Source organism: Xanthobacter sp. 91, from assembly GCF_000702385.1.
Lineage (GTDB): Bacteria > Pseudomonadota > Alphaproteobacteria > Rhizobiales > Xanthobacteraceae > Xanthobacter > Xanthobacter aminoxidans.
The window spans coordinates 2,247,187-2,303,773 of record NZ_JNIB01000001.1 but is presented as its reverse complement, the minus strand read 5'-3'; the positions used below and the strand labels follow the sequence as shown (position 1 = coordinate 2,303,773).

The 56,587-nt window shown below is 69.9% G+C and carries 50 protein-coding genes and 1 pseudogene (2 of these 51 running past the window's edge); 27 read left to right on the top strand and 24 right to left on the bottom strand.

What is annotated here, in order from left to right:
• The 7 genes from addB to A37E_RS27185 form a co-directional block, all read right to left on the bottom strand.
• A protein-coding gene (gene addB / locus A37E_RS0110880; RefSeq protein ID WP_029556612.1) for a double-strand break repair protein AddB crosses the window boundary here: on the bottom strand, positions 1-1,086 show its 5' portion. It extends 1,962 nt beyond the left edge of the window; 1,086 of the gene's 3,048 nt are visible here — the first part of the coding sequence; the start codon lies at positions 1,084-1,086; its stop codon lies beyond the left edge, outside the window.
• A gap of 33 nt (positions 1,087-1,119) precedes the next feature.
• Positions 1,120-1,821 carry a nucleotidyltransferase family protein gene (locus A37E_RS0110875; RefSeq protein ID WP_029556611.1) on the bottom strand — a complete coding sequence of 234 codons (702 nt, stop codon included), beginning with the start codon at positions 1,819-1,821 and terminating at the stop codon, positions 1,120-1,122.
• Positions 1,822-1,883: 62 nt separating this feature from the next.
• Positions 1,884-3,455: a tRNA (adenosine(37)-N6)-threonylcarbamoyltransferase complex ATPase subunit type 1 TsaE gene (gene tsaE, locus A37E_RS0110870; RefSeq protein ID WP_038192879.1), complete on the bottom strand. Its 1,572-nt coding sequence runs from the start codon at positions 3,453-3,455 to the stop codon at positions 1,884-1,886.
• Positions 3,452-5,971 (bottom strand): PAS domain-containing sensor histidine kinase, encoded by a 2,520-nt coding sequence (locus A37E_RS0110865; RefSeq protein ID WP_051678943.1) that lies wholly within the window; start codon positions 5,969-5,971, stop codon positions 3,452-3,454. Before A37E_RS0110865 ends, tsaE begins: the two co-directional genes overlap by 4 nt.
• Positions 5,972-6,115: 144 nt before the next feature.
• On the bottom strand, positions 6,116-6,550 hold the full coding sequence (locus A37E_RS0110860; protein ID WP_029556608.1) for a VOC family protein: 435 nt from the start codon (positions 6,548-6,550) through the stop codon (positions 6,116-6,118).
• 14 nt (positions 6,551-6,564) lie between these two features.
• Positions 6,565-7,548 carry a tyrosine recombinase XerC gene (locus A37E_RS0110855; RefSeq protein ID WP_029556607.1) on the bottom strand — a complete coding sequence of 328 codons (984 nt, stop codon included), beginning with the start codon at positions 7,546-7,548 and terminating at the stop codon, positions 6,565-6,567.
• A gap of 83 nt (positions 7,549-7,631) precedes the next feature.
• On the bottom strand, positions 7,632-7,853 hold the full coding sequence (locus tag A37E_RS27185; RefSeq protein WP_197023084.1) for a hypothetical protein: 222 nt from the start codon (positions 7,851-7,853) through the stop codon (positions 7,632-7,634).
• Between the two features lie 21 nt (positions 7,854-7,874).
• On the opposite strand from A37E_RS27185, the pseudogene A37E_RS0110850 reads away from it, so the two are divergent.
• The 8 genes and pseudogenes from A37E_RS0110850 to nuoB all read left to right on the top strand — a co-directional run.
• Positions 7,875-8,426, top strand: a pseudogene (locus A37E_RS0110850) (PadR family transcriptional regulator); the annotation flags it as partial.
• 145 nt (positions 8,427-8,571) lie between these two features.
• Positions 8,572-8,841, top strand: coding sequence for a helix-turn-helix domain-containing protein (locus tag A37E_RS0110845; RefSeq protein ID WP_024276957.1), 270 nt, complete (start codon positions 8,572-8,574; stop codon positions 8,839-8,841).
• 1 nt (position 8,842) lies between these two features.
• Positions 8,843-10,864: a hydrogenase 4 subunit B gene (gene hyfB, locus A37E_RS0110840; protein ID WP_029556605.1), complete on the top strand. Its 2,022-nt coding sequence runs from the start codon at positions 8,843-8,845 to the stop codon at positions 10,862-10,864.
• Positions 10,855-11,823, top strand: a complete 969-nt coding sequence (locus A37E_RS0110835) for an NADH-quinone oxidoreductase subunit H (protein ID WP_029556604.1) — start codon at positions 10,855-10,857, stop codon at positions 11,821-11,823. Before hyfB ends, A37E_RS0110835 begins: the two co-directional genes overlap by 10 nt.
• Positions 11,823-12,548: a hydrogenase-4 component E gene (locus A37E_RS0110830; RefSeq protein WP_156026286.1), complete on the top strand. Its 726-nt coding sequence runs from the start codon at positions 11,823-11,825 to the stop codon at positions 12,546-12,548. Before A37E_RS0110835 ends, A37E_RS0110830 begins: the two co-directional genes overlap by 1 nt.
• Positions 12,545-14,002, top strand: a complete 1,458-nt coding sequence (locus A37E_RS0110825; protein WP_029556602.1) for a hydrogenase 4 subunit F — start codon at positions 12,545-12,547, stop codon at positions 14,000-14,002. Before A37E_RS0110830 ends, A37E_RS0110825 begins: the two co-directional genes overlap by 4 nt.
• 69 nt (positions 14,003-14,071) lie before the next feature.
• Positions 14,072-15,514 (top strand): nickel-dependent hydrogenase large subunit, encoded by a 1,443-nt coding sequence (locus A37E_RS0110820; protein WP_245279444.1) that lies wholly within the window; start codon positions 14,072-14,074, stop codon positions 15,512-15,514.
• Positions 15,515-15,581: 67 nt separating this feature from the next.
• Entirely contained in the window at positions 15,582-16,094 is a 513-nt protein-coding gene (gene nuoB, locus A37E_RS0110815) for an NADH-quinone oxidoreductase subunit NuoB (RefSeq protein WP_029556600.1), read from the top strand.
• A 431-nt stretch (positions 16,095-16,525) separates the two neighbouring features.
• Here the strand turns inward: nuoB and adh are convergent, their stop codons facing one another.
• Entirely contained in the window at positions 16,526-18,046 is a 1,521-nt protein-coding gene (gene adh / locus A37E_RS0110810) for an aldehyde dehydrogenase (RefSeq protein WP_029556599.1), read from the bottom strand.
• A 274-nt stretch (positions 18,047-18,320) separates the two neighbouring features.
• On the opposite strand from adh, the gene A37E_RS0110805 reads away from it, so the two are divergent.
• A complete protein-coding gene (locus A37E_RS0110805; RefSeq protein ID WP_051678942.1) occupies positions 18,321-20,258 on the top strand; it encodes a sigma-54-dependent Fis family transcriptional regulator in 1,938 nt (645 codons plus the stop codon).
• 15 nt (positions 20,259-20,273) lie between these two features.
• On the opposite strand, the gene A37E_RS0110800 is transcribed toward A37E_RS0110805, so the two are convergent.
• Both A37E_RS0110800 and A37E_RS0110795 read right to left on the bottom strand, forming a co-directional pair.
• Entirely contained in the window at positions 20,274-21,080 is an 807-nt protein-coding gene (locus A37E_RS0110800) for an RNA methyltransferase (RefSeq protein ID WP_029556597.1), read from the bottom strand.
• Positions 21,077-22,174 carry a LacI family DNA-binding transcriptional regulator gene (locus A37E_RS0110795; protein WP_051678941.1) on the bottom strand — a complete coding sequence of 366 codons (1,098 nt, stop codon included), beginning with the start codon at positions 22,172-22,174 and terminating at the stop codon, positions 21,077-21,079. Before A37E_RS0110795 ends, A37E_RS0110800 begins: the two co-directional genes overlap by 4 nt.
• A gap of 18 nt (positions 22,175-22,192) precedes the next feature.
• Between A37E_RS0110795 and A37E_RS0110790 the strand changes: the two genes are divergently transcribed.
• From A37E_RS0110790 to A37E_RS0110775, 4 genes are all read left to right on the top strand, one after another.
• Positions 22,193-23,206, top strand: a complete 1,014-nt coding sequence (locus A37E_RS0110790; RefSeq protein WP_280938457.1) for an NAD(P)-dependent oxidoreductase — start codon at positions 22,193-22,195, stop codon at positions 23,204-23,206.
• A 221-nt stretch (positions 23,207-23,427) separates the two neighbouring features.
• The gene (locus A37E_RS0110785; protein WP_197022961.1) at positions 23,428-24,552 is read left to right on the top strand and encodes an OpgC domain-containing protein; all 1,125 of its coding nucleotides are present in this window, start codon (positions 23,428-23,430) and stop codon (positions 24,550-24,552) included.
• Complete coding sequence (locus tag A37E_RS0110780; RefSeq protein WP_156026285.1) at positions 24,549-25,238, top strand: SGNH/GDSL hydrolase family protein; 690 nt, start codon at positions 24,549-24,551, stop codon at positions 25,236-25,238. Before A37E_RS0110785 ends, A37E_RS0110780 begins: the two co-directional genes overlap by 4 nt.
• A gap of 85 nt (positions 25,239-25,323) precedes the next feature.
• Positions 25,324-26,547, top strand: a complete 1,224-nt coding sequence (locus A37E_RS0110775) for a site-specific DNA-methyltransferase (RefSeq protein WP_081837546.1) — start codon at positions 25,324-25,326, stop codon at positions 26,545-26,547.
• A 1-nt stretch (position 26,548) separates the two neighbouring features.
• On the opposite strand, the gene A37E_RS25920 is transcribed toward A37E_RS0110775, so the two are convergent.
• Both A37E_RS25920 and mutY read right to left on the bottom strand, forming a co-directional pair.
• Positions 26,549-27,307, bottom strand: a complete 759-nt coding sequence (locus A37E_RS25920) for an outer membrane beta-barrel protein (RefSeq protein ID WP_197022960.1) — start codon at positions 27,305-27,307, stop codon at positions 26,549-26,551.
• Between the two features lie 114 nt (positions 27,308-27,421).
• On the bottom strand, positions 27,422-28,510 hold the full coding sequence (mutY, locus tag A37E_RS0110765; protein WP_029556590.1) for an A/G-specific adenine glycosylase: 1,089 nt from the start codon (positions 28,508-28,510) through the stop codon (positions 27,422-27,424).
• An 86-nt stretch (positions 28,511-28,596) separates the two neighbouring features.
• Between mutY and A37E_RS0110760 the strand changes: the two genes are divergently transcribed.
• Entirely contained in the window at positions 28,597-29,091 is a 495-nt protein-coding gene (locus A37E_RS0110760; protein ID WP_029556589.1) for a DciA family protein, read from the top strand.
• Positions 29,092-29,350: 259 nt separating this feature from the next.
• The gene (locus A37E_RS0110755; RefSeq protein WP_029556588.1) at positions 29,351-30,010 is read left to right on the top strand and encodes a DsbA family protein; all 660 of its coding nucleotides are present in this window, start codon (positions 29,351-29,353) and stop codon (positions 30,008-30,010) included.
• Positions 30,011-30,077: 67 nt separating this feature from the next.
• On the opposite strand, the gene A37E_RS0110750 is transcribed toward A37E_RS0110755, so the two are convergent.
• Positions 30,078-30,485: a 4-oxalocrotonate tautomerase family protein gene (locus A37E_RS0110750; RefSeq protein ID WP_029556587.1), complete on the bottom strand. Its 408-nt coding sequence runs from the start codon at positions 30,483-30,485 to the stop codon at positions 30,078-30,080.
• A gap of 107 nt (positions 30,486-30,592) precedes the next feature.
• Between A37E_RS0110750 and A37E_RS0110745 the strand changes: the two genes are divergently transcribed.
• On the top strand, positions 30,593-31,468 hold the full coding sequence (locus A37E_RS0110745; protein ID WP_029556586.1) for a LysR substrate-binding domain-containing protein: 876 nt from the start codon (positions 30,593-30,595) through the stop codon (positions 31,466-31,468).
• A 206-nt stretch (positions 31,469-31,674) separates the two neighbouring features.
• Positions 31,675-33,186, top strand: coding sequence for a protein adenylyltransferase SelO (locus tag A37E_RS0110740; RefSeq protein WP_029556585.1), 1,512 nt, complete (start codon positions 31,675-31,677; stop codon positions 33,184-33,186).
• Positions 33,187-33,633: 447 nt separating this feature from the next.
• Here the strand turns inward: A37E_RS0110740 and groL are convergent, their stop codons facing one another.
• On the bottom strand, positions 33,634-35,280 hold the full coding sequence (gene groL / locus A37E_RS0110730) for a chaperonin GroEL (protein WP_029556584.1): 1,647 nt from the start codon (positions 35,278-35,280) through the stop codon (positions 33,634-33,636).
• Positions 35,281-35,333: 53 nt separating this feature from the next.
• A complete protein-coding gene (gene groES / locus A37E_RS0110725; RefSeq protein ID WP_029556583.1) occupies positions 35,334-35,624 on the bottom strand; it encodes a co-chaperone GroES in 291 nt (96 codons plus the stop codon).
• Positions 35,625-35,927: 303 nt separating this feature from the next.
• Between groES and A37E_RS0110720 the strand changes: the two genes are divergently transcribed.
• Positions 35,928-36,482: a hypothetical protein gene (locus A37E_RS0110720; RefSeq protein WP_245279315.1), complete on the top strand. Its 555-nt coding sequence runs from the start codon at positions 35,928-35,930 to the stop codon at positions 36,480-36,482.
• Positions 36,483-36,555: 73 nt separating this feature from the next.
• Here the strand turns inward: A37E_RS0110720 and glsA are convergent, their stop codons facing one another.
• On the bottom strand, positions 36,556-37,554 hold the full coding sequence (gene glsA, locus A37E_RS0110715; protein ID WP_051678937.1) for a glutaminase A: 999 nt from the start codon (positions 37,552-37,554) through the stop codon (positions 36,556-36,558).
• Positions 37,555-38,017: 463 nt separating this feature from the next.
• Between glsA and A37E_RS0110710 the strand changes: the two genes are divergently transcribed.
• Together A37E_RS0110710 and A37E_RS0110705 are read left to right on the top strand one after the other, a co-directional pair.
• On the top strand, positions 38,018-40,045 hold the full coding sequence (locus tag A37E_RS0110710) for a TonB-dependent siderophore receptor (RefSeq protein ID WP_029556580.1): 2,028 nt from the start codon (positions 38,018-38,020) through the stop codon (positions 40,043-40,045).
• 5 nt (positions 40,046-40,050) lie between these two features.
• Positions 40,051-41,340, top strand: coding sequence for a PepSY-associated TM helix domain-containing protein (locus A37E_RS0110705; RefSeq protein WP_197022958.1), 1,290 nt, complete (start codon positions 40,051-40,053; stop codon positions 41,338-41,340).
• Positions 41,341-41,601: 261 nt separating this feature from the next.
• Here A37E_RS0110705 and lepA read toward each other — a convergent pair whose 3' ends face one another.
• The 5 genes from lepA to hemC all read right to left on the bottom strand — a co-directional run bounded on the left by lepA (position 41,602) and on the right by hemC (position 48,844).
• Positions 41,602-43,407 (bottom strand): translation elongation factor 4, encoded by a 1,806-nt coding sequence (gene lepA, locus A37E_RS0110700; RefSeq protein WP_029556578.1) that lies wholly within the window; start codon positions 43,405-43,407, stop codon positions 41,602-41,604.
• 141 nt (positions 43,408-43,548) lie between these two features.
• Complete coding sequence (locus A37E_RS0110695; RefSeq protein WP_029556577.1) at positions 43,549-45,366, bottom strand: heme biosynthesis HemY N-terminal domain-containing protein; 1,818 nt, start codon at positions 45,364-45,366, stop codon at positions 43,549-43,551.
• A complete protein-coding gene (locus A37E_RS0110690; RefSeq protein WP_029556576.1) occupies positions 45,363-46,964 on the bottom strand; it encodes a hypothetical protein in 1,602 nt (533 codons plus the stop codon). The genes A37E_RS0110695 and A37E_RS0110690 overlap by 4 nt, the downstream gene beginning before the upstream one ends.
• Before the next feature lie 110 nt (positions 46,965-47,074).
• Positions 47,075-47,773 carry a uroporphyrinogen-III synthase gene (locus A37E_RS0110685; RefSeq protein ID WP_029556575.1) on the bottom strand — a complete coding sequence of 233 codons (699 nt, stop codon included), beginning with the start codon at positions 47,771-47,773 and terminating at the stop codon, positions 47,075-47,077.
• 138 nt (positions 47,774-47,911) lie between these two features.
• Positions 47,912-48,844 (bottom strand): hydroxymethylbilane synthase, encoded by a 933-nt coding sequence (gene hemC, locus A37E_RS0110680; RefSeq protein ID WP_029556574.1) that lies wholly within the window; start codon positions 48,842-48,844, stop codon positions 47,912-47,914.
• Between the two features lie 132 nt (positions 48,845-48,976).
• Between hemC and tsaD the strand changes: the two genes are divergently transcribed.
• Both tsaD and A37E_RS0110670 read left to right on the top strand, forming a co-directional pair.
• Positions 48,977-50,035: a tRNA (adenosine(37)-N6)-threonylcarbamoyltransferase complex transferase subunit TsaD gene (gene tsaD, locus A37E_RS0110675; protein ID WP_029556573.1), complete on the top strand. Its 1,059-nt coding sequence runs from the start codon at positions 48,977-48,979 to the stop codon at positions 50,033-50,035.
• A 4-nt stretch (positions 50,036-50,039) separates the two neighbouring features.
• Complete coding sequence (locus A37E_RS0110670; protein ID WP_280938441.1) at positions 50,040-51,023, top strand: NAD(P)H-dependent glycerol-3-phosphate dehydrogenase; 984 nt, start codon at positions 50,040-50,042, stop codon at positions 51,021-51,023.
• A gap of 289 nt (positions 51,024-51,312) precedes the next feature.
• Here the strand turns inward: A37E_RS0110670 and A37E_RS0110665 are convergent, their stop codons facing one another.
• Both A37E_RS0110665 and A37E_RS0110660 read right to left on the bottom strand, forming a co-directional pair.
• A complete protein-coding gene (locus A37E_RS0110665) occupies positions 51,313-52,062 on the bottom strand; it encodes a YkgJ family cysteine cluster protein (protein ID WP_197022957.1) in 750 nt (249 codons plus the stop codon).
• 169 nt (positions 52,063-52,231) lie between these two features.
• Complete coding sequence (locus tag A37E_RS0110660; RefSeq protein ID WP_029556570.1) at positions 52,232-52,531, bottom strand: antibiotic biosynthesis monooxygenase; 300 nt, start codon at positions 52,529-52,531, stop codon at positions 52,232-52,234.
• A 151-nt stretch (positions 52,532-52,682) separates the two neighbouring features.
• On the opposite strand from A37E_RS0110660, the gene A37E_RS0110655 reads away from it, so the two are divergent.
• Together A37E_RS0110655 and A37E_RS0110650 are read left to right on the top strand one after the other, a co-directional pair.
• Positions 52,683-53,102: an EVE domain-containing protein gene (locus A37E_RS0110655; RefSeq protein WP_029556569.1), complete on the top strand. Its 420-nt coding sequence runs from the start codon at positions 52,683-52,685 to the stop codon at positions 53,100-53,102.
• A complete protein-coding gene (locus tag A37E_RS0110650; protein WP_051678934.1) occupies positions 53,063-53,752 on the top strand; it encodes a methyltransferase in 690 nt (229 codons plus the stop codon). Before A37E_RS0110655 ends, A37E_RS0110650 begins: the two co-directional genes overlap by 40 nt.
• A gap of 229 nt (positions 53,753-53,981) precedes the next feature.
• Here the strand turns inward: A37E_RS0110650 and A37E_RS0110645 are convergent, their stop codons facing one another.
• Positions 53,982-54,275, bottom strand: a complete 294-nt coding sequence (locus A37E_RS0110645) for a metalloregulator ArsR/SmtB family transcription factor (RefSeq protein ID WP_029877678.1) — start codon at positions 54,273-54,275, stop codon at positions 53,982-53,984.
• Between the two features lie 128 nt (positions 54,276-54,403).
• Between A37E_RS0110645 and A37E_RS0110640 the strand changes: the two genes are divergently transcribed.
• The 3 genes in view from A37E_RS0110640 to A37E_RS0110630 are tightly spaced (at most 51 nt apart) and all read left to right on the top strand, a layout consistent with a single transcriptional unit that may run on beyond the window.
• Positions 54,404-54,607 (top strand): DUF2892 domain-containing protein, encoded by a 204-nt coding sequence (locus tag A37E_RS0110640; protein WP_024281123.1) that lies wholly within the window; start codon positions 54,404-54,406, stop codon positions 54,605-54,607.
• A gap of 51 nt (positions 54,608-54,658) precedes the next feature.
• On the top strand, positions 54,659-55,699 hold the full coding sequence (locus A37E_RS0110635) for an efflux RND transporter periplasmic adaptor subunit (protein ID WP_348550878.1): 1,041 nt from the start codon (positions 54,659-54,661) through the stop codon (positions 55,697-55,699).
• Between the two features lie 2 nt (positions 55,700-55,701).
• Positions 55,702-56,587 carry the 5' portion of an efflux RND transporter permease subunit gene (locus tag A37E_RS0110630; protein WP_081837543.1) on the top strand. It continues 2,405 nt past the right edge of the window, so the window shows 886 of its 3,291 coding nt (coding positions 1-886); its start codon is at positions 55,702-55,704; its stop codon lies off the right edge, out of view.

The following is a 56,587-nucleotide window of genomic DNA, read 5'->3' as shown; positions in this document are numbered from 1 at the left end:
GCGCAGCAGGAGGGCGACGGCCAACGCCTCGGCGCGGGGATCGTCCGCCTCCACCACGCTGATGCCGGCCATGGCGGCGGCAAGGTCATCCGCCGGCAGGCGCGCGGGCAGCGTCGCCCAGAGGTCGGTCATCTCGGCCTGCCGCAGCGCCTCGCCCATCAGCCGCTCACGGCCGAAGGGAGCCGGCGGCGCCAGCGGGATCACCTCCCCTCGCTCTACACCGAGCGTGCCGAGAAGGCGGGCGAGGCCGTATTGCGGATGGTCCGGCGCGCCGAGCACGGGATCGGCGAGGCGGTCGAAGGAGGGCGCGTCGAGATCGAGGTCCAGCCCCGGCAGCACCACGGCGCCATGGGGCAGGCTGGCGATGGCCTTCAGGAGGCGCGCGGTGGCCGGCATGGAGCCGGTGGAGCCGGCGGCGATCACCGGCCCGGCGGCCGTGCCGAGCGTGGTGAGGCGGCACGCCTCCGCATCCACCAGCGCATCGCGGCGGGCGGCGGGCTCCACCAGCCCCTCCTCCGCGAGATAGGCGGAGAAGGCGCGCCGGGCGATGCGGACGAAATCCAGCCCCACCTTGAAATAGCGGTCCAGCTCGTCGGGCACGAGCCCGTCCATCCGCTCGACGCCGAGGCCGGCGGTGGTGAGATCGTCGAACAGGGAGCCCAGCGCATCGGCGAGGGCGAAGGTGGAGGCCGTGCCGGCGGCGACAGCCTCCCGCTCCACCGCCTTGGACAGCGTATCGCGCCAGTGCGCCACGAGCCGCGCCAGCACGAGCCGGCGATGCACCGGGGCGATGGCGTGGGGCGCGGCCAGCACCGGGGCATCCTCGGAGAAGGCGAGCGCGTCCTCGTCCACGTCGCCCAGGGGCACGATGCGCGGCAGCAGCAGCGCCGTTCCGCCCGACGCCTCCAGCAGCGCCTCGGCGAACAGCCGCCCGGCGCGGCGGGTGGGCAGAAAGACGGTGGCACCGGCCAGCGCGAGCGGATCGTGACGCGGCGCGAAGCCCGCCACCAGCGTGCCGTCGAGCAGGGCGCGCGCGAGCACCGGCAGGAAGGGCGCGGAGGGCGGAATGGTCAGCACGCGCGGCACGGCTTCACTCCTCGTCCCGCCAGAGGGAGACCCTCAATCGCTCGACCGCTCGATGGCCTCCTCGGCCAGGGCGATGGCGTCGGGCGTGCCCACATGCATCCAGATGCCGTCGAGCCGCAAGCCGAACAGCCGCTCCGCCGCCGCCGCGCGGTCGAACACGCGGTTGAGCGAGAAGGCGCCTTCCGGCGTGCCCTCGAACAGCTCCGGCTTCAGGATGGCGGCGCCGGCATAGACGAAGGGGGCGATGGTGCGCTCGCCCCGGCGCTCCAGCCGGCCGAGCTTGTCCATCTGGAAATCACCCAGGCCGTCATAGCCGATGGAATGGGCTGCGGAGGCGAGCAGCAGCAGCGCATCCATCCGCTCGGGATCGAACTGCTCCATGAGCCGCACGAGGTTCGGCCGCGCGCCCTCGATCCAGATCGTGTCGGAATTGATGGCGAGGAAGGGCGTGTCGCCGATCAGCGGCAGCGCCTTGCGCACGCCGCCGCCGGTCTCGAGCAGCAGGCCGCGCTCGTCGGAGACGAGGATGTCGGGTGCGCCCGCGCGGGCCTTGAGGTGCGCCTCCAGCAGATCGGCATGGTGGTGCACATTGACGATGGCGCGGGGAATGCCGGCGGCGGCCACGCGGTCAAGCACATGGTCCACCAGTGCGCGACCGTCCACCTCCACCAGCGGCTTGGGGCGGGTGTCGGTGAGGGGGCGCATCCGCGTGCCGAGGCCGGCAGCGAGCACCATGGCGGTATCAACCCGGACGGATCCGGCGGCGGGCGCGTCAAGCAGCGTGTCGGGGGCAGCGGTCACGCGGAGAGGTCCTTCGATGGCAGCACCGCCTCATACCACATGCGCAGCGATCCCAGCTCCTCATGGGCGAGGCAGCGGGCGAGATAGCGCCGGATGCGCGGCAGGTGCCGGAGATAATGCGGCTTGCCGTCGCGATCGTTGAGGCGGGTAAAGATGCCGAGGATCTTGCTGGCCCGCTGGGCGCCCATCAGCGCGTAGGTGCGGGCGAAGCCGCGGGGATCGAAGGTGGGGTCCGCCTCGCGGCGCATCGCCACGTAGCGGCGCACGAGTTCGAGCTCCAGCTCCTCCGGTACGTCCACGCGCGCATCCTGCGCCAGCGACACCACGTCGTAGGCCGCCGGCCCCATCACCGCGTCCTGGAAGTCGATGAGGCCGATGCGGCGCAGCCCCTCCCGCTGGGGCAGCCAGATGAGGTTGGGGGAGTGGTAGTCGCGCAGCACCCAGGTGGGCGGCTCGGCCATGGCCGGGTTGAGCGCGCTGCGCCACAGCAGGCGGAATTCCTCGCGCACCACCCCGTCGAGCCGGATGCCGCGGGACGGCAGGTACCAGTCCAGCATCAGGTCGATTTCGGTGAGCATGGCGGCGACGTCGTAGGACGGCAGCGCCCGCTCCACCCGGGGCGCGATGTTCAAAGTGCGCGGCAGCGGCCGGCTGTGCAGGGTGGCGAGCACTTCCACCGCGAGGCGATAGCGCTCCGGCACCGGGGCGGGCGGGGTGCCGGCCACCACGAATTCCGGGCCGAGGTCTTCCAGCACGAGGATGCCGGCTTCCAGATCCGCCGAATAGATCAGCGGCGCGGACAGGCCCTGCGCCAGCAGCGCCCGGTCCATGGCGACGAACGGCTTCACGTCCTCCGCCAGATGCACGAGCTGGCTGTAGGGCAGGCCGCGCTTCAGCGGCGGTCCGTCCGGCTGGCGCGGCGCGTTCATGACGATGGCGGAGCGATCGCCCAGCACGAGGCGGCTGTAGGAGCGGGCGGAGGCGTCGCCCTGCAGGAAGCGGTGCGCCGCCTCGGCAAAGCCACTCTGCTCGATGAGCGACTGGGCGATCATCAGCCGGTCGAGCCGCGCCCCGAACTTGCCATAGCCGGTGACGATGGCGATGCGCGCCTCCGGGCCGAGATCGGCCGCGTCCCGCGTGCCGGCGGCAAGATAGAGCGCCACATCGAGGCGGTCGGCCGGCAGGCGCTCCTCGGCGCGCTCGGGCCATTCCACCATGAGGAGCGCGTTCTCGCGCATCTCGTCCCAGCCGAGCTCGTCCAGCTCGTCCGGCTCCTGGATGCGGTAGAGGTCGGCGTGCACCACCCGGCCGCGGGGAAAGTCGTAGGTGATGAGGATCGGGAAGGTGGGGCTCGGCACGTCCACGGCGGGATCGTCGGCGAAGGCGCGGATGAGCGCGCGGGCCAGCTCCGTCTTGCCGGCGCCGAGGTCGCCGGTGAGGGTGATGGTGTCCTTGCCCCCGAACCAGCTGGCGATGAGCGAAGCGAGACGGCTGGTGGCGGCGAGGTCCTTCAGCACCACGCGGCAGGCCACCGGCTGACCTTCAAGGCGTTCCAGCACGATGCTCATTCGGCAGCCTCCCGCCGGCGCTCGCCTTCGAGCGGGAAGATGCAGGTGGCGAGGGTGCCGCGCGTCGCGGACGCCGGCCCCACCGTGACCGAGCCGCCATGCAGGCTCACGAACGAGCGCACGATGGCAAGGCCGAGGCCCACCCCGCGATGGCGCGGGCCGGCGCTGCGGCTCTCGAAGCGATCGAACAGCGTCTCCTTCACCTCCGCCGGCACGCCCGGCCCCTCGTCGCGCACGGTGAACACCAGCGCCCCGTCGCGCCGCGCGGCGCCGAGCGTCACGGTGGCGCCCTCGGGCGAGACGGCGATGGCGTTGGACAGGAGATTGAACAGGATCTGCCGCAGCCGCCGCGCATCGGCGACGAAGACGCCGGCGGCGGGATCGATGTTCACGGCGAGGGAAAGCCGCGCCTCGTCCACGCTGTCGCGCACCGCCTCGGCGACCGAGAGCACCAGCTCGCGCACGTCCACCTCGGCGAGGTCCAGCTCCATGGCGCCGGCATCGATGGTGGCGAGGTCGAGGATGTCGTCGATGAGGGCGCGCAGCAGGTCCGAGGACTGGCGCATGTGGTCGAGATAGTCGCGCTGGCGGTCGTTGAGCGGGCCGGCCAGGCCCTCGCGCAGCATGTCGGCATAGCCCATCAGGGTATTGAGGGGCGTGCGCAGGTGATAGGAGACGTGGCCGACGAAGGCGTTCTTCAGCTTGTCCGCCGCCTCCAGCGCCTCGGCGCGCTCGGTCAGCGCCCGCTCCACCTTCACGCTGTCGGTGACATCGCGGAACGTCACCATGGTGCCGCCGTCCGGCAGCGGCTGGGTGGCGCCGTCGAGCACGCGGCCGTCCGGCCGCTCGATGCGCAGCGTCATGACCTCGCGCGGGCCGATGGCCGTCACCGCCTGGCGGATGCGGGAGAAGGCGGCCGTCTCGCCATAGAGCGGACGGCACATGGCGGCCACTGCGTCCACATGGGGCTTGTCGCCCATGGCCTGGGCATCGAGGGACCAGAGCGCGAGGAAGGCCTGATTGTAGAGATTGAGCCGCCCGTCGGCGCCGAACACCGCCACCGCCTCGGCGAGCCCGTCCAGCGTCTCGCCCTGGATGCGGATGAGGCTGTTGTAGCGGCTCTCCAGCGCCAGATGTTCGGACAAATCGTCGAACAGATAGGTGATGCCGCCCTCGGCATTGGGCGTGATGACCACGCGCAGCATCTGCCCGCCGGGCAGGTGCCACCAGTCGTTCACCGGCTCGATGGCGCGATAGGCCTCGCGCAATTGCGCCCGCCACGCGCGGAAATCCGCCTGCTCGGGCACCTTGCGGCGGCGGCGCAGGTCTTCGAGGATTTCGTTTTCCGGCGGGCGCTGGTCGAGGAGACCGGGGGCGAGGTCGAACAGGCGCTCGTAGGCCGCATTGTGGAACACGAGGCGCTCGTCGGCGCCGAAGATGGCCACGGCGGTGGTGAGCTGGTCCAGCGTGCGCTGGTGGGCGGCGACCGTGCGGGCGGTCTCGGCCTTCGCCACATCCTCGCCGGTCACGTCGATGGCGATGCCGGCGGTGCCGAAGGGGCCGGCCACCTCCACCACGTCCATCTGCCGCCGCTGGCCACTCGCCACCGCCTTCACCCGCTGGCGGAAGGTGCCGGCTGCCCCCTCTGCGGTGAGCGCGGCGCTGCGGATGCGGGTGTCGAGCAGATCGAGGCCGGCGGCGCGCGCCTCGGCGGCCGAAGGCGCCCCCACCGCGGTGGCGAAGGCGGGATTCACATAGACCAGCGTGCCATCCGGCCGGCGCAGCCAGGCCGGCGCCGCGGCGGCATCGAGGGCGGCGGCGAGGCCATGGGCCATCCGCTCCGCCTCGGCGAAATCGACGGCATCGGCTTTTGCGGCGGTATCCACGGCATCGGCCGGACGCAGGAGCAGCACGCCCGCGCCGCCGAGGCTATGGCCTTCCAGCCGCGCGGGACCGGCCGGGGTGTCCACCAGCTGAGAAACGGTGCCGTCTTCCCGGCGCAACTGCTCCAGCGCGCGGTCGAGGGCTGCGGAGGCGGCGCCGAGGCTGGCGCGGAAAGCTTCCGGCGTCGCGCCGTGCACATCCACCGGCAGGGTGCGACCGCTCCAGGTCATAAAAGCGGGCGCGCCGGCGGTGAGGAGGGAGCGCGCGGCATGGGCTTCCGCCCGGGCCCGGGCGGCGGCGGCGCCGGCATCGCGGGCCTCGGCCTCGGCCTTGTCCATGCGCGCGCCGAGATCGGCGGCCACCCGGCGGGACCTCAGGGCCACGAGGCCGACGACGGCGCAGGCGGACAGAGCGATGACCGGCCACAGCGCTTCGGCCGCGCCCATGGCGATGCTCCAGCCGTCGGCGGAGGCCGGGGTGCCGGCAAGAGCGGTGGTGGCGAGGAGAAAGGAGCCGAACAGCGCGGTCCGGGTGCCGACGCAGAAATTCGCGCATCCCCTCGCCGGGGCCGGCCCCAGCCTGCGCCCGCGCGCCGGACGCCGCGCGCCGCTCCTCCGGATGCGCTCCGCCATTCGCCCCGGTGTCCTTCCCCTGCCCTGCGGCTGCCGCAGCCTCTCTGCGGCGCGCCGCGAATCACTTGCGAAGGATAACGGAGCGTTTACCAGCATTGAAAGGGCAGACCGCCGCCGGCCCACAGCCGGCAAACCAGCGCAGCCCTACACGTAGGCGACGGCCTCGATGCGCCAGCCGTCCGGGTCCATGAGGAATGAGGCGTAATAGCCGGGGCCGTACTGGTGCCGCAGACCCGGCGCGCCGTAGTCCGTTCCGCCGGTGGCGAGGCCCGCCGCGTGGAAAGCCTCCACCGCCGCCCGGTCCGCCGCGCAGAAGGCGATATGGGTGCCCGGCGGCGGCGTCACCGGCCCTTCGCGCAACTGCACCCAGAAGGGCGCGGCGCCCGGCACGCCCTCCGGTGCCGGCAGGGTACCCGGCGGCCCCCAGCAGGCGGAAGCGCCCTCCGGCTCGTCATAGTCGGCCACCCGCACGAGGCCGAGGGGCGCCAGCACCGCATCGTAGAAGCGCACCGCGCGGGCAAGGTCCACGGTGGTGACGGAGAGATGCTCGATGACGGGGCGGACGGGCGTGAACGTCATGCTTCAGCTCCTGCTTACGCCCGCGCCCTCGGATGGGCAGCGCGCCAGGCGTTCATGAGGGCGGCGGCATCGACCTGCGTATAGATCTGCGTGGTGGAGAGCGAGGCGTGGCCGAGCAGTTCCTGGATCGCCCTGAGATCACCGCCCCGCGAGAGGAGGTGAGTGGCGAAGGAATGGCGCAAGGCGTGGGGCGTCGCGCTGTCGGGAAGGCCCAGCGCGCCGCGCATCCGCTCCACCGCCAATTGCACGATGCGCGGCGAGAGCGGCCCACCCCGCGCCCCCCGGAATAGCGGCTTGTCCGGCGCCAGAGGATAAGGACAGAGACCGCGATAGGCATCCACCGCCGCGAGCACCGGCGCGATCAACGGCACCATGCGCGTCTTGTTGCCCTTCCCCGTCACCGTGATCTGCGTCGTGCCGGGCGACATCATCCCCGCCGAGAGGCCCAGCGCCTCCGAGATGCGCAGGCCCGCCCCGTAGAGCAGGGCGATCACTGCCGCGTCGCGCGCCAGCACCCACGCCTCGCGTGCCTCGCCGGCACGGGTGTCGGGATCAGCCAGCGCGCGGGCGGCGGCGACGGAGATGGGCTTGGGCAGGCCCTTCGGCACCTTGGGCGCGCGCACCGCCGTGAGCGCGCCGACCTTGCCCTGCCCTTCCCGCTCCAGATGCCGGCCGAAGGAGCGTGCGGCGGCGAGCAGGCGCACCAACGTGCGCGGCGCCACGCCCTCGGCGCGGCGGGAGGCGAGCACGGCCCGCACGTCCGCCGGTGTCAGCGCGGCGAGATCGGGAAGCGTCGGGCGCTTGCCGAGATGGTCGGTGAGCCTGACGAGCACCACCGAAAGATCGCGCGCATAGGCCTCCAGCGTCTTGGCCGAGAGCCGCCGCTCGTGGGCAAGGCGCGCCAGCCAGCCCTCGACGGCGACCGCCACATCCGGCGCGGCGGCACTGGCGAGGCCGTGGGCGGCGCGGGCGGCGCGATCCTGATCTGACATGGCCATTGAGGAAGACTCCGGCGATCGGGCCGATCCTGCAAGCGCGGGCCTTCAGAAAGGCTGAACGGATTTTTCGGAGGAGCCTCTTGTCATCCAGATATATCGAACGATATAACCATCGTCGCTATATCTAACGACATATCTAAGGAGACTTCCGAATGTTCGGATGCAAACGAGACTGGCGGGACGCCCGCCGTGGCCGCGGCTTTGGCGGCGAAATGGGCGGCGACTTTGGTGGACGCGCGTTCGGCGAGCATGAGTTCGCGGGGCGCGGCGGCCACGGCCATGGTCCAGGCGAGTTCGGCGGCCATCGCGGCGGCGGCGGACCTGGGGGACCTGGCGGACGCGGTGGGCGCGGTGGGCGCGGGGGCGGCGACATGTTCCGCATCGGCCGCATGCTGGCCCAAGGCGACCTCAAGCTTCTGGCCCTGTCGCTCATCGCCGAGCAGCCGCGCCACGGCTACGAGATCATCAAGCTGATCGAGGAGAAGACCGCCGGTTGGTATTCGCCGAGCCCGGGCGTGGTCTATCCCACCCTCACCTTCCTGGAAGAGGCGGGCTATGTCACCGCCGAGGCGGACGGCTCGAAGAAGCGCTACGCCATCACCGAGGAGGGCAAGGCCTACCTCGCCGAGAACCGCGACTTCGCCGACGCCATCATCGGCCGGCTGTCCGAGATCGGCCTCAAGATGGGTCGCGTGAAGAAGTGGATGGGCTGGAGCGAGAGCGGCCCGAGCCACGGCGCCGAGCTGCCCCGCCTGGTGGAAGCCGCGCTGGAAAACCTGCGCGATGTTTCCCGCGAGAAGCTGGAGCAGAACCGGGGTGCCGAGACGCGGATCGTCGAGATCCTCGCCCGCGTGGCCAACGACATCCGCGAGGCGTGAGCCCTGCGGCGCGCGGCGGGCGCACGAACGCGCCCGCCGTCGGCTGCGACTATATGATGTTTTAAACATCACTAATAATGCTTGATCGCTTAATAGACCGGGTGTAAGCAGCACAAATCACGCTAAACGCCTGCCGTCAGCGATCATGATCACAGCTGCCCAGCTCCGTGCCGCCCGCGCCATCCTCGGCCTCGACCAGCGCGCCCTTGCCGGCCTGTGCGGCCTCTCGCTCCCCACCATCCAGCGCATGGAAGCCAGCGACGGCGTGATCCGCGGCAACGTGGATTCGCTGATGAAGCTGGTGGGGGCGCTGGATGCCGCCGGCGTCGATCTCATCGGCGAAGGCGTGGTGAGCGACAGCGGCGGACGCGGCGTGCGCCTCAAGACGCCGGCCCCCCGGCCATCGGGGGACTGAGATGGCTCTCGCTCCCACAATCCAGCTTCTCGCCGCCCTTTCCGCGGTGGCCGCGCTGCTCGTGCTGGCGGTGGCCGGTGCCGTGCTCGCGCGCGGACCTCTCGGACGCCCCGTGGTCTATGGCGGCGCGCTGGCAGTGACGCTCCTTGCCGCCGTCTCGGCCCTCACCGCCATCCCGGCGCCCACGGGCGGGCTGGTGCTGCCGCTGGGCATTCCGTGGATCGGCGCCAATCTCCGGCTTGATGCGCTCTCCGCCGTCTTCCTCGTCGTGGTGAACCTCGGCGGAGCGGCGGCGAGCCTCTACGGCCTCGGCTACGGCCGGCATGACCATGCGCCCGAGCGGGTGCTGCCCTTCTTCCCCGCCTTCCTCGCCGGCATGAACCTGGTGCCGCTGGCGGCGGACGCCTACACCTTCCTGCTGGCGTGGGAATTCATGTCGCTCGCCTCCTGGGCGCTGGTGATCTCCCACGACAAGGAGGCCGGCAATGTGCAGGCGGGCCTCGTCTATATCCTCATGGCCTCGTTCGGCACGCTGGCGCTGATGCTGGCCTTCGGCCTGCTGGCGGCGGGCGGCGGGGGCTTCACTTTCGAAGCCATGCGCGCCGCGCCGCCCACCGGCTGGGCCGGGGCAATCGTGCTGGTGCTCGCGCTGCTCGGCGCCGGCTCCAAGGCCGGCCTCGTGCCGCTGCACGTCTGGCTGCCGCTGGCACACCCCGCCGCGCCGAGCCACGTCTCCGCGCTCATGAGCGGGGTGATGACGAAGGTGGCCGTCTACGGCTTCATCCGCATCGTGTTCGATCTCGCCGGCCCGCCGGACTGGTGGTGGGGCATTCCGGTGATCGTCGCGGGCGCCATTGCCGGCGTCGTCGGCGTGCTGCAGGCGCTGCTGCAGAGCGATACCAAGCGCGTGCTGGCCTTCTCCACCATCGAGAACATCGGCCTCATCTTCGTGGGCCTCGGCCTTGCCCTCGCCTTCAAGGCCTCGGGCTTCGGCGGGGCGGCGGCGCTGGCCTTCACCGCGGCGCTGTTCCACGTGTTCAACCACGCGGCCATGAAGAGCCTCTTGTTCTTCGGCGCCGGCGCGGTGCTCACCGCCACCGGGTCGCGGGTGATGGACCGCCTCGGCGGGCTCATCCATCGCATGCCCGTGACATCGGTGGTCATGCTGATCGGTGCCGCCGCCATCTCGGCTTTGCCGCCGCTGAACGGCTTCGCCTCCGAATGGCTGGTGTTCCAGGCGATCCTGCTCAGCCCCGAACTGCCGGCCTGGGGGCTGAAGCTCTCGGTGCCGGCGGCGGGCGCCCTGCTGGCGCTGGCGGCGGCGCTGGCGGCGGCCTGCTTCGTGCGGCTCTACGGCATCGTCTTCCTCGGCCGGCCGCGCAGCGAACAGGCAGCGAACGCCCATGAGGTGGACGCCTTCTCCCGCGCGGCGATGATCGCGCTCGCCGCGATCTGCGTCGCCGCCGGCCTGTTTCCCGGCCTCGTCATCGACGCGCTCCAGCCGGCGGTGACGGCGCTCATCGGCGTGAAGATGCCGGCGCAGAGCGAAGTGGCGTGGCTCTCCATCGTGCCGGTGGCGGAAAGCCGCTCGTCCTATAACGGCCTCCTCGTCTTCCTCTTCATTGCCTCCTCGGCGCTGCTCACCGCCTTCATCATCCACCGCCTCGCCACCGGCGCGGTGCGCCGCGCGCCGCCGTGGGACTGCGGCTTTCCCAATGCCGATCCGGTGACGCAATATTCCGCCGGCTCCTTCGCCCAGCCCATCCGCCGGGTGTTCGCCCGCACCCTGTTCGCCGCCCGCGAACGGGTGGAGATGCCGCCGCCCGGCTCGCTCGCCCCGGCGCGCATCGAGATCACCGCCCGCGATCCCGCCTGGGCCTTCCTGTTCCTGCCCCTGGCGGGGCTGGTGGAACGCATCGCGACGCGGGCCAACCGCCTGCAATATCTCACCATCCGCCAGTATCTGGCGCTGGTGTTCGGCGCCCTCGTCCTCCTGCTGCTGGTGCTGGCGCTATGGACCTGATGGCGAACCTCCAGATCGCGAACCTTCTGGTGCAGGGCACCCAGATGCTGCTGGTGCTGGCCTTGGCGCCGCTGCTCACCGGCCTCGTGCGCAAGGTGAAGGCGCGCCTGACACGGCGGCGCGGCGCCTCCGTGTTCCAGCCCTATCGCGACCTCGCGCGGCTCCTGAACAAGGAGGCGGTGCTGGCCCACAACGCCTCCTGGCTGTTCCGCGCCGTGCCCTACCTTCTCTTCGCGGCAACCTGGGTGGCGGCGGCTCTGGTGCCCACCTTCGGCACCGGGCTGATCTTCTCCTGGTCGGCCGACCTCATCGTGATTACCGCGCTGCTCGGCTCGGCCCGCTTCTTCCTCGCGCTGGCGGGGATGGATGTGGGCACCAGCTTCGGCGGCATCGGATCGAGCCGGGAGGTGATGATCTCGTCGCTGGCCGAGCCGGCGATGATTATGATCGTCTTCTCCCTCGCCCTCGTCGCCCATTCCACCCAGCTCTCCACCATCGCCTCGGTGATGGTCGCGGGCGTCGGCCTGCGCGTGTCGCTGGCGCTGGCGCTGGTTGCATTGGCCATCGTCGCGGTGGCGGAGAACGGGCGCATCCCGGTGGACAATCCCGCCACCCATCTGGAGCTGACCATGGTGCACGAGGCCATGGTGCTGGAATATTCCGGCCGCCACCTCGCGCTCATCGAGCTGGCCGCGCAGCTGAAGCTGCTGCTCTTCATCTCCCTCGTCGCCTGCGTGTTCGTGCCGTGGGGGCTGGCGCCGGCCGGCGCCGGGGCGGGCACGCTGGTGCTGGGCATGGCGAGCTATGGCGCAAAGCTCGCGGCGGGCGCGGTGCTGCTCGCGGTGTTCGAGACGTCGATTGCCAAGATGCGGGTGTTCCGCGTGCCGGACTTCCTCGGCGCCGCGCTCATGCTGGGACTGCTCGGCACCCTGCTCCTCTTCGTGTCGAGGATCCTGTGATGGACCGCACGCTGGAAATCGCGCACGGAACGCCGCTGGACGCCGCCCTCTCGGCGAGCCTCGTGTTCGACGTGGCCCACCTGTTCGCCGGCGCGCTGGTGCTCATCAGCTTCCTGATGCTCTATCAGGATCGGCTCTATGCCCTCCTGAAGGTGTTCGCGCTGCAGGCGGTGGTGCTCTCCCTCTCCGTGGGCTGGCAGGCGCTGGCGCAGGATGCGCCGCACCTTTATGTCACCGCCGCCATCGCCCTCGTCTTCAAGGCGGTGGTGATCCCGCTGGCGCTGGCGCGGATGGTCGCCCGCCTCGGCATCCACCGGCAGGTGGAAACGGTGGTCTCCATCGGCCCCACCATGCTGGCCGGTATCGCTCTTGTGGCGCTCTCCCTCGTCGTCATGCTGAAGGCCACCGCCGCGGTGGGCGGAGCCGCCGACGCGCTGGCGCGGGAGGACCTCGCCTTCGCCCTCTCGGTGGTGCTGCTGGGCCTCCTGATGATGGTGACGCGGCGCAACGCCGTCAGCCAGGTCATCGGCTTCATGTCGCTGGAGAACGGACTCATCCTCGCCGCCACCGGCGCCAAGGGGATGCCGCTGGTGGTGGAGATTTCCGTCGCCTTCTCGGTGCTCATCGCCCTCATCGTCATCGGCATCTTCCTGTTCCGCATCCGTGAGCGGTTCGACACTGTGGACGTGGACGCCCTCGACCGCTTCCGGGGAGGGCGCGCATGAGCTTCCTGTCCGGCCTCCTCGTAGATCCCGCCCCGCTGCTGGTGGCCGTGCCGGCGGCGAGCGCGGTGCTGCTGGCGCTGATGCCGTCCTATCGCGTGGGCGCGCTGGTCAACGTCGCCGCCTGCGGCCTCACCTTCGCGCTGGCGCTGCTGCTGTTCGGCGCGCCGCGGATCGCGGGGCCGTTCCTCATCGTGGACGACCTCAACATCGTCTTCGTGGTGCTGAACACCTTCGTCGCCTTCACCACCGCATGGTTTTCCGCCGGCTACATCGCCCATGAGCTGGAGACGGGGCGGCTGACGCCGCTCAACCTGCGCTTCTACCACGCCATGTATCAGGTGCTGCTCGGCGCCATGACGCTGGCGCTGCTCTCCAACAATCTCGGCGTCATGTGGGTGGCCATCGAGGTGGCGACGCTCACCACCGTGCTCATGGTCGGCCTCTACCGCACCGAGGCGGCCATCGAGGCGGCGTGGAAATATTTCATGCTCGGCTCGGTGGGCATCGCGCTCGCCTTGTTCGGCACCATCCTCGTCTACATGGTGGCGCAGCCGGTGGTGGGCGAAGGCGCGGACGGGATGATCTGGAGCGTGCTGATGAAGCACGCCCATAATTTCGATCCGGCGCTGCTCAACGTCGCCTTCGTCTTCCTGCTGCTCGGCTACGGCACCAAGGTGGGCCTCGCGCCCCTCCATGCCTGGCTGCCGGATGCGCATTCCGAAGGCCCCACCCCCATCTCGGCGGTGCTGTCGGGCTTGCTGCTCAACGTGGCGCTGTTCGCGGTGCTGCGCTTCAAGTCGCTGCTCGCCGCCCATCCCGGCACGCTGGCGCCGGGGCCGCTGATGATGGCCATGGGCCTCGGCTCCCTGCTGCTCGCCGGCTTCATGCTGTACCGGCGGCGCGACATCAAACGCCTGTTCGCCTATTCCTCCATCGAGCACATGGGCATCATCGCCTTCGCCTTCGGGCTCGGCGGGCCGCTGGCGAATTTCGCCGGGCTGCTGCACATGACCATGCACAGCCTCACCAAGTCCGCCATCTTCTTCGCCGTGGGCCATGCCTGCCAGGTGAAGGGCACGCAGGAACTGGCGCAGATCCGCGGCCTCACCACCTCGCACCCGCTGCTCGGCTGGAGCCTCGTGGCAGGTGTCGTCGCCATCGCCGGCCTGCCGCCGGCCGGCGTGTTCATGAGCGAGTTCCTCGTGGTGACGAGCGCCTTCGCCGCCCGGCCGTGGCTGGCGCTGATCCTCGTCCTGGGCCTGCTCATCGCCTTCGGGGCGCTGATGATGAAGCTCTCCGCCATCGCCTTTGGTGAGCCGAGCCCGGGCACCGATCCGGTCAAGGCCAGCTTCGTGCCCATGGGCGTGCACCTCGCCCTCGTCTTCGCCGCCGGGCTTTATCTGCCGCCAGAACTGGTCGCGTGGTTCCGCCACGTGGCCGCGGTGCTGGGCTAGGAGGGCGGCGTGGTCAACCTCTCCGATCTCTTCGCCCGCAACGGCACCATCTGCCGCCCCTGGCCGCGCGTGAGCGTGAACGAGGCGGAATGGACCGGCCTCTGCGCGGAACTCGCTGCGGGCCGGCTCACCCTTTCCGCTCTGTTCGGGGATAGCGGCGCCGTCCACATGGCGCTGCTGGAGGAGGGAACCGGCCGCCTCGCCCTCGCCACCCTCCCCTGCCCCACCGGCTCTTTCCCTTCCGTGGCGCGGCACCATCCCCCCGCCGCGCGGCTGGAGCGGACCATCCGCGACCTGTTCGGCCTGACGCCCGTGGGCGCGCCCGATCTGCGCCCGTGGCTGGACCATGCCCGCTGGGGCGTGCGGGTGCCGCTCGGCGCCGCCCTCCCCGATGCGGGCGCGGGCGAGGCCTATCCCATTCTGCCGGTGGAGGGTGAAGGGCTGCACCAGATCCCGGTCGGCCCGGTCCATGCCGGCATCATCGAGCCCGGCCATTTCCGCTTCTCCGCCTATGGCGAGACGGTGGTGCGGCTGGAGGAGCGCCTCGGCTACGTCCACAAGGGCATGGAAGGCCTGATGGCCGGCCGCGTGCCGGAGGAGGCCGCCCGCATCGCCGGCCGCCATTCGGGCGATGCCACAGTGGCCTACGCGCTCGCCTTCTGCCGCGCGGTGGAAGCCGCGCGCGGCGTCGCCGTACCGGAGCGCGCCCAAGCGTTGCGCGGGCTGATGGCGGAGCTGGAACGCCTCGCCAACCATCTCGGCGACATCGGCGCCGTCTGCAACGACGCCGCCTTCGCGATCATGCTCGCCCATTGCGGCGTGCTGCGCGAACGCGTGCTGCGCGCCTCCGCCCGCGCCTTCGGCCACCGGCTGATGATGGACCGCGTGGTGCCCGGCGGCGTCGCGCAGGACATTCCGGCGGAGGCCATTGCGGGCGTGAAGGCCATGGTGGCCGAGGTGCGCCGCGCCTTCCCCGCCCTCGTCCGCCTCTATGACGAGACCGCCTCGCTGCAGGACCGCACGGTGAGCACCGGCTTCACCAAGCCGGACTATGTGCGCCAGTTCGGCGCCGGCGGGTTCGTCGGCCGCGCCTCGGGCCGCGGCTTCGATGCGCGCCGCGCTCTGCCCTATCCGCCCTACGACCGCCTGCCGTTCGAGGTGCCGGTGCGCTCGGATGGCGACGTGAACGCCCGCGTGTGGGTGCGCATCCGCGAGGTGGAGGAAAGCCTCGGCCTCATCATCCGCCTCATCGATACGCTGCCCAAGGGCGACATCATCGTCCCCGTACCGACGGGCGGCGGCGAGGGCGTGGCGCTGGTGGAGAGCTTCCGGGGCGATGTCTTCGCCTTCGTGGCGCTGGAGAGCGACGGGCGCGTGCGCCGCGCGCACCTGCGCGATCCCTCCTGGTTCCAGTGGCCGCTGCTGGAGACCGCCATCGAGGGCAACATCGTCGCCGACTTCCCCCTCTGCAACAAATCCTTCAACTGCTCCTATTCGGGGGTGGACCTCTAAAAGCGTTTTCAAGCGAAGTGGATTCCGGTTCGCTTGAAGAAAACGCGTAAACGCAAGAAGTGAAACGATGCGGAAGCTTCTGCTTCAGGGCCTCCTCAAGGCCCCGCTCACCGAAAAAGGCCCCGACGACGCGGCGGTGGAAGCGCTGGCCCGCGAGCTGGATGCCGCCGCCCGCGCGCGGCTCGGCCGCAGCCTCTCCATCCGCGAGGTGGATGCCGGCTCGTGCAACGGCTGCGAGCTGGAAATCCACGCGCTGGGCAACGCCTTCTACGATCTCGACCGCTTCGGCATCCGCTTCGTCGCCTCGCCCCGCCATGCGGACGTGCTGCTGGTGACGGGTCCCGTGGCGAAGAACATGGCCGAGGCGCTGAAGCGCACCTATGACGCCACGCCCGGCCCGAAATGGGTGGTGGCGGCCGGCGACTGCGCCATCAATGGCGGCGTCTTCGCGGGCAGCTATGCGGTGACGGACGGCGCTGCCGCCATCATCCCGGTGGATCTGAAAATCCCCGGCTGCCCGCCGACGCCGGTGGACCTGCTGACGGGGCTGCTGGCGCTGCTCAAGGCGGGGAAGAGATAGGAGCCGGATCGTCCTGCGGTCTCGCGCGCGCCCTCGCATCCCGGCCGACTGCAACGGAGCGCAGCGGAGTGGAAGGAGAGCCGGGATCCAGCGCAAGGGACCGCCGAAGGCGCTTCGCTGTCCAGCCACCGGCAAGGCATTGCCCGCTGCGCGGTTTTCTCCTGGACCCCGGATCGGCGCTCCGGCTGCGCCGTCGCTGGTCCGGGGAGGCCCCAACCACCGACGCCGCAGACCCGGGGGAAACGGGTCTGCGGTCGAAGCGCATGGCTGTCGGCCCTCCGTATTTTTTCTTTACTCACGCACACAAAGGAAAAGCCGGGGATGGCCGCTTTTTGAGGCCACCGCGCGCGCCGATGGGACGGTGAAACAAACGCGCGCGGGGCCACGGCCACCCCCGGTGAAGCCCCGGGAGGGGGCAGTCGGTTCGCCGATCAGAAGAAGCCGAGCTTCTTGGGCGAATAGCTGACCAGCAGGTTCTTGGTCTGCTGGTAGTGGTCGAGCATCATCTTGTGGGTCTCGCGGCCGATGCCGGACTGCTTGTAGCCGCCGAAGGCCGCGTGGGCCGGGTAGGCGTGGTAGCAGTTGGTCCACACGCGGCCCGCCTCGATCTCCCGGCCGACGCGGTAGGCGCGCGAGCCGTCGCGGGTCCACACGCCGGCGCCGAGGCCGAAGAGGGTGTCGTTGGCGATGTGCAGCGCCTCTTCCTCGTCCTTGAAGGTGGTGACGGAGACCACCGGGCCGAAGATCTCTTCCTGGAAGATGCGCATGTTGTTGGTGCCGAGGAAGACGGTGGGCTTCACGTAGAAGCCGTCCGCAAGATCGCCGTCGAGCATGTTGCGCTCGCCGCCGGCCAGCACCTGGGCCCCCTCGGCCTTGCCGATGTCGATGTAGGACAGGATCTTGTGCATCTGCTCGGACGACGCCTGCGCGCCGAGCATGGTCGCGGGATCGAGGGGCGAGCCCTGCTTGATGGCGGCGACGCGGGCGAGCGCCTTCTCCATGAACCTGTCGAACATGCTCTCCTGCACCAGCGCGCGGCTGGGGCAGGTGCAGACCTCGCCCTGGTTGAGGGCGAACATGACGAAGCCCTCCACCGCCTTGTCGAGGAAGTCGTCGTCGTGGGCCGCCACGTCCTCGAAGAAGATGTTGGGCGACTTGCCGCCCAGCTCCAGCGTCACCGGAATGAGGTTCTGGCTGGCATAGCCCATGATGAGGCGGCCGGTGCCGGTCTCGCCGGTGAAGGCGATCTTGGCGATGCGGGTGGAGGCGGCGAGCGGCTTGCCGGCCTCGAGGCCGAAGCCGTTGACGATGTTGAGCACGCCCGGCGGCAGCAGGTCGCCGATGAGTTCGGCCACCAGAAGGATGCTGGCGGGGGTCTGCTCGGCCGGCTTCAGCACCACGCAATTGCCGGCCGCCAGCGCGGGCGCCAGCTTCCACACCGCCATCAGGATGGGGAAGTTCCACGGGATGATCTGCCCGACCACGCCGAGGGGCTCGTGATAATGATAGGCGACGGTGTCGTGGTCGATCTCGGAGAGCGCGCCTTCCTGCGCCCGCACGCAGGCGGCGAAATAGCGGAAATGGTCGATGGCCAGCGGGATGTCGGCGGCCATGGTCTCGCGGATCGGCTTGCCGTTGTCCCAGGTCTCGGCGCGGGCGATCAGCTCGAGATTGGCCTCCATGCGGTCGGCGATCTTGTTGAGCACCAGGGCGCGGTCGGCGGCGGAGGTGCGGCCCCAGGCCTTCTTGGCGGCGTGGGCAGCGTCCAGCGCGCGCTCGATGTCATGCTCGTCAGAGCGGGCGACCTCGCAGATCACCTTGCCGGTGATGGGGGAGGTATTCTCGAAATAGCGGCCGTTCACCGGCTCGACGAAGGCGCCGCCGATGAAGTTGCCATAGCGGGCCTTGAAGGGCGAGGTGTGAGTGCTCGACAGAAAGGCTGGGCTGTTCATTGTTTCCTCCCATTGGTGGTGCCGGAGGATTTGCAGCGGCCGTGCCAGTTCTCGAAGGTGCACCGCACGCCTTTATTTGCAGTGCGGGAAGATGCTGCGAAAACTTGATTTTGTCCGCGCCAGGAGGACCTACGCAGAACCCCGACTTTACGGCCGGCGAATAGTCGTGCGAGACTGTCGCGCATAAGAACAAGGTGTCGCGACACCTGTCGCAAAATGCGACAGTCGCCGCGGGAAACGTCGCGCTAGGGAAGCGAAACGAGCCGAGGGACGAATGCCTGCGCCATTTCCGCCCCTCTCGCCGGTGCCGCCACCGGACGAGCTGCTCACCGCCCGCCGCCGGTTCTTTTCCGGCGCGCCCGGGGCGGAGCAAGCGCTCGCCCTTCCCATCATCCGCTCCTGGACCCGCTGTGCCGAGCGCGGCCTGCCCGTGGGCGGCCGGCTGAAGGCCGAGCCGCTGACGCAGGGCGAACTCTCCGTCCGCCGCGAGCGGTATGAGGCGCTGCGCCGTCGCTGCCGGCCGGAGCTGGAGGCGCTGCACCTCAGCGCCAGCGCCGCGGGCGGCATCGTCATCCTCACCGATCCCACCGGCCTCGTGCTCGACACCGTGGGCAGCGCCGATTTCGCCGATCGCGCGGCGCAGGTGGCGCTGCGGCCCGGCGTGAGCTGGAGCGAGGCGGACAGCGGCACCAACGCCATCGGCACGGCGCTGATCGAGCGGCGCGGCATCGAGGTGCGCGGCGCCGAGCATTATGCCGAGCCGCACGGCATCCTCACCTGCGCCGCCGCGCCCATCCATGATCCGTTCGGCGAGCTGGTGGGCCTGCTCGACCTCTCCGGCCCCTCCGCCGTGCCGCATCTCCATGCGCTGGCGCTGGTGGAGCTGGCGGTGGGGCAGGTGGAGCACCGCCTGTTCGAGGGCGCCTTCCCCGGCCGGGACGTGGTGCGCTTCCACGCCGACCCCTCCTTCCTCGGCACTGCGCGCGAGGGCGTGCTGGTGTTCGAGGACCACCGCCTCGTCGCCGCCAACCGCCCCGGCCTCGCTCTGCTCGGCCTCGGCTGGGATGCCCTGGGCGCGCGGCGCTTCTCCGAACTGTTCGAGGGCAGCCTCGGCCGTCCCGGCGACGCCCGCCGCGCCCGCACGCCCAACGGCGCCGTCATGCTGCGGCTGGAGCGGCAGTCGCCGGCCCCGGTGCGGGCCGCCCCGGCGCCCGTCGCCGCGCCGGCTCCCACCGTAGCCCCCGCCGGCCCCAGCTTCGATGCGGAGACCGAGCAGGCGCTGGGCCGGGCCATTCGCCTGATGAATGCCGGCGTGCCCGTGCTCATCCAGGGCGAGACCGGCTCCGGCAAGGAGGTGTTCGCCCGCCAGATCCACGCCCGCGGCCCGCGCGCGGCCGGCACTTTCGCGGCGGTGAACTGCGCCGCCCTGCCGGAAGGGCTCATCGAATCCGAACTGTTCGGCTATGAGGACGGCGCCTTCACCGGTGCCCGCCGCGCCGGCTTCAAGGGCCTGTTCCGCGAGGCGGACGGCGGCGTGCTGTTCCTCGACGAGATCGGCGACATGCCCCTCGGCCTCCAGAGCCGCCTGTTGCGCGTGCTGCAGGAGCGGGAAGTGACCCCGCTGGGCGGCGGCAAGGCGGTGAAGGTGGATTTCGCCCTCGTCTGCGCCTCCCACCGCGATCTGAAAATGCTAGTGGAGCACGGCAGCTTCCGCGCCGATCTCTATTTCCGCATCGCCCAATACACCGTCACGCTGCCGCCTTTGCGCAGCCTCGCGGACCGGGAAGCGCTGGTGGAGCGCCTGTGGCGCGAGATGGCCGGCCCCGGCCCGGATGCGCCGCGTCTCTCGCCGGATTGCCGCGAGGTGCTGGCGCGCCATACGTGGCCGGGCAATTTCCGCCAGCTCACCGGCGTGCTCAAGGTGCTCCTCGCCCTCGCCGAGCCGGGCGAAACGGTGGGGCCGGAGGCGCTGCCCGCCGACGTCCGCGCAAGCGATCTGCGCAGTCCCGCGCAACCCCCCGCCGCATCAATGCTCCCTGCCTCTCAGGCGGCCGATCCGGCGTCCGGCCTGCCCGGCGATCTCGGCAGCGTCACCCGCGCCGCCATGGATGCCGCCCTGAAGGAATGCGACGGCAACATCTCCCGCGCCGCCCGCCGCCTCGGCATCCACCGCTCCACGCTCCACCGCCACCTCGCCTCACGCGGGCATTGAGCGGCGCGGGCGGGCCTAGACCCCCGCCAGATGATGCAGCACGATGCCCGAGGTGGTGGCGACGTTGAGGCTGTCGAAGCCCTCCGCCATGGGGATGGCCACCGTGCGCACCCGCGCCATCACGTCCGCCGGAAGGCCCGGCCCCTCGGTGCCGAACAATGCGGCGACGCGCGGCGGGCGATCGAGGCGGGAGAGGGTTTCCTGCCCGGACGGGGACAGCGCCACGGCCTCGAACCCCCGCTCGGAAAGCAGCTCGATGAGCACGCCGGCATCCCGCACCCGCGCGAACGGCACCACGAGGCTCGCCCCCACGGAGACGCGGATGGCCTTGCGGTAGAGCGGATCGCACGAGGCGTCATCGAGGATCACCGCATCGGCGCCGAAGGCCGCCGCATTGCGGAAGATGCCACCCATATTGTCGTGATTGGTGAGGCCGAGGGCCGCCACCACCAGCGCCCGTGGCCCCAGCCCATCCAGCAGCGCGCCCACGTCCGGCAGCGGCCGCGCCGTGCCCAGCGCGAGGATGCCGCGATGGATGTGAAAGCCGACGATGGCGTCCATCACCGGCTGCGGCGCCACGTAAACGGGCAGGTCTTCCGGCAGTGCGGCGATGAGGTCGGACAGCCGCTCCGCCTGCGCCTGCGACAGCAGCACGGAGGTGAGGCGATGGCCGCCGCGCGTGCCCAGCCGGCCGGCGAGCAGGCGCAGCACCACCTCGCCCTCGGCCATGAAGCCGCCCTGCCGGCCCACGAGATCGCGCTCGCGCACCTCGCGGAAGCCGGCGATGCGGGGATCGTCGGCCTCGGTCACCGGAACGATCATAGGGGCCGGCGCTTCACCGGCACGGGGGCGCAGGTGCTGGCGCGCACCACCAGCTCGGGCGTCATCTCCGCCCGCTCCACGGGACGACCGGGATCAGCGATGCGCTTGAGGGCCAAGGTTGCGGCGGCGCGGCCGTATTCGGGAATGAAGGTGTGCACCGTGGTGAGCGGGGGGTACCACACCCGCGCCTCCTCGATGTCGTCATAGCCGACAAGGGAGAAATCGCGGCCCGCGAGAAGACCGGCCGCCTGCAGCTCCATCAGCGCGCCGAAGGCGGAGAGGTCGTTGAAGCACACGGCGGCGGTGGGCGGCTCGTCCAGCGCGAGGAGGCGCGCCATGGCCTTGCGGCCTTCCGCGCGCAGGCCCGGCCCCTCCATCACCAGCGTCGGATCGAAGGGAATGCCGGCCGCGGCAAGGCCCGCCTTGTAACCGGCGAAGCGCTTGCGGCCGGTGGAGATGGCGCCGAAGCCGCCGATCATGCCGATGCGCCGGTGGCCCAGTTCCACCAGATGCGCGACGCCCAGCGCCACGCCCGTCACGTCGTCCGAGCCGGCGAAATCGAAGCCGGAGCCCTCGATCTCGCGCGTCACCTGCACCACGGCGATGCCGGTGGAGGCGAGCGCCTTCAGGTCCTCCACCCGCGAATGCGCGGCCGGCGAAACGAGAAAGGCGTCGGGCCGGTATTCCGCCAGCGTGCCCAGCGTGCGGGTCTGGCGCGCCACATCCTCCTGGCTGACCCCCAGCAGCACGGTCTTGCCCGCCTCGGAGAGGGCATCCTCCACCGCCGCCAGAAGCTCGGTGAAGGAGGGGTTCACGATGTCATGCAGACCGAGGGCGACGATGTTGGTGCGTGCCGTGCGCAGCGCTGCGGCACCGCGATTGGCCACATAGCCGCGCGCCCGCGCCGCCTCCTGCACCTTGAGGCGCGTCGCCTCGGCGACCATGGGGCTGTCGCGCAGGGCCAGAGAGATGGTGGCCGTGGACAGGCCCAGCTCCCGGGCGAGGCCCTGCAGCGTCACCTTGCCGATGGGCGCACCGGCGGGAGATGCACCGGGGTGAGCGGCACCCGGCGGAGGAGGATTCGTCTCGTCCATGGGCCATCCCTATAGCGGATCTGTCGCGTCTCGCGCCGTCCTTTCGGTCATGCTAAACGATTTAGCGACAACAGCAACGACAGCTGCGACGATACGAATCGGGAGGATGCCATGGCGGGTACGCGGGTTGGTTTCATCGGGGTCGGCCTCATGGGCCACGGCATGGCGAAGAACATCCTCGCCAAGGGCTTTCCCCTCGCCGTCATGGGCCACCGCAACCGCGCGCCGGTGGAAGATCTGGTCTCCCGCGGCGCGACCGAGGTGAAGACCCCCGCCGAGATGGCGGCCCAGTGCGACGTGATCGTGCTCTGCGTCACCGGTGCGCCGCAGGTGGACGAGGTGCTCAACGGCGAGAACGGCATCCTGAAGACCGCCAAGGCCGGCCTCCACATCATCGACACCTCCACCTCCGAGCCGACGCTGACCATGGCGCTGGCGGCGAAGCTGGCGCAGGACGGCATCTTCCTGTGCGACGCGCCGCTCGGCGGCACGCCCATCCAGGCGGAGGAAGGCGCCCTTTCCGCCATGGTGGGGGCGGACGACGCGGCGTTCGCGGTGATCGAGCCGGTGGTGGCGGCCTTCGCGAGCCGCATCGTGCGCGTGGGTGCGCCGGGCGCGGGCCACACCATGAAGCTGCTCAACAACTTCCTGTCGCTGGGCTACGGCGCCATCTATGCCGAGGCGCTGGCCATCGCTGGCAAGGTGGGCGTCACGGCGGAGGTGTTTGACAGCGTCATCCGCGGCTCGCGCATGGATTGCGGCTTCTACCAGACCTTCATGGGCTACGTGCTGGACGCGAACGTGAACGCCCACCGCTTCACCATCACCAACGCCCACAAGGACATGCGCTACGTCACCAACCTCGCCACCAACACCGGCGCTTCCGCCTTCATCAGCGCCACGGTGAAGAACCTCTATGCGGCGGCCGAGGGCCTCGGCAATGGCGGCAAGAACGTGCCGCAGATCACCGACGTGCTGGCGCAGATGAACGGCCTGCCCACCGTGCTCGAGCTGAAGGCGGCGGCGGAGTAGCGTTACCGCAATTTACCGTCGCCCGGCCCCGGATTCACACTTCCGACACCGCCGCGCGCCAGCCTTCCCCGGCATGGCGTGCGGCGCAATGACTCACGGGCAAGGCGGAACCTTCCGGCCCCGAAAGCATTTGCCGCCATATCGCGCCCCCTGCCGGGGGAGCGCCGGCAGGCAACGGGATCGGGAGGCTGCCAGACGTGTCGCAGACCGGGCAACGATTGGTGAGTATCGATTTCTGGCGGGGCTTCGCCCTGCTGACGATCTTCATCAACCATATTCCCGGCCACGTCTTCGGCGGCTTCACCTATCGCAACTTCGGCTTCTCGGACGCGGCCGAGCTGTTCGTCTTCCTCGCCGGCATCTCCGCCGCCTTCGCCTATCTCAGGCCCTTCTCGGCCGGCGAGAGGGTGCGCACCACGGCGCGGGTGTGGATGCGCGCCTTCACGCTCTATGCCGCCCATCTGGTGCTGGTGGTGATGTCCGTGGTGGTGGTGGGCGGCTTCGTGGTGCTCACGGGTGACGAGCGCATGCTCGAATGGATGCACCTCGACATCATCCCGCAATATCCGCTGGAATCCCTCGTGGGTATCGGGCTGCTCACCTACCAGCCGGGCTATCTCAACATCCTGCCGCTCTATGTGGGCCTCCTGCTGCTGGCGCCGATCCTGCTGCTGCTGGCGCGGCGCAGCCTCGGGCTGGCCCTTGCGGCCTCGCTCACGCTCTATCTCGTCACCCAGCTCGCCGACCTCGCCTTGCCGGTGTGGCCGGGGGCGGGGGGCTGGTTCTTCAATCCGCTGGCGTGGCAGCTGCTCTTCACCTGCGGCCTCGTGACCGGCGCGCTGATGGATCGCGGCCTGCGCTCCGCCGCCCACCGGGTGCTGGATGTCGCCGCGCCGCTCTATCTGCTGGTGGCGCTGGTTTGGGCGGTGCTCGGCTATCCGGTGACGCCGGATCTTTCCCCCGTGCCGCCCTTCCTGTGGGATTTCGACAAGACCAACCTCGCCCTGCCGCGCCTGCTGCATGTGCTGGCGCTGGCCTATTGCGTGTCGCGCCTGCCGCTGGAAGCGTGGCTGAAGAAGAGCGCATCGGCCGCCCCGCTCATCCTCATGGGCCGGCATGCGCTGCCGGTGTTCAGCATCGGCACCGTGCTCAGCCTCGGCGCGCAGGTGGTGCGCCCCCTCGCCGATGGCGCGCTGGCCGTGGATTTGCTAATCGTTGCCGCAGGTTTCTCGCTCCAGTGGTCCCTCGCATGGGCACTCGAATGGCAGCGCCGCGATCGCGCCCCGGCGCGGCAGGCGGCGCCGGTCCCGGCTTCACCGGCCGTGGCGCTCGCGCCCGGGCCGTGAGACGCGCGGGCGGCGCTTTTCTCGCCGTCTGGCTCCTGCTGTGCCCGCTCACGGCCGGGGCCACGATCTCCAGCGCCTGCCGGGTGCCCGACATCTTCCTCGCCTTCGACAGCGATCTCGTCCGCACCGAGCGGCTGGTGGATCGCTCGGCCCCCGTGCGCATCCTGATGATCGGCCCCCAGCCCGACCGTCAGGCGCTGTCGGACAAGAAGCGCAGCCGCCTTGAGACGGAGCTGAGCAACCGCCTGCCCAACATCACCTTCACCATCATCGACGAGGGCGCGACGCAGGGCCTCGCAAGGGATGATTTCGGCCGCATCCGCTCCGCCGTGGAGCGGGTGGCGCCGGACCTCATCATCTGGCAGGTGGGCACCGCCGATGCCCTTGCCGCCACCGATCCCGAGAGCTTCGCCCACACGCTGGAGCAGGCAGCCGACTGGCTGCGCGGGCGCAACATCGACCTCGTGCTCATCGACCCGCCCTTCGTGCCCGGCGTGGACCACGAGCACCTCTACGGCCGCATCGTGAAGCAGATCGACGCGGTGTCGGACCGAGAGCGCATGAACGTGGTGCAGCAATACGGCGCCACCTCCTATCTCCAGTCCTCCGCCCGCTCCCCGGCCGAAGGCCGCGCCTGCATGGCGGAACTCGTCGCCGAGGCCATCGTGAAGGCCGTGACGAGATAGGTGCCGCAAGGTTTTCCCTTCACCCGCCCTTAACCCATTGCCGCCATTCTCACGATCGTGAGTAAGCGTTGCGTAGGGTTGCGTCATGCGTAGTGTGGCCAAGGGGGCGGCCGGGCGGACGGCGCGTCAATGTCGTCCGGAGTATCCCGCAATCGCCCCCTTGGCGGCCCCACCGGCCGTACCGAGGAAGGCGGCTCCTGCGGGAGCGGTTTCGGACCGTGCTCTCCCCCTCAATGAAATTCTGATCGGCGACACCATCGCCCGCATGGCGGCCCTGCCCGCCGGATCGGTCGATCTCGTCTTTGCCGATCCGCCCTACAACCTCCAGCTCGGTGGCGAGCTGAAGAGGCCGGACGAAAGCCGCGTGGACGCGGTGGACGACCATTGGGACCAGTTCGAGAGCTTCGCGGCCTATGATGCCTTCACCCGCGCCTGGCTGCTCGCCGCGCGGCGGGCGCTGAAGCCCAACGGCACGCTCTTCGTCATCGGCTCCTATCACAACATTTTCCGCGTCGGCGCGCTGATGCAGGATCTGGGCTTCTGGATCCTCAACGACATCATCTGGCGCAAGGCGAACCCCATGCCCAACTTCCGGGGCCGGCGCTTCACCAATGCGCACGAGACCCTGATCTGGGCCGCCCGCAGCGCCGATTCGAAATACACCTTCAATTACGAGGCGCTCAAAGCCGGCAACGAGGATGTTCAGGTGCGCTCCGACTGGCTCTTCCCGCTCTGCACCGGGCAGGAGCGGCTGAAGGACGAGAAGGGCCGCAAGCTCCATCCCACCCAGAAGCCCGAGGCGCTGCTCGCCCGCGTGCTGCTGTCCTCCACCAAGCCCGGCGACGTGGTGCTCGACCCCTTCTTCGGTTCCGGCACGACGGGCGCAGTGGCCAAGCGCCTGCGCCGGTCCTTCATCGGCATCGAGCGCGAAGAGACCTATGCCGATGCGGCGCGCGCCCGCATCGACGCCGTGGAGCCGCTGTCGGAAGAGGCGCTGGTCGCCCCGCCGAGCGCGCGGGAGGCGCCGCGTGTCGCTTTCTCCGCCCTGGTGGAGCGCGGCCTCGTCACCCCCGGCGCCGAACTCACCGACGCCAAGGGCCGATTCCGCGCCGTGGTGCGGGCGGATGGCACCATCTCCCTCGCCGACAGCCCCAACGTGGGCTCCATCCACCGCGTCGGTGCCCTCGCCCAGGGGGCGGAGGCCTGCAACGGCTGGACCTTCTGGCACGTGGAAGAGGCGGGCCGCCGCCACCCCATCGACATCCTGCGCGCCCGCCTGCGGGCCGAGATGGGCATCGCCGCCGAATAGCTCAGAAGCGGTAGTTCACCCCCGCGCGGACGACGTTGAAGGCGTAATCCGACGATGCGGCGATGACGAACTCCGGCACCGGGTTGGCCGGGCTGTTGGCAAGCGGGAAGGTGCTGCTGCCAAGGTTCACATAGAGATATTCCGCCTTCACCGACCAATGGGCGTCGATGCGCGTCTCTGCGCCGCCGCCCACGGTCCAGCCCCATCGGGTGGAGGAGGATGAACCGGCCCACGCATATTGCGCGCCGTTGGCGCCGCCGATGAAAAGGCTGGTGCCCGCATTGCCGACCGCGAGGCCGCCGGTGGCGTAGAGCAGCGTGGCCCCGACCGCATAGCCGAGCCGCGCCCGCAGCGTGCCGAACCACTCGCCGGTCAGCGCAAAGTCCTTGACGATGAACTGGCCGGGATTGACCAGCGAGGGGAGGATTTCGCTCCCGGCCTGGCTCCGGTCGGCATAGGCGAAGTCAGCCTCGAGGCCGGCCACCACCGCGTTCCACTGCCAATTGTAGCCGACGGTCGCTCCGGCGGTGAAGCCGGCCGAGGAGCCGCCCAGCGCCGTCTCATACTGGATCGCATGCTTCACGGGATCGGACTGCAGGAAGGTGCCGCCGAGCTGAGGCGTGACGGTGGAGGCATCGATCACCGCGCCGGCGGTCACGCCCGCATAGAAGCCCTGCCAGGAGAGCGGCGCGGCGGCCGCCGCAGGCGCCGGCGCCTTCACCGCAAGATCTGCCGCGCACACCGGTGCGCATGTTGCCATCACGGCCGCAATAGCCAGTCCGAACCGCATTTTCTGCCCCCAGTGCCCGCAAACACGAGCTTAGCTTTACGAGGCTCATGATGCCCTATGCAAGTACCCTCCGCCTGTCGCGTCTCATTGATCGTCGAGATGCGCGAGCACCTTGCGCATGACCGAGGGCAGCGCCTCCGCATCGAACCCCTCCGGCCGCACCCAGCGGTGCCCCTCCGGCGCGGGCGCTCCAGCGGGGAGATCGGCGCGCAGCACCTTCAGCGTCAGCGCGAAATGGGTGAAGACGTGCTCCACCGCGCCGGGCAGCGCCCGCCAGCGCGCCTTGAGCGGCGCGTGGCTCTCCGGCGCCTCCGGCTTCGGGCCCCAGGGGGTGGAGGGCACCTCCGTCATCTTCGCCAGCAGCCCCTTGTCCGGCCGGGTGCGCAGCAGCACCGCCCCATCCGCCCGCACGGCGAGGAAGGCGACGCCCTCCCGCTTCGGCTTCTCGCCCTTGGGCGCCTTCACCGGATAGAGCGCCGCATCCCCCGCCGCCCGCGCCTCGCACGGCTCCATCCACGGGCAGAGCGAACAGGCGGGCGAGCGCGGCGTGCAGATGGTGGCGCCGAGGTCCATCATCGCCTGCGCGAAATCGCCCGGGCGCTGCGCTGGCGTCAGCGCGGCGGCCAGCGCCTTGATTCGCGGCTTGGCGCCGGGCAAAGGCTCGGCCACCCGATAAAGCCTTGAGACGACGCGCTCGATATTGCCGTCCACCGGGCTCGCCTTGAGGTCGAAGGCGATGGAAGCGATGGCCGCCGCCGTGTAGGGGCCGATGCCGGGCAGGTCGAGCAGCGCCGCCTCGTCGTCCGGGAAGCGCCCGCCATGGCGCGCCACCACCGCCTGCGCGCAGGCGTGCAGGTTGCGGGCGCGGGCGTAATAGCCGAGCCCCGCCCAGGCGGAGAGCACCTCCTCCAGCGGCGCGGCGGCCAGATGCGAGACCGTGGGCCAGCGGGCGAGGAAGCCGGTGAAATACGGCCCCACCGCCTTCACCGTGGTCTGCTGGAGCATGATCTCGGAGAGGAAGACGTGGTAGGGGTCCGCCGTCCGGCCCGGCTCGGCGCGCCAGGGCAGGCGGCGGCGGTGACGGTCGTACCAGGCGAGGAGCGCGGCGGGCGCCGGAGCGCCGGGTCTTCCGGCACCGCTTGCGGCCGCGCGTGCGGCGGGGGAGGATGTCATGCGGCCAAGGTGGCCGCGCCCGCGTGCCGGGGCAAGGGGTTCGGTGCCCCGTCGCCCCACCATCCCGTCCGTCCGCCGGAGACGCCTTGAACAGGTCCAACTTCACCCGCCGCTACCGAGGCCCGCGCCCCCTCGCCGATTTCGTGGCGCCGGGGATCAGCGACCTGTGCGGCCGCGCCGGCTTCTCGGTGGTGGAGGTGGTGACCCATTGGGACGAGATCGTCGGCCCCGACCTTGCGCCCCGCTGCGTCCCCCTCAAGCTGCAATGGCCGCGGGAGGACGGGGCGGCGGCCACCCTCGTGGTGCGGGTGGAAGGCGCCTATGCCATCGAGCTGCAATATGCCGCCGGCATCGTGGTGGAGCGAATCAACGCCTATTTCGGCTGGCGCTGCGTCGGCCGCCTCACCCTGCGCCAGGGCCCGGTGCCCCAGCGCCACGCACCGCCGCCCGTGCCGCCGAAACCGGACAAGGCGACCATCGCCGCCGTGCGACACGAGATCGGCAGCTTCGAGGACGAGGCGCTGGCCGAGTCGCTCGCAAAGCTCGGCGCGCTGGTGCGGCGCGAGCAGCGCGGCGGCTAGGGCGCGGGGGCCAAGCGGGCGCCAAGCGGCCGCGGGGGGTGCTGACCGGCCGGCGTTCACCCGTCCGTTATCTCGGGCGCGCGGCGCGGGCCTTTCCCGCCATAAGGGCGACATGATAGAGCGCGAAGGCTCTTCTGCAGGTTCGGCGGTGCGGTGCCGGACTGTTCCCGTTTCCCGTTCTGATGCCCTAACGGAACCGGCGATGCGGCCAAGATCGGCGAATGCCGGTCGCCAGCCGCCGGACCATTCGGAGATGTCCATGATTGTCGATCGCCGCCGTTTCCTGGTCACCGCAGGTCTCGCCGCGCTGGCGGCCGGGCTCGGCCTGCCGCTCTCCTTCGATCCCGCCGCGGCCCAGACCGTGGAGCAGGCCAAGCTGATCGCCCCCGAGGCGAGCCCGCTGCCGGAGAAGGCGCTGGGCAGCGCCACGGCGCCGGTCACGGTCATCGAATATGCCTCGATGACCTGCAGCCACTGCGCCGCCTTCCACACCGGCACCTTTCCGGAGCTGAAGAAGAAGTACATCGACACCGGCAAGGTGCGCTTCATCTTCCGCGAATTCCCGTTCGAGCCGGTGGCCACGGCCGCCTTCATGCTCGCCCGCTGCATGCCCGAGGACAAATATTTCCCCATGGTCTCGACCCTGTTCGAGACGCAGAAGACCTGGGCCTACAGCACCGATCCGGCCGCCGGCCTCCTCGCCGTGGCCAAGCAGGCCGGCATGAGCCAGGCCGATTTCGAGAAGTGCCTCACCGACCAGCAGCTCGGCGAGAAGGTGCAGGAAAGTGCCCTCTACGCCAACAAGGAGCTGGGCGTGAACGCGACCCCCACCTTCTTCATCAACGGCAAGAAGGTCTCCGGCGCCCTCGGCATCGCCGAATGGGACAAGGAACTGGCGCCGCTGCTCGCCGGCAAGTGAGGCGAGATATCTGCATCATCAAGGGCCGGTGCGCTGCGCCGGCCCCTTTTATTTGTGAGGGTCAAGCTCACGCCGCCCGGAGCTTCCTCTCCACATAGCGGCTTTCCTGCGTGCGCCCGCCATAGCCATAGGCATCGGCCTTCACCTCGCGCACGAGGATGTAGCTCTCCTCATCCAGATCCGGCAGCAGGCCGGACATGGCGGCGAAGACGGCTTCCAGATAGGCGGCCTTCTCGTCCTTGGTATTGGTGCCGTCCACCACCAGGATGTCGAGGGAGAAGGACGTCCGCCGCTTCGCCGACAGCGCCTCCCCGCCCACGAACCAGTGTTCGGCCGGCACGAAGGAGACGGCTACCGCCGTCACCTTCGGGTCCTTGCGCAGGATGCGGGCGGTGAGATCGGACAGGGTAGCGGCGACGGTCGCCGCGAGGGCGTCGTCCGGGGCGCCGGACAGCTTCACGTTCAAGATGGGCATTTCGTCCTCCAGGGCTGCCATCGGTGCAGCGATGGCTTCTTGTAGGCCGCTCGCATCCATGAGAAAAATTGAATTCTAAAATTCCAGAGATTTGCTAATCTCATATCATGATCCGCAATCTCGACCTCGACCTCATCCGCAGCTTCGCCGCCGTGGCCGATCTCGGCTCCATCTCCGCGGCGGCGCGGAAGGTGGGACGCAGCCAGTCCGCGGTGAGCCTCCAGATGGACCGGCTCGCCGAGGCGGTGGGCTTCTCCCTTCTGGAGCGGCGCGGGCGGGCGGTGTCCCCCACCCTGCGCGGCGCCGCCTTCCTGGAGGATGCGCGGCGCCTGCTCGATCTCAACGACCGCATCCTCACCCAGCACGTCCACGGCGCCTTCGCCCAGCCGCTGCGCCTGGGCTTCGTGCAGGATGTGGGTGAGCAGGTGCTCCAGCGCATCCTCTACCGGCTTTCCGCGAGCTTCCCGCAGGCGCCCATCACGGTGCGGGTCTGCACCACATCCACCATGCTCGACATGCTGCGAGCCGAGGAGCTGGACGTGGCCGTGGGCTTTCGCAGCGAGAGCGAATTGCCCGCCTCCCTGCTGCTGCGTGAATCCATGGTGTGGATCGCCGCCCGCCACCTCCGCCTCGACCGGGAGGCGCCGGTGCCCCTCGTGCTGTTCGAGCACCCGTGCTCCTGCCGCACGGCCGCCATCGCCGCGTTGAACGCCGCCGGGCGGCCGTTCCGCATCGCCTTCACCAGCCCCAGCCTGCCGGGCCTGATGGCGGCGGTGGGGGCGGGCATGGGCGTCACCGTGCGCTCGCCGCGGGCGCTCAGGCCCGACCTCGCCATCGTCGCCGACCTCGACCGCGCGGCGCTGCCGGACATGGAATTCCTGCTCTACACCCGCCCCGGCGTCCGCCCCCCGGCGCTCCAGAAGGTGGAAGAGGTGCTGCAGGAAGAATTGCGGCGCGAGCATCCGCTCTACGCGGTGGCGTGACCCAGCCCGCGCGGCGATTGAGCGAGGGCAACGCCCCTAAGCCCGCGCGGCGCCTGAGCGAAGGCAGCACAAAAACCCCGCGCGGCGATTGAGCGGAGGCAACGCATAACTCGCTCAAGCTGGACAGGCTGGGACGAACCCGGCACCCTTTTCTGATCGTTCGGTCCGGGACTGCCCCTTTTCGAGCCCGGCGGAGATTGCCCCCGATGACCACCAGCGCCACCCCGCAACCGCCCGCGAAAGCGTCCCCCGCCTTCCCGTTCGACAATTCCTATGCCCGCGACCTCGCCGGCTTCTATGCGCCCGTTCTCCCCACTCCGGTGGAGGCGCCGGCCCTTGTGAAGGTGAACACCGCCCTCGCCGAGCTGCTGGGCCTCGACCCCTCCGCCCTCGCGACCCCCGAAGGCGTCGCCGTGTTCGCCGGCCTTGCGGTGCCGGAGGGGGCGGAGCCCATCGCGCTCGCTTATGCCGGGCACCAGTTCGGCCATTTCTCGCCGCAGCTGGGGGATGGCCGCGCCATCCTGCTCGGCGAGGTGGTCGGCCGGGACGGGCTGCGCCGCGACATCCAATTGAAGGGCTCCGGCCCTACCCCCTTCTCCCGTCGCGGCGACGGGCGGGCGGCGCTCGGGCCGGTTCTGCGCGAATACATCGTCAGCGAAGCCATGGCGGCGCTGGGCATTCCCACCACGCGGGCGCTCGCGGCCGTCACCACCGGCGAGCCGGTGCTGCGCGACCGGGCGCTGCCCGGCGGCGTGCTGGCGCGGGTGGCGGCGAGCCACATCCGCATCGGCACCTTCCAGTTCTTCGCCTCCCGCAAGAGCTTCGACGCGGTGAAGCAGCTCGCCGACTACACCATCGCCCGCCATTATCCCGACCTTAAGGGGGCGGAGACCCCCTATCTCGCTTTGCTCGACGGCGTGATCGGCCGGCAGGCGGCGCTGGTGGCGCGGTGGCTGTGCGTCGGCTTCATCCACGGGGTGATGAACACGGACAACATGTCGGTGTCCGGCGAGACCATCGATTACGGCCCCTGCGCCTTCATGGACGCCTACGACCCCAACACGGTCTTCTCCTCCATCGACGAGATGGGCCGCTACGCCTATGGCAACCAGCCGGACATCGCCCACTGGAACCTCGCCCGCTTCGCCGAATGCCTCATCCCCATCATGGGTGAGGACCGGGAAGCCGCCATCGCCGCCGCCAATGCGGCGCTCGGCACCTTCCCGAAGCGCTTCTATGCGGCCTACCACGCCGGGCTTGCCGCCAAGATCGGGCTGCCGGAGGCAAGCGAAGCGGATGTGGCGCTCGCCCATGACCTCCTCAACGTGATGATCGGCTCCAGGGCCGACTTCACCCTCACCTTCCGCCGCATCGGCGCGCTGGCGGAGGACGAGGACGCGGGCGGGCCGGTGCGCGACCTGTTCCTCGACCGGGAAGCCTTCGACACCTGGGCCGAACGCTGGCGCGCGCGCCTCGCCGAAACCGGCCGATCCGGCGCCGACATCCGTGCCGGGATGGATGCGGTGAACCCGCTCTTCATCCCCCGCAACCATCTGGTGGAGGAGGTCATCGCCGCCGCCATCGAGCGCGGCGACCTTAGCCCCTTCGAGCGGCTGAACACGGTGCTGGCGCGGCCCTATGACGAGCAGACGGACTTCGCCGCCTATGCGGGGCTGCCGCCGTCCATGGAGGGGTATCGCACGTTCTGCGGGACGTGAGGGGGTGATGTGGACAGTCCTCGCGCCCCGGACGCATGGAGCGTGAGCGGAATGCGAGCCGGGGTCCAGCGCAAAGGGCCGCCGTAGGCGCTTCCGGCCCCAGCGCTCTCAGGCATTGCCCCGCTGCGCGGGAACTCGTGCGCTGGACCCCGGATCCGCGCTCCGGCCGCGCCGTCGCTTGTCCGGGGAACCGGCGGCGACATCCCGTCCCGCCCTCGCGTCCCGGACGCATGCAGCGTCAGCGGAATGCGAGCCGGGACCCAGCGCAAGAGTTCGCCGAAGGCGCTTCTTTCCCCCGACGCTCTCAGGCCTTGCCCGCTTCGCGGGAGTTTCGCGCTGGCCCCCGGATCAGCGCTCCACCTTCGGTGTCGCTTGTCCGGGGAACCGGCAAAAGAAAAGGGCGCGGCCGAAGCCGCGCCCTCTCTCATTTCTGGACCGGTGGATGGATCAGAAGTCCATGCCGCCCATGCCGCCCATGCCGCCGCCGGGCATGGAGGGCATGCCGCTGTCGCGCTTGGGAAGCTCGGCGACGAGCGCCTCGGTGGTGACGATCAGGGCCGCGATGGAGGCGGCGTCCTGGAGGGCGGTGCGCACGACCTTGGCCGGATCGACGATGCCGGCGGCGATCATGTCCACATACTCTTCCGTCTGGGCGTTGAAGCCGAAGGACGGATCGTTGGACTCCTGCACCTTGCCCACCACGATGGAGCCTTCCACGCCGGAATTCTCGGCGATCTGGCGGATGGGGGCCTCGAGGGCGCGCAGGACGATCTTGATGCCGGCCTTGATGTCGGCGTTGTCGGAGGTGACCTTCTCCACCGCCGCCTTGGCGCGGAGCAGGGCGACACCACCGCCGGGGACGATGCCCTCTTCCACCGCAGCGCGGGTGGCGTTGAGCGCGTCGTCAACGCGGTCCTTCTTCTCCTTCACCTCGACCTCGGTCGAGCCGCCGACGCGGATCACCGCGACGCCGCCCGCGAGCTTGGCCAGACGCTCCTGGAGCTTCTCGCGGTCGTAGTCCGAGGAGGTCTCCTCGATCTGCGCCTTGATCTGGTTCACGCGGGCCTCGATGTCGGCCTTCTCGCCGACGCCGTCCACGATGGTGGTCTTTTCCTTCTCGAGGATGACCTTCTTCGCGCGGCCGAGCTGGGCGATGGTGACGTTCTCGAGCTTGATGCCGAGATCCTCGGAGATCACGGTGCCGCCGGTGAGGATGGCGATATCCTCGAGCATCGCCTTGCGGCGATCACCGAAGCCGGGAGCCTTCACGGCCGCGACCTTCAGGCCGCCGCGCAGCTTGTTGACCACGAGGGTGGCGAGCGCCTCGCCTTCCACGTCCTCAGCGATGATGACGAGGGGACGACCGGTCTGCACCACGGCCTCAAGGACCGGCAGGATCGGCTGGAGGCCGGAGAGCTTCTTGTCGAAGATGAGCAGGAAGGGCTCTTCCAGGTCGGCGATCATCTTCTCCGCATTCGTGATGAAATAGGGAGAGAGATAGCCGCGGTCGAACTGCATGCCTTCGACCACTTCGAGCTCGGTCTCGGCGGTCTTGGCTTCCTCGACGGTGATGACGCCTTCGTTGCCCACGCGCTGCATGGCGCCGGCGATCATCTCGCCGATGGAGGCATCGCCGTTGGCGGAGATGGTGCCAACCTGCGCGACTTCGGCGGAGGAGGAGACCTTCTTGGCGCGGGCGCGGATGTCGGCGATGGCCGCGGCGACGGCGAGGTCGATGCCGCGCTTCAGGTCCATCGGGTTCATGCCGGCGGCGACCGACTTGGCGCCTTCCTTCACGATGGCCTGGGCCAGAACGGTGGCGGTGGTGGTGCCGTCGCCGGCGAGATCGTTGGTCTTGGAGGCGACCTCACGCACGAGCTGGGCGCCGAGGTTCTCGAACTTGTCCTCGAGCTCGATCTCCTTGGCCACCGACACACCGTCCTTGGTGATGCGGGGGGCGCCGAAGCTCTTCTCGATGACCACGTTGCGGCCCTTGGGGCCGAGGGTCACCTTCACCGCATTGGCGAGGATGTCGACGCCGCGCAGCAGCTTCTCGCGCGCGTCCGAGGAGAACTTTACTTCTTTGGCAGCCATAACGGCCTCCTTGTGATTCTGTTTCGGTGGACCGGCTCAGAAGCGCGGACGCATCACTTGGCGATGACGCCGAGGATGTCGCTTTCCTTCATGATGAGCAGGTCCTGGCCGTCGATCTTGACCTCGGTGCCGGACCACTTGCCGAACAGCACGCGGTCGCCGGCCTTCACGTCGAGCGGGACGAGCTTGCCGCTCTCGTCACGGGCACCGGCGCCCACCGCGATCACCTCGCCCTCCTGGGGCTTTTCCTTGGCGGTGTCGGGGATGATGATGCCGCCGGCGGTCTTCTGCTCGGCTTCGATGCGCTTGACGACCACGCGGTCGTGCAGAGGACGGAAGGACATGGGTCGTTACCTCTTCGGGGGGAGCGCGAGCCTTGGCCCGCCGTTCTGGCACTCCCGAATGAAGAGTGCCAAGCTCGTCGCGGAGATAAGGGCGCGCCCGGCGAACGTCAAGGCGCGCTGCAGCAATCGGTGGGCTAGCAAAGCGGTAACGAGCCGTGGGATAAGCTGTTCAAGAGCTGAGGCTTGACGGCGGGCGGGGGCGATGCGGACGGCATCGACGTCGACGGCGCAAGCCTTTATGGTCAGGCGACTGCCTGGGTGGTCGCATTCTTGTTCCAGGCGGCGGGAGGCCTCGGAAAGCACATGACGAAGATGGTTGCGGGATCCAAGTCTGCTTTCGAGCGATCTGCGTTCGGGCGGTCCGCGTTCGGATGGACGGCCTTCGGGCGGCCGCGCGCCGCGCTGGCCGGCGCTGCCCTTGCCGTGCTGGCCCTCGGCCTCGCCGGCTGCGAGACCACCCCTTCCGCGCCCCCGCCGGCCGCGCGCCCGGTCTTTACCAGCCCGATCCCGCCCGACCGCCTCGTCGGCCGCTGGGGCCTCGCCGCCTATCACCGGCCGGACGACGCCACCCGCACCGAAGCCCAGGCCAAGGCCTCCTGCGGCAACCAGCCGTATGTTATTACCGCCGGCACCAATGGCGGCGTGATGATGTACCTCGCCGACGACAACAAGCTCACCGAGCTGGTGTCGAAGCAGGTGGGCAACGGCCCGGTCTACATCGGCCCGCCGGACGACCCGGCCGGCGGCGAGCGCGACCGTCAGGTGGTGCGCTTCGACGGCAACATCCTGGTGCTGAAGTTCGTCGATCCGGAAGTGGCCAAGCGCTACGGCACCATGGTCTACGTGCGCTGCTCATGACCTGAGGGGCCGCGCGCCCCTCTTCTGCGCCGGAGGCTCACCGCCCGAAGGCGGCAAAAAACCCAAGAATGGCTCAGCGCCCGAGGGCGCTGAGCATGGCGGACCCCCGGTTGGTGGGGTCGAACACGTGCAGGCCCAGTTCCTCGGCCAGTTCCCGGAAGGCGGCGATGCCGCGCACGGAATTGCCGCGCCCGTCGAGCCGCGGTGAATAGGTGGCGATGCCGAGCTGGCGGTTGACCACCCCGAGGATGCCGCCGCCCACCCCGCTCTTGGCCGGCACGCCCACATCGAACGCCCAGTTGCCGGCGAAATTGTACATCCCGCAGGTGAACATCACGGCCAGCGTGGCGCGCACCGCGTCCACCGCGAAAGCCGTCGTGCCGGTGAGCGGGTTCTCGCCGATATTGGCCAAAGTCGCCCCCATGCGGGCGAGGTCGCTGGCCGTCACCAATATGGAGCACTGGCGGAAATAGAGGTCCAGCGTCGCGTCCACCCCGGCGGTGAGCGCGCCGGCGCTGGTGAGGAGGTGGGCGATGCCGCGGTTGCGGTGGGCCGTCTCCGCCTCCGAGCGGAACACCGCCTCGTCCACCGCGAGCCGCCGGCCCGCCGCCGCCGAAAAGCGATCCAGCACGAACTCCAGCGCCTCGGCGCCGAGATGCTCCACCAACAGGCCGGACACGGTGATGGCCCCGGCATTCACCATGGGGTTGAAGGGCCGGTTGGTCTTGGCATCGAAGACAATGGCGTTGAAGGCGTCGCCCGAGGGCTCCACCCCGACGCGGGAGAGCACCTTTTCGCGGCCGGCCACCTCAAGGGCGAGACAGAAGGCAAATGCCTTCGAAATCGACTGGATGGTGAACGCCACGTCGGCATCGCCCACCGCGACCACCTCCCCCTCCACCGACACGGCGGCGATGCCGAAGCGGTCCGGGTCCACCCGCGCCAGTTCGGGAATGTAATCGGCGAGCGCGCCGGAGGTATCGGAGCGGGTGCGCTCATAGGTGTGGCGCACCACCGTCTGAAGCCCGTGGCCGACCGGCGCGGCGGGAGCCGCGTGCGGGCTCGTATCCATCTTTATCCCCCTTGCCGGCCGCGCACCTGGACCACGGGTCCGCGGGGCCGTCCCGGCGAGCGAAGCACAAGCTGTGCCACGGCGGACGGGTCCGGCGTGCCCAGTGCTTTGCGCCATAAGGAGGAAAAGGCCCTGACTGGAATTAGTCTATTTCAAACCAACACACAGATCAGAAGCGTTATCGTTTGTAGACAATCCAATATTACCCGCGATACCACCCTGCTTATTGCCCCAGCGGTATCTGATTAATAAAAGAGCATAAAGTAGTCCCAATTGCCCCGAGCCCGAAATGTCCGTTTATACAGTCTCTCCACCCCGGCCCCGCCGTCAGAACAACGGCCAATCCGGTGGCGCAAGCCGGCATAGTCACGCGGCGGGGCCATTCTCGACACTTGCGGTTACAGCCAAATCCCTGCTGGTCTCTTCGGCCCTGGTCTCTTCGGCCCTGGTGGCGCCCTTCGCCTTGGGTACGGCGCTGGCGCAGGAGGCAGCGCCGTCCGTCGCCCTGCCCACGGTAACGGTGGAGGGCGTGGCCGAGATCGCCTGGGGGCCGGTGGACGGCTATGTGGCGACCCGCTCCGGCGCCGGCACCAAGACCGACACCCCGCTCATCGACACGCCACGCTCCGTCTCCGTGGTCACGCGGCAGGAGATGGACGACCGGGGCGTCCAGAACGTGGTGGACGCCGTGTCCTACACCGCCGGCGTGCTCACCGGCTCCTATGGCTACGATCCGCGCTTCGACGACATCTACATCCGCGGCTTCTCGGTGTCTGCGCGCGGCAATTTCCGCGACAGCCTCGCCCAGCCCAGCGCCAATTTCGCCTCCTGGCGCACCGAGACCTACGGCCTCGAACGCATCGACGTGATCAAGGGCCCCGCCAGCGTGCTCTACGGCCAGACGGTGCCGGGCGGCCTCATCAACCGCATCTCCAAGATGCCGGTGGACACGCCCTTCGCGGAAGTGGAAGGCCAGCTCGGCGATCCCGCCTGGTCGCAGGCCGCGTTCGACGTGGGCGGCCGCGCCACGACGGACGGCAGCGTGCTCTACCGCCTCACCGGCGTCGCCCGCGCCGCCGACGGCACGGTGAGCTACAGCACCAACAACGCCCTGTTCCTCGCCCCCTCGGTGACGTTCCAGAACGACACCACGCGCCTCACCATCCTCGGCAGCGTGCTGGACAGCCGCACGCCCTCGAACACCCAGTACTGGCAGACCCCGACCCAGCTCACCAAGATCCCCATGGGGACCACGTACAACGCCATCCAGCAGACGCAGGAGCAGATCGGCTACCAGCTGGAGCACGCCTTCAACGACGTGTGGAGCGCCAAGCAGAACGTCCGCTACGGCCATATCGACAACCACAGCATGTGGATGGACGCCAATGGCGTAGTCAACGGGCCGCTCATCTCCATGACGGCGACCAACTACGTCGAGACCGTCAACAGCTTCCAGGCCGACAACCAGCTGCAGGCCAAGTTCACCACCGGCCCCGTCGAGCACAAGGTGCTGGGCGGCGTGGACTATCTCTGGCTGGACAGTTCCTACGGCATGGGCAACGGCCCGGCGGGGGACGTGAACATCTTCAACCCCGACGTGCCCAACCTCCTCGTGATGCCGGCCATCACCTCGCGCGACGGCGCGGGCCTCAACCAGGTGGGGCTTTATCTCCAGGACCAGATGGCATTCGGCAACGGCTGGCGCTTCCTCATCGGCGGGCGGCAGGATTTCGCCTCCACCACCCAGAGCAGCTTCGGCATCGACACCGCCAACCGCGACGACCAGGCCTTCACCTGGCAGGCGGGCCTGCTCTATGCGTTCGAGAACGGCGTCTCGCCTTATGTGAGCTACGCCACTTCCTTCCTGCCCTCCATCAATGTGGACCAGAGCGGCCAGCTGCTGGAGCCCTCCAGCGGCGAGCAGTACGAGGCGGGCGTGAAGTACCAGCCCACGGGCGGGCGCAGCTTCTTCACCCTCTCCGCCTACCAAATCACCCAGAACAATTATGCCGTGCCGGACCCGGTGAGCTTCTTCTATCTCCCGGTGGGCAACGTGCGCGTGCGCGGCTTCGAGGCGGAGGCGCTGGTGGAGCTGGCGCAGGGGCTGGACCTCACCGCCGCCTACACCTTCACCCAGGGCGAGATCATCAACAGCCTCGACCGGCCCACCATCGGCAACACGCCGCCCAACATGCCGGCGCACATCGCCTCGCTCTGGGCCAAGTACACGGTGCAGGACGGTGACTGGAAGGGCTTCGGCGTGGGCGCCGGCATCCGCTACATCGGCCCGTTCTGGTCGGATACCAACAATCTCTACAAGAATGGCGCGCAATATCCGGTGGACGCCGCGCTCTATTACGAAAAGGACAATTGGAAGTTCCAGCTGAACGGCAAGAACATCTTCGGCCAGCAGAACGCGCTGCTGAACGAGGGCTATTGGTACTGGCAGCAGGGACGCTCGGTGATCGCCTCCGTGCGCTATCGCTGGTGAGCGCCGTGACGAAGCCGGCGCCCGCCAAGACCGTGCCCGCCAAGACCGTGCCCGCCAAGCCCGCACCGGCCAAACCCGCACCGGCCAAGCCCTTCAGCCTGCGGCCGGCCCTGGTGTGGGCGCACCGCATCCTCGGCCTCTCCACCGCGCTGTTCCTGGTGGTGGCGGGGCTGACAGGCAGCGTACTCGCCTTCCACCACGAGCTGGATGAATGGCTGAACCCCTCGGCCTACCGCGCCACGGCGGTGGGCACGCCGCTCTCCCCCGACGCGCTGGCGCGGGCGGTGGAAGCCCGCCATCCCGACGGACGGGTCTGGTACATGGCGCTGGCGCCGGCCGGTCATCCGGCGGATGTCGCCGCCATGGGCCCCATCGATCCCGCCACCGGCGAGGCCATGGACATTCCGGCCGACAGCTTCCAGGTGGACCCGGTGAGTGGCGAGGTGCTGGCCGCGCGCCTGTGGGGCGCCTGCTGCTTCTCCGCGCTGAAGGTGATGCCCTTCCTCTACGAGTTCCACCACAACCTCAGCCTGCCGGGCGTCTATGGCGTGCTGTTCATGGGGGTGGTGGCGCTGCTGTGGCTGGTGGACGGCTTCGTCGGCTTCGCGCTCACCCTGCCGCGCGGCCGGCCGTTCCTCGCCAAATGGCGCCCCGCCTTCACCATCAAGGGCGGCAGCGCCTTCCGCCTGAACCTCGACTGGCACCGCGCGGCCGGGCTCTGGCTGTTCGTGGTGCTGATCGCCCTCGCGCTCTCCTCGGTGGCGATGAACCTGCGGCAGGAGGTGGTGGAGCCGGTGGTGGGGCTGTTCTCGAAGCTCACGCCCACACCCTTCTCCGGCGCGCCGCTGGCGCCCCTGCGCGAGCGCACCCTGCCGTTCGACACGGTGCTGGAGGCGGGGCTCAAGGAGGCGCGTGCCCGGGGCTGGCAGGAGCCGGCGAGCGAGATCTTCTACTCGCCCCATTACGGCGTGTTCGGCGTCGCCTTCGGCGACCACGACGATCCGCTGGACACGCGCTGGCTCTATTTCGACGGCGCGACGGGGGCCTTCAGGAGCGCCAACCTGCCGGGCGTGGGCACGGCCGGGGATGTCTTCATCCAGCTCCAGTTCCCCATCCATTCCGGCCGCGTCTTCGGCCTCACCGGGCGCATCATCATCGCCGTCATGGGCGTGGTGATCGCCGGCCTCGCCATCACCGGCGTCGCGGTGTGGTGGATGAAGCGCAAGGGGCGCGTGGGCCGGAAGGGGAAGGCGAAGGCCGCCGCCGCCCGGACCAGGGTGATGCCGGCAGAGTGAGGCGATACCCGCTATTTTTCTTTACGAACTCCCTTGAAGGGCGTTCCGTCCTTTTTGACGTCCATGAACCGACCGGTATCGCTGTCTCGCTTTACCCACTGGTCGGTCTTGGGATTATGAGTTTGCGAGCGGTCGCGAACCGCGCCGATCCTGTGCCCATCACCTTTGGGAGGATTGGTAGCCATAGCGCTGCCCTCTAAGTGAACGTAGAGAGAACATACGCGATTCGCCCGAGGTGGATAAGAGGCCGCCGGCTCCGCCTCACTCGTCCATCTTCAGGGCGGCGATGAAGGCTTCCTGCGGAATCTCCACCTTGCCGAACTGGCGCATCTTCTTCTTGCCTTCCTTCTGCTTGTCCAGAAGCTTGCGCTTTCTGGTGATGTCGCCGCCGTAGCACTTGGCGGTCACGTCCTTGCGCAGGGCCTTGATGGTCTCGCGGGCGATGATCTTGGCGCCGATGGCGGCCTGGATAGGGATGTTGAAGAGGTGCTGGGGGATGAGATCCTTCAGCTTCTCGCACATCACCCGGCCGCGCGCCTCGGCCCGCGTGCGGTGGACCAGCATGGAGAGGGCGTCCACCGGCTCGGCATTGACGAGGATGGACATCTTCACGAGGTCGCCGGGGCGGTATTCGGTGATCTGGTAGTCGAACGAGGCGTAGCCCTTGGAGATGGACTTCAGCCGGTCGTAGAAATCGAACACCACCTCGTTCAGCGGCAGGTCATAGGTGACCATGGCGCGCGCGCCCACATAGGTGAGCTCGATCTGGTTGCCGCGCCGGTCCTGGCACAGCTTGAGCACGCTGCCGAGATAATCGTCCGGGGTGAGGATGGTGGCGCGGATCCACGGCTCGTGGATCTCCTCGATCTTCACCACGTCCGGCATGTCGGCCGGGTTGTGCAGGTCGATGGTCGTGCCGTCCGTCATCTCGATCTGGTAGATGACCGAGGGGGCGGTGGCGATGAGATCGAGGTTGAACTCGCGCTCCAGCCGCTCCTGGATGATCTCCAGGTGCAAAAGCCCGAGGAAGCCGCAGCGGAAGCCGAAGCCGAGCGCGGCCGAGGTCTCCATCTCGAAGGAGAAGCTGGCGTCGTTGAGACGCAGCTTGCCCATGGCGGCGCGCAGATCCTCGAACTGGGCCGCATCCACCGGGAACAGGCCGCAGAACACCACCGGCTGCGCCGGCTTGAAGCCCGGCAGCATCTCCGCGCAGGGGCGCTTTTCCTCGGTGATGGTGTCGCCGACGCGGGTGTCCGCCACTTCCTTGATGGAGCCGTTGAGGAAGCCGATCTCGCCCGGTCCCAGCTCGTTCAGCACCACCATCTTGGGGGTGAACACGCCCACCCGGTCCACGTCATAGGTGGCGTCGGCGGCCATCATCTTGATGCGCTGGCCCTTCTTGAGCACGCCGTCGATGATGCGCACCAGCACCACGACGCCGAGATAGGTGTCGTACCAGCTGTCCACCAGCAGCGCCTTCAGCGGCGCATCGCGGTCGCCCATGGGGGGCGGCAGGCGGGTGACGATGGCTTCCAGCACCTGATCGACGTTGAGGCCGGTCTTGGCGGAGATGCCGATGGCGTCCGACGCGTCGAGGCCGATCACGTCCTCGATCTGCGCCTTCACCTTCTCCGGCTCGGCGGCGGGCAGGTCCACCTTGTTGAGGACCGGCACGATGTCGTGGTTGTTGTCGATGGCCTGGTAGACGTTGGCGAGCGTCTGCGCCTCCACGCCCTGGGAGGCGTCCACCACCAGCAGCGAACCCTCCACGGCGGCGAGCGAACGGTTCACCTCGTAGGCGAAATCCACGTGCCCGGGGGTGTCGATGAGGTTGAGGACGTAGGTCTCGCCGTCGTGCGCCTTGTAGGAGAGGCGGACCGTCTGCGCCTTGATGGTGATGCCGCGCTCGCGCTCGATATCCATGCTGTCGAGCACCTGCTCCGTCATCTCGCGCTCGGAGAGCCCGCCGGTGATCTGGATCAGGCGGTCGGCGAGGGTCGACTTCCCGTGGTCGATATGGGCGACGATGGAGAAGTTGCGGATGTGCTTCTGGGCGCTGGCGGTCATCCGCGCCGCATAGCATCGGCGCGGGGCGGCCACAAGGCGAAGGCGCGATTAGGGTCGCGCCGGGACACCCAACGGCCGCCTTGCGCGCCCTTCTCCCGCGAGGGGGAGGAGGGAAACCGGCGGGATCGTCTTCAGCGGCGCTCAGAGCCCCATCAGGCGGCGGGACTTGGAGGTTGGGTCCGGCTCCTCCGTCGCGTCCGCCTCGGGGCCGGGATCATCCGGCAGGGGCGGTAAAGCGACGATGGCGTCGGCCTTCTTTGCGTTCTCGGGCCTGCCGGTCTCGGGCTTGCCGTTCTGCCTCGCCCGGGCGCGGGCACTGTCCGCGCCATTGCCGGCGGGCGGGGCGAGGATGACCGGCACCGGCTCCGCGGCCTTGCCGGCCTTGGGATCGGGCGTCTTGGGGGCGGTGATTTTCGATACGGGGGTCGCACCGGCGGCGACGGGCTCAGGCGGCACGGGCGCCTCGGCCACCACAACCGCCGCTCCGGAGGTGGCAGCCTCCGCCGCAGCAGTCTCCGCCGCCTTCGTCTCCACGGCCTTCAGCTCGGCCAGCTTCTCCTCGGCGAGCTTCTGCTCCGCGATCTTCTTCTGCTCGGCGATCTTGGCGTCCTCGCTGGCGCGGACGGCGGCAATGGCCGCCTTCACCCGCTCGGCCTCGTGCTCCAGGATCGGGGTCGCGGAGACGCCGGGCGGTACCTCCCACACGAAGGCGTCGAGCCGGCCGGACACCGGCGACACCGGCGCCCAGCGGTCGGAGACGACGCCATCAGCGATCCAGGCGGGATCGCGGTTAGCCCGCACGGCACGGGCGGTCCACTCGCGGGCCTTGCCGATATCGGCATGCTCGGCCGCTTCCAGCTCCGCCATCAGCAGGCAGACGCGCTGGCTGGGATCGTCCAGCAGCGGCTCCAACACGAGGCGGGCCTGGCGGAATTCCTGCGCATCGATGGCCGCACGGGCGAGCGCGATGGCGCTTTCCCGCTGGGACGGCGCCTTGTTGGCGAGGGTGCGGATGCGCTTGAGCCGGTCGAGGGCCGCATCGCCGGGGCGCAGATAGGCCTCCACGTCGGCGAGTTCCGGGTGCGGGTTGGCGGCGAACGCCGTCTCGACGATCTTCGCCGCCTTGCGCAATTCCCCGGCGGCGCCCAGCAGGCGGCCGGCGCAGGCGGCGGCGGGCACAAGAGTGGGGGCGAGGCGCACCGCCTCCACCGCCTTCTCGCGGGCGACCAGCGGGTCGGTCTGTTCCAGCGCGATGGCCTCGGCGGCGAGCAGCACGGCGCGGCGGCGCTTGTACTGGGCCTTGTCGATGCCCTTCTGCGCCATCTGGCGTTCGAGAACCGTGCGGGCGCCGGCATAGTCCCCGGCGGCGCAGCGCGCCTCGATCACCGCATCGGCAGCCCAGCCGAGCGTCGGGGCGGCGGACGCGGCCTCCTCGGCGATGGCATAGGCGGCGGCCTTGTCGCCGGCCTTGCGGGCTTCCATGTGCAGCCCGCGCAGGCCGAGCAGGCGGGTGGAGGGATCGTCCACCATGGCGCGGAAGGCGGCGATGGCCACTTCCGGCTTGCCGTCGAGCTGGGCCGCCTGGGCCGTGAGGAGATGGGTCAGCGGCTCGTGCGGCAGGAGCCGCGCGGCGTCATGGCGCGCCTGCCGGACGGCGGCGTTGTCGCCGATGCCCACCGCGAGCAGGCCGCGCGACACCGCCTGCCAGCCCTTCTCGCGCTTGCGACGGCGGGAAAAGGCGGCGATCAGCTTGGGCGAGCGGACGAGCAGCGAGAGCAGCCGCCACAGCAGCAGCAGCACGCCGGAGACCACAGCGATGACCGCGAGGGCCACCGGCACGGTGGTTTCCACCCGCCAGCCCTCCCACACCACGGCGATCTCGCCCGGCCGGTCGGCGAGCCAGGAGACGCCGAAGGCGGCGGCGGCGAGAAGGATTAGGAGCAGGACGAGGCGGATCACGGCACCTTCCCCGAAATGGCAGCCAGCTGCTGCTGGAAGAGAGATCCGGCGGCCTTGACCGCGGCGGCCCGCGCCTCGATGTCGCGGAGGACGGCGAGGCGCTGCTGCACGCTGTCGGGCAGCTGTTTCAACGTCTTCAGGGCCTCGTCGAGCTGGCCGGCGCGCACCTGGGTGACGGCCGTGCCGAGGAGCCCTTCCGAATCCACCGAGCCGGGGCCGGTGGCGGGGCGCACCTTCACGAGGTTTTCGGCCGAGGACATCAGCCGGTCCATCAGCGAGGCCCCGGCATTCGCCGGGGCGGGCGCGGCGGCGCCGAGGGCGGCGGCGCCTTCCTGGGCGAGGCGGGCGGCGAGCGCGGCGGAGGGCGCGAAGCCCTTCTCGGCCGCCGCGGCGAAGGCGTCGAGCTGGCCGGCACTCGCGCCGAGCGTGGCGCGGGCGGCGGCGAGTTCCGCGGCGAAGGGGCGGCCGGAGACCACCGCATCGCGGAAGGCGGCGACCACCACGAGGCTGGACGCCGTGCGGTTGAACTGGGTCGCGGCGGCGCTCGCCTCCTCGATCTGCTTCTTCAGCGCATCGAAGCGGGGGCCGATGGCCTCGGCCTGCTTCTCCAGCCCCTGCACCTGCGGCCCGAGGGCCTGGGTCTGGGTGGCGAGGGCCTGCACCTGCGGAGCGAGCGACTGGGTGGCGCCGATGAGCGCCTGCACCTGCGGGGCCAGCGCCTCCACCTTCGCGCCCGCCTCGCGGGTGCCGGTGGTGGCGGCGGCGACCGCCGTGCGCAGGGCACTGTCGCTGCCCTTCAGCGCATCCACGTCGCGGCGCAGGGCGGCCAGCGCCTCGCGGCCCTGCTCGGCGGCGGTCTTGAGATCGTCCACGCTTTTCACAAGCGCCGGGGGGATGGCGGGCGCAGCAGATGTGGCCGGCGCCGCGGAGGCCGGGGCGGCCTTCAGCCCCGCAAGGGCCTCCTGCACCGCCTTCAGCGCGGCCTCGTCGCGATCGAGTCGCTCGGAGAGGGCTGCGATGGCCCGGGGATCGACGGCCGGCCGGGCCTCCAGCGCGGCGATGCGCGACTGGAGCGGCGAGAGGTCCACCTTGGGCGCGGCCACCGGGGCCGGGGGATAGAGGATCGGCAAGGCATACCAGAGCCCGCCGGCCGCCGCGCCACCGCCGATGAGGCCGGCGATCAGCGCCGCGAACACGGTGCCGCCGCCACCCTTGCGGGGGGCTTCCGGAGCCGGCTGGGACGGGGTGGGGGCGTCACTCTTGGCTTCAGCCGCGGCTTCGGCCTCCTTGCGCACCTCGGTCTCCGCGACCTGCTCGGCGCTCTTTCCGGCCGCAGCGCTGGACGCTGCGCTTTTGCCGGGCGCGTCTTTGGCGGTCGCGTCGCCTGCGGGCGCGCCGGTGCTCGGGCCGGTACCAGGGCCTTTGGCCGCCTCGGCCGGCGCGGCGCCGGCCGCGGGCTTCTGGGCCGCCGGAGCGGCCGGCTTGGGCTCGGACGCGATCTCCTGCGCCTTCAGATCGAGCGTGGGCGGGGTGCGGGGCGGTCGGGAGGAGAAGTTCTCCGCCTTCGGATCGTCGCTCGCCGGCGTATTGGTGGCCATCGGCGTCGCTCGTGCCTCCCTATTGGGTTCGGACCCGTCTTCGGGACCGGGATAGACCGGCCGGGGCCGGGCCGCAACCGCGGCGCCCGCCCCCGTCCCTCACAGCCGCGTCACAGCAGCGCGAACAGCGCGTCCTCATTGGGCGCGGCGGCGACCTCCACCGCCAGACCCTTGCGAACGAACGGCTCGGCCACCTGCTCGGAAAGGCACAGTTCCCTCACACCGGTCAACGCGTCGTTAAGCCCCGCGCCTTCGACGCACCTGAGCAGCGTCTTCACCGTCCGCTGGGAGAAGTGCAGCGCGGCCTTAACGGTTCCGCTCGCCAGCGCCGCGCGGGCCTCTTCGCTCAGCGCATCGGCCGGTTCGGCGGCATAGACGATGGCGAGGTCGAGCGAGATGCCGGGGGCGGCGAGCAGGCTGGCGAGATCGGCGGCGCGGTCCTCCCCCGCCGGGTTCAGCACCCGCGCGCCGGACGGGAGCACCGCCGCGATGCGCCCGGCCAGCGCCGAGGCATCGCCGTCGCAGTCGGTGACGCTGGCAAAGCCGATGGCGCGGGCCTCCTTGGCCGTGCGCGGCCCCACCGCGAAGGCCGGCAGATGCAGGAAGCGCTTGCCGTCCGGGTGGGCGGCGAAGGCCGTCACCCCGTTGATGGAGGTAAAGGCCACCGCATCGAACGGGCGGTCCGGCAATGGTGTCGTGGTGGGGGCGATCCGCAGCATGGGATCGACGGTCACGTCATGCCCCAGCGCCTTAAGACGCTTGGCGGTCTGGTTCGCCGCGGGCAGCGGCCTTGTGACGAGAACATGCATCTGAAGAATCAATCGAGCGGAAGAACGGGGCAGAACAACGGCCGACGCGACACCTGCCGCGCCGAAAAACACCGGACGCGGCGGAAGCCGCGCCCGAAACCCGAACTCCGGCGCGACCGAAAGGGCCGCACCGGAAACTCACAATCCCAGCGCTCTCGCCGGGGCGCTGGCGCGCAGCTCGGTGCCCAGCGCGGTGCCGAGGGCTGCTGCATCGGCAATGGGTGCCGCGCCGGACGCCTCCGCCGCATCCGCCCCATCGGGCGTCATGACGAGGCCGGAGAGGCGCACCTGGTCGCCCTCCACCCGGGCGAGACCGGCGATGGGGGTGCGGCAGGAGCCATCAAGCGCGGTCAGGAACGCGCGCTCGGCGGCCAGCGCGATGCCGGTGTCGCGGCAGGCGATGGCGGCGATGGCGACATTGGTGGCGGGGTCATTGACGCGGCATTCGATGGCCACGGCCCCCTGCCCCACCGCCGGCAGAAACTCCGATGTCGCCAGCACCGCGCTCGCCACGTCGGCGAGGCCGAGCCGGGTGAGGCCGGCGAGGGCGAGAAGCGTGCCGTCGAAATCCCCGTCCCGCACCCGGGCGAGGCGGGTGTGGACATTGCCCCGCAGCAATTCGACCTTGAGGTCCGGCCGCAGGCGCCGCAATTGCGCCTCCCGCCGGAGCGAGGCGGTGCCCACCCGCGCGCCGGCCGGAAGATCGGCGAGGCCGGCGCCGGATTTCAGGATCAGCGCATCACGCACGTCGGCGCGCGGCAGGTAGCCGGCGAGGTGCAGGCCCTCGGGCAGGAAGGTGGCCACATCCTTGGCGGAATGCACGGCGAGGTCGACGCGACCATCCAGCAGCGCTTCCTCCAGCTCTTTGGTGAAGAGCCCCTTGCCGCCGGCCTCGGACAACGCCCGGTCCTGGATCTGGTCGCCCGTGGTGCGGATGACCTCGACGGCGACCTCGGCCGGCGCGACGTTCAGCGCCTCAGCCAGGGCCGCCTGCACCGCATGGGCCTGCCACAGGGCAAGCGGGCTGCCACGGGTGCCGATGCGCAGAACAGGGGATTTTCCGCCGGACATTTCTTCCAATTTCGTATTCTCGTTCAGGGATGCGTAGAATGCGCGAGGGATTCGAAACGGGATAGGCGGCGTTGCGGCGCAGCGCAATGGCGGCGCGCAATAGCCTGGGAGGATGTGAGTTTGCCCGATCTCATGGTGCTCGGCATCGAGACCACGTGCGACGAGACGTCGGCCGCGGTGGTGACGCGCTCGCCCTCGGGCGCGTCGGACATCCGCTCCAACGTCATTCGCTCGCAGGTGGAAATCCATTCGCCCTATGGCGGCGTGGTGCCGGAGATCGCGGCGCGCGCCCATGTGGAGGTGCTGGACCATGTGATCGCCGAGGCCATGCGGCAGGCGGGCGTGGATTATTCCGAGCTTTCCGGCATCGCGGCGGCGGCCGGTCCGGGCCTCATCGGCGGGGTCATCGTCGGCCTCACCACCGCCAAGGCCATCGCGCTGGCGGCGAAGAAGCCGCTGGTGGCGGTGAACCATCTGGAAGCCCACGCCCTCACCGCCCGCCTCACCGATGGCGTCGCCTTCCCCTATCTCCTCCTCCTCGTCTCCGGCGGGCACACCCAGCTTCTCGCCATCGAGGATGTGGGCAAATACACCCGCCTTGGCACCACTTTGGACGATGCGGTGGGCGAGGCCTTCGACAAGGTGGCGAAGATGCTGAGCCTGCCCTATCCGGGCGGCCCGCAGGTGGAAGAGCAGGCCAAGCACGGCTATTCCGCCCGCTTCGCCTTCCCGCGCCCGCTCATGGGGCGGCGCGAGCCCGATTTCTCCCTTTCCGGCCTCAAGACCGCGGTGCGGCTGGAGGCGGACCGCCTCGCCCCGCTCTCGGACGAGGACGTGGCGGATCTGTGCGCCAGCTTCCAGGCGGCAGTGGTGGACCTCATCGCCGACCGCGTGCGCGCCGGCGCCCGCGCCTTCCGCGACCGGCTGGGGCGCGGCCCCACCGCGCTGGTGGTGGCCGGCGGCGTCGCCGCCAACGGCATGATCCGCGAGAGCCTCGCCAAGGTGGCGGCGGAGCTGAACACCCGCTTTGCCATGCCGGCCCCGGTGCTGTGCACCGACAATGGCGCCATGATCGCCTGGGCCGGGGCCGAACGGCTCGCCCGGGGCATCCGGGACCGGCTCGACGTGAGCCCGCGCGCCCGCTGGCCGCTCGATCCGGCGGCCGCCGCCTCCGCCACCGCGCGGGCCTGACACGGTGTCGGGTTCCAGCTTTCGCCGCATCGGCGTGATGGGCGCGGGTGCCTGGGGCACCGCCCTCGCCAATGCCGCCGCCCGCGCCGGCCGCGAGGTGGTGCTGTGGGGGCGCGATGCCGGGGCCATGGCCGACATGGCGGCCATCCGCGAGAACCGGGCGGATTTGCCGGGCATCGCGCTTGATCCCGCCGTCTTCCCCGTCTCCGACCTCGATTTGATCGCCGATTGCGACGCCGTGCTGCTGGTGGTGCCGGCGCAGGCCTGCCGGGAGGCGCTGGGGCATCTCGGCGCCCGCGTGCCGGCGGGACTGCCCGTCATCTGCTGCGCCAAGGGCATCGAGCGCGGCACCCGCGCCTTCATGAGCGAGGTGATCGCCGAGGCCCTGCCCGGCGCCCGCCCCGCCGTGCTCTCCGGCCCGAGCTTCGCCACCGACGTGGCGGCCGGCCTGCCCACGGCGGTGACGCTGGCGGCGGGCGACGGCGCACTGGCGAAGGATCTCGCGCAGGCGCTGGGCTCCTCCACGCTGCGGCTCTACCACTCCACCGACGTGCGCGGCGCCGAGATCGGCGGGGCGGCGAAGAATGTGCTGGCCATTGCCGCCGGCATCGTCGCCGGCCGCCGGCTGGGGGCGAGCGCCGCCGCCGCCCTGGTGGCGCGGGGCTTCGCCGAACTCATGCGCTTCGGCGCCGCCTATGGCGCCCGGCCGGAGACCATCACCGGCCTCTCCGGCCTCGGCGACCTGATCCTCACCACCTCCGGCCCGCAATCGCGCAACTTCGCCTTCGGCCGCGCGCTGGGGGCGGGCGAGGCGGGCGCGGGAAAGCTGGCGGAAGGCGCCTTCACCGCCAGCGTGCTGGTGGAGATGGCGGCGGCCAAGGGCGTGGACGTTCCCGTCAGCGCCGCCGTGGACGCGGTGCTCGCCGGCCGCCTCGGCATCGACGGCGCCATCGAGGCGCTGATGGCCCGGCCGCAAAGGGCGGAGTGAGCGAAAGGGGGAGGCCGGAGCCCGTGCCGCCTCTCACAGCCGTCATCCCCCGGCTCGGTGTTCACGCCGTCATCGCCCCTTCACAAGCGTCATCCCCCGGCTCGTCCGGGGGATCCACCCATCCGCGCGTCCGGTTCTCGCAGGCCGGGCACTCTTCTGGCGGCTCGGTGGATCGCCCGCACAAGGCGGGAGATGACAGGGGGATGAAGTCGCGCGGGCTTTGTTCGCTGCCTTCGCTCAGGCGCCGCGCGGGCTTTATGGGCCGTCTCGCTCAGACGCCGCGCGGGCTTCAGGCCTTCAGCCGGTCGAAGGTGCGGCCCATCTCCTCGCGGCTCACATGAGCGATGATGGCGGGGTCCAGCACATCCTCGCCGGCGCGGAAGGCGGCCTCGGCGTCGGGGTGGGCGAGCGCGATGCGCAGGGCGCCGAGCAGGTCGTAGAGCGCCCACGGCTTGCCGGCATCCCGCAGGGCCGATTGCAGCGCCCCCTGCACCAGCGCCCGCACCGTGCGATGGGATTCGGAGACCGGCACCTCGTCCGCCTCGCCTTCCAGCGCGGCGATGCACGCCTCCGCATCGAAGGAGACGTGGCCGCGGCAGGCCAGCGGGCGCACCGGATAGATCACGCAGATGCCCTCGGCGAGGAACGGGCATTCCCCGCCCAGCGCCATGGTGCCGGAGGCGGCGGGCGCGGTGGCCTGCGCGGCGGCGAGGCGGGCGGGAAGGTCAATGCCCACCTTGCGGAAGCCCTCGGCCATGGTGCGGACATAGCGCGCCACCATCAGCACCTCGGGCATGGTGGCCGCCACCTGGATGCGGCAGCAGGTGCCGCATCCCTTGTGGCAGGCGAGCGGCGGCAGATCCTTCGTCTGTTCCGTTACGTTGTGCTCGTAGCTGGAGAAGGCCTGCATCCAGATGCGGTCGACGAGCGCGGCCGAGCCCGCATGGGCGCCGAGGGTCGCGCCGAACGCGGCATGCTGGGCACGGAAAAAGGCGGCAGGACCATCGGACGCGGGGTCCGTCCCGGAAGCGATCGCCACGGCAAGCCTCCAAAAATGCGTCGCGCCCCAAACGGGCGATCCGGCACGCTGACAAAGGGCATGCGCCGGAGCATTGAGATGGAACAAGCTATGTACGATCGGGAATAGCCGACAAGTCCGGGAAACTGCGTAGGGGTCCCGCCCCCTGCCGGAGGGGGCGGGAACGCGATCAGAAGTAGGTGGCCGTCACGCTGGTGTGCTCCACGGACGGCGGATTGGCGAAGTGGGGGCCGGCGAGGCGGCGCCATTCCTGGAATTCGGGGGAATTGCGGAAGTGGACCATGTGGTCCTCCACGCTGTCCCAGGTGACCACGAGGTAATAGCGCGAGGGCGTCTCCACGCAGCGCTCCAGCGCCATCCCGCGGCAGCCGCGCGACTTCTGGAAATAGGGCGCCGCCTCCTTCGCCGCCGCCTCGAAGGCGGCTTCGGACCCTTCCTTGATGTCGAGCGTGGCAATCTCATAGACCATGGTGCGTTTCCTCGTGGTGCGGCGCCCGTCCGCGCCGCCGGCGGCGGACATTAATCCCTCGGCCGCAACACGCAATCCTTGCCATCATGCCTTGCCAAGCAAGGCCGGAGACGGCACATCCGAACCATCGATTGCGAACGCGAGCATTGCCATGGCCCACTGGCTCTACAAGTCCGAACCCTTCAAATGGTCCTGGGAGATGCAGGTGAAGGCGGGGGCCAAGGGCACCCACTGGGACGGGGTGCGCAACCACCTCGCCAAGCAGCAGATGCTCGCCATGAAGATCGGCGACACCGGCTTCTTCTACCATTCCAACGAGGGCAAGGAGATCGTCGGCATCGTCGAGGTCATCAAGGAGGCCTACCCGGACCCCTCCGACCCCACCGGCAAGTTCGTGATGGTGGACATCAAGGCGGTGAAGCCGCTGAAGACCCCCGTCACCCTCGCCGCCGTGAAGGCCGAGCCGCGCCTTTCCGAGATGGCGCTGATGAAATTCTCCCGCCTCTCGGTGCAGCCGGTGACGGACGAGGAATGGGCCCTCGTGTGCGCCATGGGCGGCATCAAGGGGTGAGCCGCCCCATCACCGACCCGAACGCCTTCATCCGCGCCGAGACGCGCCTGCGCCCGGTGCCGCTGGTGCCGGAAGTCTCGCTGCACGTGGCCGACGAGGCGGTGCCCATCTGGCATCGCACGGAGGAGGAGCTGGGCGAACTCGGCCTGCCGCCGCCCTTCTGGGCCTTCGCCTGGGCCGGCGGGCAGGCCCTCGCCCGGCATGTGCTGGACCATCCAGAGACGGTGCGCGGCAAAAGCGTGCTGGATTTCGCCTCCGGCTCGGGGCTGGTGGGCATCGCTGCCATGAAGGCGGGGGCGACCTCCGTCACCTGCGCCGACATCGACCCCTTCGCGGTGGCGGCCATCGCGCTGAACGGGGCGGCGAACGGCGTCGCCCTCTCCCCCGTGCAGGACGACCACATCGGGCGGGATGACGGCTGGGACACGGTGCTCGCCGGCGACATCGCCTATGAGCGCGATCTTTCGGAGAAGGTGTTCGCCTGGCTCCTCGCCCTCGCCGCGCGCGGCGCCACCGTGCTCATCGGCGATCCCGGCCGCACCTACCTGCCCAAGGACCGGCTGGTAAAGCTCGCGGAATACTCGGTTCCGGTGACGCGGGAGCTGGAGGATATGGAGATCAAGCGCACGGCGGTGTGGCGGCCGGCGTGAATGAGCGCCGTTCCCCGGACAAGCGACGGCGCAGCCGGAGCGCTGATCCGGGGCCCAGCGCAAAAGCACCGCGCAGCGGGCAATGCCCTGGGATGTTCAGGCATGGAAGCGCCTGCGGCGGTCTCTTGCGCTGGGTCCCGGCTCGCCTTCCGCTCCGCTGCAGGCGTCCGGGACGCGAGAGCGGTCTGTGTCCCTCGGCGACGCATCCGGTCCGCGCCGCGCTCTCCCCTCAGCACTCCACCCGGTTCGGGCAGAACGCCTTGTGCAGCGCGGCGATCACCGCCAGCACCTCCTCGCGCGCGATGCGATAGAACACGCTGGTGCCTTCGCGACGTGCCTCCACCAGCCCATCCGACCTCAGCCGCATGAGTTGCTGCGACATGGGCACCTGCTCGATGGCGAGTTCGTCGCGCAGCTGCGCGACGGATTTCTCGCCGTCCACCAGCGCGCACAGAACCAGCAGGCGCTGCGGGTGGGACAGGCTGCGCATCAGTTCGGCGGCCCGCTCCGAAGCGGGGATCATCTCGACAACATTCATAGTCTTGAATTTATGATAATCGAATGTTAGATGCAATGGCAACGCGGGACGCCCCGCACGGAAGGGACGCCCGAAAGAGCGCCTCAACGAAGCAGGATCTCGGGAGCAGGATAATGTCTGTCGATCGCATCGTCATGATGTTTGCGGGTTTCATGGTGCTGGCCTCGCTCGGCCTCGGCCTCACGGTGTCACCCTATTTCTTCTGGCTCACGGCCTTCGTGGGCGCGAACCTGATGCAGGCGTCCGTCACCGGCTTCTGCCCGGCGGCCATCCTCTTGAAGAAGCTGGGCGTGAAGCCCGGCGTCGCCTTCACCTGAACTCCCTGATCTGACCCCCGCCCGGCGCGAGGCCGGGCAGAGAGAGCCACCATGTCCCTGCGCTTCATCCCGCCCGCCGCGGCCTTCGCGGTGGCGATGGCTGCCCTTTTGCCTGCGTATGGCGCCTTCCCCGGCACCGCCCGCGCCGCCGATTTCACCGTGCGCAACGTGGAGGTGCCGGAGCTGAAGGGCGTCTTCGGCGAGGTCAAGAGCCGCACCGTGGTGCCCGCCCGCGCCCGCATCGGCGGCACAGTTCGTTCCGTCACCGTCTCTGAAGGCGACAAGGTGAAGGAGGGCGACGAGATCGCCCTGGTGGTGGACGACAAGAACGCCCTCTCTCTCAATGCCGCCGACGCCAGGATCAAGGAGCTGACCTCCCAGCTCGACAATGCGAAGATCGAACTGGATCGCGCCCAGCAGCTCGTCGCCCGCGGCGTCGCCAGCCAGGCGCGGCTCGATACGGCAAAGACCCAGTTCGATGTCGCCACCAACCAGGTCACGGCCTCGCAGGCCGACCGCGCGGTGGTGCTCCAGCGTGCCCGCGAGGGCGCCGTGATCGCGCCCGCCGACGGCCGCGTCCTCACCGTTCCGGTGACGCCCGGCAGCGTGGTGCTGGCCGGCGACGAGATCGCCCGCGTCGCCTCGGGCCCCTATTACCTCAGGCTCTCCTTGCCGGAGCGTCACGCCGCCTCCATCCGCGAGGGCGGCACGGTGCGCATCGGCGAGCGCGGCATCTCGCAGGACAAGGCCGGCTCTCCCGCCACCGCCCGGCCGGGCCGCATCGTGAAGGTCTATCCGGAGATTTCCGCCGGCCGCGTCATGGCCGACGTGGAGGTGAACGATCTCGGCAACTACTTCGTCAACGAGCGCACGCTGGTGTGGGTGGAGATCGGCAAGCGCGCGGTGCTGGCGGTCCCGGCCGCCCTCATCCGGACCCAGCACGGCATCGATTATGTGACGCTGGCCACCGCAGGCGGGCCGCTCGACGTGCCCGTCATCCTCGGCGAGCGGTTTGCCGGCGATGATGGCGAGCGGGTGGAAATTCTCACCGGCCTCAAGGACGGGGACGTGATCTCCGCGGCGGGGCGCTGACCATGAGCGAGACCTCCCACGGCGTGCCCCATTCGGGCGAGACCCATTCGGGCGAGACCCGCCCCCTCGGCATCGCCGGCGTGCTGACGCGCACCTTCATCGCTTCGCCTTTGACGCCGCTGCTGCTGCTCGCGGCCTTCGCCTTCGGCCTCATCGCGCTCGTCACTTTGCCGCGCGAGGAGGAGCCGCAGATTTCCGTGCCCATGGTGGACATCCGAGTCTCGGCCCAGGGGCTGAAGGCCGAGGATGCGGTGAAGCTCGTCACCGAGCCGCTGGAAACCATCGTCAAGGCCATCGACGGGGTGGAGCACGTCTATTCGCAGACCGAGGACGACGGCGTGGTCGTCACCGCGCGCTTCCTCACCGGCACCAGCCCGGATGCCGCCATCCTGCGCGTGCACGAGAAGGTGCGGGCCAATCTCGACCGCATCCCGGTGGGCATCACCGAGCCGCTGATCGTCGGCCGCTCCATCGACGACGTGGCCATCCTCGTGCTCACCCTCGTGCCCAAGCCCGAAGCCGCGAGCCGCTGGACCGCCAACGACCTCACCCGCGTCGCGCGGGAGCTTCAGGCCGACATCTCCAAGCTGCCCGACATCGGCCTCACCTACATCGTGGGCGAGCAGCCGGAAGAGATCCGCGTCGCGCCCGATCCCGAGCGCCTCTCCCTCTACGGCATCACGCTTGCCCAGTTGCAGGGCAAGCTGGAAGGCGCCAACCGCACCTTCAACACCGGCACCGTGCGCGAGGCCAATGGCCAGCGCACCCTCGTCGCCGGCCAGACGCTGCAGACCCCTTCCGAGATCGGCGGCATCCTCCTCACCTCCCGCGACGGGCGCCCGGTCTATGTGCGCGACGTGGCGAACGTGACCCTCGCCACCCAGCCGG

Excerpts from the sequence above, each read along its gene's own strand:
- hyfB (WP_029556605.1), top strand. The coding sequence starts at position 8,843 with ATGGCTCTCGCTCCCACAATCCAGCTTCTCGCCGCCCTTTCCGCGGTG.
- A37E_RS0110875 (WP_029556611.1), bottom strand. The coding sequence starts at position 1,821 with ATGGTGCTCGCTGCCGGCCTCGGCACGCGGATGCGCCCCCTCACCGAC.
- groL (WP_029556584.1), bottom strand. The coding sequence starts at position 35,280 with ATGGCTGCCAAAGAAGTAAAGTTCTCCTCGGACGCGCGCGAGAAGCTG.
- A37E_RS0110745 (WP_029556586.1), top strand. The coding sequence starts at position 30,593 with ATGATCCGCAATCTCGACCTCGACCTCATCCGCAGCTTCGCCGCCGTG.
- A37E_RS0110755 (WP_029556588.1), top strand. The coding sequence starts at position 29,351 with ATGATTGTCGATCGCCGCCGTTTCCTGGTCACCGCAGGTCTCGCCGCG.
- hemC (WP_029556574.1), bottom strand. The coding sequence starts at position 48,844 with ATGTCCGGCGGAAAATCCCCTGTTCTGCGCATCGGCACCCGTGGCAGC.
- A37E_RS25920 (WP_197022960.1), bottom strand. The coding sequence starts at position 27,307 with ATGGCAACATGCGCACCGGTGTGCGCGGCAGATCTTGCGGTGAAGGCG.
- A37E_RS0110690 (WP_029556576.1), bottom strand. The coding sequence starts at position 46,964 with ATGGCCACCAATACGCCGGCGAGCGACGATCCGAAGGCGGAGAACTTC.
- adh (WP_029556599.1), bottom strand. The coding sequence starts at position 18,046 with ATGAACAGCCCAGCCTTTCTGTCGAGCACTCACACCTCGCCCTTCAAG.
- A37E_RS0110740 (WP_029556585.1), top strand. The coding sequence starts at position 31,675 with ATGACCACCAGCGCCACCCCGCAACCGCCCGCGAAAGCGTCCCCCGCC.
- A37E_RS0110855 (WP_029556607.1), bottom strand. The coding sequence starts at position 7,548 with ATGGCCATGTCAGATCAGGATCGCGCCGCCCGCGCCGCCCACGGCCTC.
- A37E_RS27185 (WP_197023084.1), bottom strand. The coding sequence starts at position 7,853 with ATGGCCGCCGAACTCGCCTGGACCATGGCCGTGGCCGCCGCGCCCCGC.
- glsA (WP_051678937.1), bottom strand. The coding sequence starts at position 37,554 with ATGGATACGAGCCCGCACGCGGCTCCCGCCGCGCCGGTCGGCCACGGG.
- A37E_RS0110865 (WP_051678943.1), bottom strand. The coding sequence starts at position 5,971 with ATGGCGGAGCGCATCCGGAGGAGCGGCGCGCGGCGTCCGGCGCGCGGG.
- nuoB (WP_029556600.1), top strand. The coding sequence starts at position 15,582 with ATGCGGAAGCTTCTGCTTCAGGGCCTCCTCAAGGCCCCGCTCACCGAA.
- A37E_RS0110805 (WP_051678942.1), top strand. The coding sequence starts at position 18,321 with ATGCCTGCGCCATTTCCGCCCCTCTCGCCGGTGCCGCCACCGGACGAG.
- A37E_RS0110635 (WP_348550878.1), top strand. The coding sequence starts at position 54,659 with ATGTCCCTGCGCTTCATCCCGCCCGCCGCGGCCTTCGCGGTGGCGATG.
- A37E_RS0110685 (WP_029556575.1), bottom strand. The coding sequence starts at position 47,773 with ATGCATGTTCTCGTCACAAGGCCGCTGCCCGCGGCGAACCAGACCGCC.
- A37E_RS0110645 (WP_029877678.1), bottom strand. The coding sequence starts at position 54,275 with ATGATCCCCGCTTCGGAGCGGGCCGCCGAACTGATGCGCAGCCTGTCC.
- A37E_RS0110650 (WP_051678934.1), top strand. The coding sequence starts at position 53,063 with ATGGGCCCTCGTGTGCGCCATGGGCGGCATCAAGGGGTGAGCCGCCCC.
- A37E_RS0110860 (WP_029556608.1), bottom strand. The coding sequence starts at position 6,550 with ATGACGTTCACGCCCGTCCGCCCCGTCATCGAGCATCTCTCCGTCACC.
- tsaE (WP_038192879.1), bottom strand. The coding sequence starts at position 3,455 with ATGAGCATCGTGCTGGAACGCCTTGAAGGTCAGCCGGTGGCCTGCCGC.
- A37E_RS0110835 (WP_029556604.1), top strand. The coding sequence starts at position 10,855 with ATGGACCTGATGGCGAACCTCCAGATCGCGAACCTTCTGGTGCAGGGC.
- A37E_RS0110660 (WP_029556570.1), bottom strand. The coding sequence starts at position 52,531 with ATGGTCTATGAGATTGCCACGCTCGACATCAAGGAAGGGTCCGAAGCC.
- A37E_RS0110800 (WP_029556597.1), bottom strand. The coding sequence starts at position 21,080 with ATGATCGTTCCGGTGACCGAGGCCGACGATCCCCGCATCGCCGGCTTC.
- A37E_RS0110830 (WP_156026286.1), top strand. The coding sequence starts at position 11,823 with ATGGACCGCACGCTGGAAATCGCGCACGGAACGCCGCTGGACGCCGCC.
- tsaD (WP_029556573.1), top strand. The coding sequence starts at position 48,977 with ATGGTGCTCGGCATCGAGACCACGTGCGACGAGACGTCGGCCGCGGTG.
- A37E_RS0110640 (WP_024281123.1), top strand. The coding sequence starts at position 54,404 with ATGTCTGTCGATCGCATCGTCATGATGTTTGCGGGTTTCATGGTGCTG.
- A37E_RS0110720 (WP_245279315.1), top strand. The coding sequence starts at position 35,928 with ATGACGAAGATGGTTGCGGGATCCAAGTCTGCTTTCGAGCGATCTGCG.
- groES (WP_029556583.1), bottom strand. The coding sequence starts at position 35,624 with ATGTCCTTCCGTCCTCTGCACGACCGCGTGGTCGTCAAGCGCATCGAA.
- lepA (WP_029556578.1), bottom strand. The coding sequence starts at position 43,407 with ATGACCGCCAGCGCCCAGAAGCACATCCGCAACTTCTCCATCGTCGCC.
- A37E_RS0110750 (WP_029556587.1), bottom strand. The coding sequence starts at position 30,485 with ATGCCCATCTTGAACGTGAAGCTGTCCGGCGCCCCGGACGACGCCCTC.
- A37E_RS0110825 (WP_029556602.1), top strand. The coding sequence starts at position 12,545 with ATGAGCTTCCTGTCCGGCCTCCTCGTAGATCCCGCCCCGCTGCTGGTG.
- A37E_RS0110775 (WP_081837546.1), top strand. The coding sequence starts at position 25,324 with ATGCGTAGTGTGGCCAAGGGGGCGGCCGGGCGGACGGCGCGTCAATGT.
- A37E_RS0110845 (WP_024276957.1), top strand. The coding sequence starts at position 8,572 with ATGATCACAGCTGCCCAGCTCCGTGCCGCCCGCGCCATCCTCGGCCTC.
- A37E_RS0110655 (WP_029556569.1), top strand. The coding sequence starts at position 52,683 with ATGGCCCACTGGCTCTACAAGTCCGAACCCTTCAAATGGTCCTGGGAG.
- mutY (WP_029556590.1), bottom strand. The coding sequence starts at position 28,510 with ATGACATCCTCCCCCGCCGCACGCGCGGCCGCAAGCGGTGCCGGAAGA.
- A37E_RS0110795 (WP_051678941.1), bottom strand. The coding sequence starts at position 22,174 with ATGGACGAGACGAATCCTCCTCCGCCGGGTGCCGCTCACCCCGGTGCA.